The organism is Tardiphaga sp. vice154 (genome assembly GCF_007018645.1).
In the GTDB taxonomy this organism is placed as follows: domain Bacteria; phylum Pseudomonadota; class Alphaproteobacteria; order Rhizobiales; family Xanthobacteraceae; genus Tardiphaga.
The window spans coordinates 3,319,465-3,376,039 of sequence record NZ_CP041399.1 but is presented as its reverse complement, the minus strand read 5'-3'; the positions used below and the strand labels follow the sequence as shown (position 1 = coordinate 3,376,039).

The window sequence follows — 56,575 nt, the reverse complement described above, 5'->3', positions numbered from 1 at the left end:
ATCGGTGAAGGCGACGGCGCCGGCGGCCTTCAACAGGCCGATCTCGGTCATTTCTTTTCCGGCCATGCCCTTGGTCAGCGCGGCCATCGGATGGATGTTGACGATCGCGGTGTCGCGGGCGCGGCGCAGCACGAAGTCGACCGTCGCGGAATTATCGATCACCGGCGAGGTATCGGGCTGACAGATGATGGTGGTGATGCCGCCGGCGGCGGCGGCGCGGCTGGCGGAGGCGAAGGTCTCGCGGTGGCTGGCGCCGGGCTCGCCGACGAAGGCGCGCATGTCGACCAGGCCGGGCGCCACGATCATGCCGGCACAATTGACGATGTCGGTGCCCTCCGGCACGCCGGCTGCGCCGATGCCGCGGCGGGCATCGCGGATCACGCCATCGGCGATCAGCACGTCGCCGATACCGTCCATCTTGCGCGACGGATCGATCAGGCGGGCATTGGCGAGCAGGATAGGGCGGCGGTCGGTCAGCATGATGTCACGCATTCGGGAGGTTGCGCGCGAGCGCTTCAAGCACGGCCATGCGGACGGCGACGCCCATCTCGACCTGCTCGCGGATCAGCGACTGCGCGCCGTCGGCGACGATGGAGTCGATCTCGACGCCGCGGTTCATCGGGCCGGGATGCATCACCAGCGCATCCGGCTTGGCATAGGCCAGCTTCTTCTGGTCGAGGCCGTAATACTGGAAGTACTCGGCGGTGGAGGGCACGAACGAACCGTTCATGCGCTCGCGCTGCAGCCGCAGCATCATCACGATGTCGGCGCCTTCCAGCCCTTCGCGCATGTCGCGAAACACCTCGACGCCCATGCGCTCGATGCCCGGCGGCAGCAACGTAGAGGGCGCCACCACGCGGACGCGGGCACCCATCCGGTTCAGCAGCAGGATGTCGGAGCGGGCGACGCGCGAATGCAGCACGTCGCCGCAGATCGCGACGATCAAGCCCTCGATGCGGCCCTTGTTGCGGCGGATTGTCAGCCCGTCCAGCAGCGCCTGGGTCGGATGCTCATGCGCGCCGTCGCCGGCATTGATGACGGAGCCATCGACCTTGCGCGCCAGCAGTTCGACCGCGCCGGAGGCGTGGTGGCGCATCACCAGGATGTCGGGATGCATGGCGTTCAGCGTCATCGCGGTGTCGATCAGCGTCTCGCCCTTCTTGATGGAGGACGATGACACCGACATGTTCATGACGTCGGCGCCGAGCCGCTTGCCGGCCAGCTCGAACGACGACTGCGTGCGGGTCGAATTCTCGAAGAACAGATTGACCTGGGTTCGACCGCGCAACGAGGTGCGCTTCTTGTCGACCTGGCGGTTCAGCTCGACATATTCCTCGGACAGATCGAGGAGGCCGGTGATGTCCGCGGCGGAAAGGCCCTCGATGCCCAGCAAATGCCGGTGAGCGAGGACGAAACTGGATTTCGGTGCAAGGGTCATTAAAACGAAAGCTATAGGCAGAGTCCAAAACCGGGGCAAGCGCCAAACGGCCGGTTCCGAATTATCCCCCGGTCTGTCAGCGGTCCTGACGCTTCGGATGATCGCGTGAATTCGTGGCGAATCTTGCGTAAAAGCGAGCATATCGCTGCAGCCGGGAATGTTTCATGAACCACGCCACCACCCCTGAGGCGCTGAACCAGTCGCCGCCCTATGAGGATGTCGATCTGTTCGCCTCCGACCGGCCGCTGGTCGAGGCGGTGGCCTTCAACGAGGCGTCGTCGGCCTATGTCGATCATTCGAACTTCGGCCAGTTGTTCGGCTCTGCCGCGATGGCGGAAACCGCCCGGCTGGCCAACGAAAACACGCCGAAGCTGAATACCCATGATGCCCGCGGCAACCGCCGCGACGAGGTCGAGTTTCATCCGGCCTATCACGAGCTGATGGCGCACTCGGTCGCGGCCGGGCTGCACAACTCGACCTGGGGAAAGACGGGCGCGCCCGCCGGCAAGGCCTCGGAAGTGTCGCGAGCAGCCAAATTGTTCATGGCTGCGCAAGTCGAGACCGGGCATCTCTGCCCGCTGACCATGACGCGCGCGTCCGTCGCGGCATTGGCGTCGCAGCCCGACCTGCTGGCGCAGGTGATGCCGGTGCTCTCCAGCCGCAGCTACGATCCGTCGTTTGCGCCGTGGTCGGGCAAGACCGGCATGACGCTCGGCATGGGCATGACGGAGAAGCAGGGCGGTACCGACGTCCGCAGCAACATCACATCCGCCACGCGCGACGGCGACGCCTATCTGATCCGCGGCCACAAATGGTTCATGTCGGCGCCGATGTGCGACGCCTTCCTGGTGCTGGCGCAGGCCGAGGAGGGGCTGTCGTGCTTCTTCATGCCGCGCTTCCGGCCGGATGGCTCGGTCAACGCGCTGCAGTTCCAGCGGCTGAAGGACAAGCTCGGCAATCGCTCCAATGCGTCCTCCGAAGTCGAGTTCAACGACGCCTATGCGCTCCGCGTCGGCGACGAGGGCCGGGGCATCCGCACCATCATCCAGATGGTGCAGCTGACACGGCAGGATTGCGCGGTCGCCTCCGCCGGGCTGATGCGCTCCGGCCTGGTGCATGCGCTGCATCATGCGCGTCACCGCAGCGTGTTTCAGAAGCATCTGGCCGACCAGCCGCTGATGCAGAGCGTACTCGCCGACATGGCGCTGCAGGTCGAGGCCTCGACCGCTCTGGTGATGCGGTTGTGCCGCTCTTTCGACCTCGCGCCCGAACTTCCAGCGGAAGCGGCGTACATGCGGCTGATGACGCCGGCGATCAAATACTGGGTCTGCAAGAGCGCACCGGGCTTCCTCTATGAAGCGATGGAGTGCATGGGCGGCAACGGCTATGTCGAGGAAGGCATTCTGGCACGACACTATCGGGAAGCTCCGGTCAACGCGATCTGGGAGGGCTCCGGCAATGTGATGTGCCTCGACGTGCTGCGCGCGCTGTCGCATGACGGCGAGGCGGCCACCGCCGTGCTGCAGGAACTGGTCGACGAGACGCGGGGCATGCCGGGCGCCGGAGAATCCGCGGCGTTCGTGATCGGCTGCCTGCTGCGGCCGGACAGCGAGCGCGTGGCGCGGCAGGCGGTGGAAACACTGGCGGTGCTCGCCGCCGCGGCGGCGCTGAACATCGTCAATCCCACCCATGCCGAATTGTTCGCGAAGACCCGGCTCGGCGGTTCGCGCCACGCGATGCTTGGCACCGCCGAGCTCTCCGAGGCGCAGAGCCGGACGTTGCTCGACCGCGCTTTGCCGCAATGAGTTCGCAGGATATTCCGGCGGAGCTTGCGCCACCCGACCTGTCGAAGCCGCCGCGGATCTGGAAGTTCTGGGGCACCAGCCTGTGGGGCCTGTTTGCTTTCGCCGCGCTGTTTCTCGGCCAGGTCACGGTGGTGCTGTATCTCGTCCTGATGAAGGACGCGCCGTTCGACCTCACGCTGCTGACGCGCACGCTGTCGAGCGGCACGGCGATCGCGCTTTCGGTGATCATGGGACTGCCGGCGGTATGCGCCGCGCTGTGGCTGGCGACACGGCTGGCGCGGATGCGGTTCGCGGCCTATCTCGCGCTTGATGGCACCTCGTGGAAGAATTTTGCTGTCGGCGCGCTCGGCCTGATCCTGCTGGTCGGATTGTGGGAGCTGATCTCGCGCGCAATGGGCCGCGATTCCTCGCCGGGCTTCATGATGGACGTGCTGAAATCGGCCCGCGCCGATGGCGCGCTGTGGCTCCTGGTGCTCGCCTTCTGCGTGGCCGCGCCGATGACGGAAGAGTTCTTCGTCCGCGGTTTTCTCTATCGCGGCTGGTCGGAATCGTTCTTGCGGCCGTGGGGCGCCATCGCGCTGTCGTCGCTGGTGTGGACCGCGATGCACCTGCAGTACGACTGGTTCTTCTTCTGCGAAATTTTCACCATCGGCCTGTGGCTCGGCTGGCTGCGCTATCGCTACAACTCGACGTGGCTGACGGTTTTCGTGCACGGCCTGAATAATCTTGCGGCGACGGTGCAGACGTTGTGGATCGCGACGTATTCGTGAGATGAGGGGACCACCTTCCCATCCCCGTCATTGCGAGGACCCCTTGCGACGAAGCAATCCGGTTCTTTCGGCGCGTGCGGTTTTCTGGATTGCCGCGTCGCTTCGCTCCTCGCAATGACGGGGAGGGGCCGGTGTGGCTCAGCGAATGTCCGGCGAGCGCGCCAGCGTAGCGAGACGATCCAGCGCGCCCTGCAGGATGAAGATTGCGGCGTGCTCGTCGATAACCTTGGCGCGCTTGGCGCGGCTGACGTCGTTGGCGATCAACTCGCGCTCCACCGCCGAGGTTGACAGCCGCTCGTCCCAGAAGGCGATCGGCAGCTCGGTCAGTCTCGAAAAATTGCGCGCGAAGGCGCGGGTCGATTGCGCGCGCGGACCTTCCGAGCCGTCCATGTTGATCGGCAGGCCGAGCACGAAGCCCGCGATATTGCGCTCATCGGCAAGCTTGACCAGCCGGGCTGCGTCGGCCGTGAACGCCTTGCGCTCGACGGTCTCGACGCCGGTGGCCAGCCGGCGGTCGGGGTCCGACACCGCGACGCCGATGGTCTTGGTGCCGAGATCTAGGCCGATCAGCGCCCCGCGCGCCGGCAAGTGCGCGGCGGCGTCGATCAATGGTAGGATGAGTGCAGGCATGCGCCCGCATAGCATGCGGCCGCGCAAAAAGGAAAATCCCGGCATGGACGCCCTGACGCTATTCGGATTGTTTGCCGTCACGGCCATGCTGGTCTGCTACGCGCTGGAGGCGCGCAGCCCGTGGTACGTGCTGGCCTTTGCCGGAGCGTGCGGCCTCGGCTCGCTGTATGGATTTTTGCAGGGCGCCTGGCCGTTCGGGCTGGTGGAAGCGATCTGGGCCGGCGTTGCGCTGCGCAAATGGCTGCTGATCAGGCCACGGCAAATCGCATAGCCCGGCTCTTGCGATTGTGGTACGCAGCAACCGGCCGGGCAATGATGCCCGCGCCGATCCCCGACATCATTGAATGAGCGCACCTATGTGGCCGAACCGCAGGTTGATCGAGCTGTTGAAGATCGAGTTTCCCATCGTGCAGGCGCCGATGATCGGCCCGGTCGATACCGACATGGTGATCGCGGTGGCTGAGGGCGGCGGGTTGGGGTCGCTGCCTTGTGCGGCCGTTTCGGTCGAAAAGGCCCGCGAGCAAATCGGCATCATCCGGCAGCGCGTGTCGGCACCGCTCAACATGAACTTCTTCTGCCACACCGGCGTCGAGCCAGACGCTGCCCGCGAAGCCGGCTGGCGGCAGCGGCTGTCGGCCTACTTCAGCGAACTCGGCCTGCCGCAGGATGCGCCGAGCAACGTCGCCAACCGCGCGCCGTTCGGCGAGGAGATGTGCGCGCTCGTCGAGGAGCTGAGGCCCGAAGTGGTCAGCTTCCATTTCGGCCTGCCGGCGCCGGCCTTGCTCGCGCGCGTCAAGGCGGCGGGCTGTCTTGTGATGTCGTCGGCGACCATCGTGCGCGAGGCCGTCTGGCTCGAGCAGAACGGCGCGGACGTCATCATCGCGCAGGGAGCGGAAGCGGGCGGCCATCGCGGCATGTTCCTGACGCAGGACATCACCACGCAGCCCGGCCTCTTCGCGCTGCTGCCGCAGGTGGTGGACGCAGTGAAGGTGCCCGTGATCGCCGCCGGCGGGATCGCCGACGGCCGCGGCATCGCGGCGGCGTTCGCGCTGGGCGCCGCCGGCGTGCAGCTTGGCACCGCTTTTTTGCGCACGCCGGAGTCCAAGGTCAGCGGACCGGCCCGTGCGGCGCTGGCCGAATCGGCCGATGACGGCACCGTGATTACCAACGTCATGACCGGGCGGCCGGCGCGCGGCGTCATCAACCGGGTGATGCGCGAGGTCGGGCCGATCTCGCCGGACGCGCCGGCGTTTCCGCACGCCGCGGTGGCGCTGGGGCCGCTGAAAACCGCCGCCGAGAAGCTGGGCCGCACCGATTTCACCAATCTGTGGGCCGGGCAGGCGGTGCACATGGGTACCGAATGGCCCGCAGCCGAACTGACCCGGGCGCTGGCGGCCTCGGCGCTGGCGCGGATGGAGCAGCTCGCCGGCTGATCCGCGCCCGCGGTTGCGGCGCGAAACCTCCGTCTGCTATACGGCGGGCTGAAATCCGCCCGAGGCTCCCCATATGTCCGTCGATGCCGCCACCGTTCGCCGTATCGCGCAGCTTGCGCGGATCGCGGTCACTGACGCCGAGGTTCCCCATCTGCAGGGCGAGCTCAACGCCATGCTGGCCTTCGTCGAGCAGCTGCAGGAAGTGAATGTCGACGGCGTCGAGCCGATGACATCGGTGATGCCGATGGAGATGAAGAAGCGCCTGGACGTGGTCAATGACGGCGAGATCGTCGACAAGGTGACGGCGAACGCGCCGGACGAGCAGGACCATTTCTTCCTCGTCCCCAAAGTCGTCGAATAACAGCGGGACCATCGCATGTGCATGCTTTGCGACGATGAAAAGTCCTACCAGCTCTACATGGACTATCTCGATGCCCTCGAGAAGCAGGGCAAGATTGTCGATGTCGACCAGGCGATGGACGCCGTGCTCGACCAGCTCGAGGCCGCCGACAAGGCGAACGAAAAACTCCGCCGCGACGCGCCGGAAAACGACAAGACGCTCTCTCCGTTCTTCTGCAGCCCGGTCAATAAATAGATGACTAATCTTACGTCGCTGACGCTCGCGGAGGCCCGTGACGGCCTCGCGAAAAAATCCTTCACGTCGATTGAGCTGACCGACGCGCATATCGTGGCGGTCGAGAACGCGCGCGTGCTGAACGCCTATGTGCTGGAGACGCCGGTGCATGCCCGCGCGATGGCCGCGGCGGCCGACGCCAGCATCGCCAAGGGCGAGGCGGGGCCGCTGGCCGGCATTCCGCTGGGCATCAAGGACCTGTTTGCGACCAAGGATGTCCGCACCACCGCGTGTTCGAAAATCCTCGGCAATTTCATTCCGCCCTATGAATCCACCGTCACCTCGCAGCTCTGGCGCGACGGCGCGGTGATGCTCGGCAAGCTCAACAATGACGAGTTCGCGATGGGCTCGGCCAACGAGACCTCGGCCTTCGGCCCGGTGGTCAATCCGTGGCGCCGCGAAGGCTCCGACGTCCAACTGGTTCCCGGCGGCTCGTCGGGCGGTTCGGCCTCCGCCGTGGCGGCCGGCCTGTGCCTTGGCGCGACCGCGACCGACACTGGCGGCTCGATCCGTCAGCCTGCGGCCTTCACCGGCACGGTGGGGATCAAGCCGACCTATGGCCGTTGCTCGCGCTGGGGCGTCGTGGCATTTGCGTCGTCGCTCGATCAGGCCGGGCCGATCACGCGCACGGTGCGCGACGCCGCGATCCTGCTGCGCTCGATGGCCGGCCACGATCCCAAGGATTCCACCTCGGTGGATCGCGCGGTGCCGGATTATGAAGCTGCGGTCGGCCGCTCGGTTAAGGGCATGAAGATCGGGATCCCCCGCGAGTACCGGCTCGACGGGATGCCGGCGGAAATCGAGAAGCTCTGGAAGGATGGCGCCGCGCAGCTCAAGGCTGCCGGTGCGGAACTGGTCGATGTGTCGCTGCCGCACACCAAATACGCGCTGCCGGCCTATTACATCGTGGCGCCCGCCGAGGCCTCGTCGAACCTGGCGCGCTATGACGGCGTTCGCTATGGCCTGCGGGTGCCCGGCCGCACGCTCGGCGACATGTATGAAAATACCCGCGCCGAAGGCTTTGGCGCCGAAGTCCGCCGCCGCATCATGATCGGCACCTATGTTCTCTCGGCCGGCTATTACGACGCCTATTATCTGCGCGCGCAAAAGGTCCGCACGCTGATCAAGAAGGATTTCGAAGAGTGCTTCGCGTCAGGTATTCACGCGATCCTGACTCCGGCGACGCCGTCCGCGGCGTTCGGGATCGGCGAGAAGGGCGGCGCCGATCCGATCGAAATGTATCTCAACGACATTTTCACGGTGACGGTGAACATGGCCGGGCTGCCCGGCATCGCGGTTCCCGCCGGTCGCGACGCGCAGGGTCTGCCGCTAGGGCTGCAACTGATCGGCCGGCCGTTCGACGAAGAGACGCTGTTCTCGCTCGGCGAAACCATCGAGCAGGCCGCCGGTCGCTTCACGCCGCCGAAATGGTGGTGAAGGTTCGGACCAAGTGTTGCTGCTTTGACATTGCGTTTCGATCGGCGTTTGGTCATGGTTTATCCATGAGAGTGGACATCGTATGAGCGCCGACGACGGACAGCCGTCCTCCCAGCAGGTCGATCAGATTCTGGGGTCGTCAAAGATTGCGCTGGCGATCGAGAGCGATCGCTACAAGCATCTGCTTGACCATGTGCCGGTGGCGATCGCGATTTCCCGCGGGGCCGGCAATCAGCAGCACATTGTCTATGCCAACAAGGCGTTCGAACTCCAGATGTCGATGATGGCTGGCGATGTCGAGGGCCAGGGCTGGACCTGTCTCGATGGTTTCGTGAACGAAGACGATTCGACCAAGACGCTCGGCGAGGCGATCCGCGACGGCGAGGATTTTATCGGCGTGTTCCGGCCGTCCGGGCCGGTGGATCGCCTGGTCATCGTGCAGGCCTATGCCTCGGTGATCGAGAGCGAGAACGGCGTGGAAAACTTCCGCATTGCCGCTCTGGTCGATGTCGGCGGTCGCGAGCGTGCGCAGATCGAGCAGTTCGAGAACCAGATCCGCGACCGCGACATGCTGATGCGCGAGTTGCAGCACCGCGTGAAGAACAATCTGCAACTGATTACCGCGCTGGTGCGCCTCGAGGCGCGCTCGGCGGCGGAGGGTGAGGCGGTGGCGCTGGCGCGGCTCGCCAGCCGGATCGACGCGCTGACCGTGCTGTACCGGGCGCTGTCGGCTGAAGACGCCACTGCGGATATCGATCTCGGCCAGTACCTTGCCGACGTCGCGCGCGCAGTGATGGCGGCCAATGCGCCTGAGGGGATCGAGATCGACCTGCAGGTCGGCTTTTGTCCGATGTCGATCAACATCGCCATGCCCGCCGGTCTCCTGGTCAACGAGATGCTGACCAACGCCCTGAAATATGCATTCGTCGGCCGCGCCGGCGGGCAGATCAAACTGATCTGCAAGCTCGAGGGCGGTCACGTCACCGTCGTGGTGTCGGATGACGGCGTCGGTCTCGGCGAGGACCAGGAATGGCCGTCGCCGCGCAAGCTCGGCGCGCTGATCCTGCAGACGCTGAAAGAAAATGCGCCGAACGTGAAGTTCAACGTCGCGAGCATGCGCGGGCAAGGCACCTGGTTCACGCTGGTATTCGATGCCGCGCCGGGCACGCAGCCGAACTAATCGTGATCAGGTGCGTTAGCCTTCCAATAACCATGATCCGGACGCATATGCGGTTTCCACGCCATTTGCATCAAATGGCAATTGTTTTCCCTGAGATCTGTTGAGAGCTTTCCGAACGTCCGGGCGTCGCTGGCCTGGCCGATCCGGTTAGTCTGCGGACATTGTCGGCTGAAGGCGCGAGAGCGAAAAATTGATGAGCAGGTTGGGGTCTCTCGGGGTCGTCGTTGCGACCGCCGCTTTGCTGCTCGGCTGTGCTTCGGTGCACAACATTCCGATCAACGTGCCGCTCGGCGTCGAGGGCGTCGCGGAGAACATAAGACCGACGGTCGAGGACGCCGCAGCTGCGGACGACCTGCTGATCGGTCTGGCGTTCTCCGGCGGCGGTACCCGCGCGGCGGCGTTTTCGTTCGGCGTGTTGCAGGAGATGGAGAGCACGCCGATGCCGCGCGCATCGGACAAGATGCTCGACCGCATCGATTTCGTTTCCGGCGTCTCCGGCGGTTCGGTGACCGCCGCCTATTTCGGCCTGAAGAAGCGCGACGCGCTGGCCGATTTCCGCGAAAAATTCCTGCTGCAGAATGCGGAAGAGGGCCTGCAGACCGAACTGTCGCTCGACACCATCGGCCGCGCCTTCGGCGGTGGCATCAACGACTCCAAGGCGTTCACTAAATGGCTCGACGCCCATCTGTTCAAGAACGCGACCTTCGGTGAATTCCGCAGCGCCGGCTCGCCGCGGGTGTGGATCAACGCTTCCGACATCTACAACCACGTGCCGTTCGTGTTCGACACCACGGCGTTCTCCTCGATTTGCAGCGATCTCACCAAGTATCCGCTGTCGAGCGCGGTCGCGGCTTCTGCCGCCGTGCCGATCGCCTTTGCGCCGGCGGTGGTGAAAGCCTTCCCCGGCACCTGCGCCGACCCGCTGCCGCCGTGGATCGAGAAGGCCGCAGCCAACCGCAACTCGTCGCCGATGCTGTCCTCCTATGCCAAGGCCGTGTTGCGCTACCGTGACGGGGCGGTGCCCTACATCAAGCTGATGGACGGCGGGCTGGTCGACAATTACGGCATCTCCGGCTTCACCATCATCCGGGAATCCTCCGACAATCCCTATGCGCCGCTGACCGCCGCGCAGGCGGTCAAGGTGCGCCGCGCCATGTTCCTGGTGATCGACGCCAAGGCCGGTATTTCCGGCAACTGGGTCAACACCGTGGAGGGCCCGACCGGCGTCGACATGCTGAAGGCCGCGGTGGACACCACGATGGATGCCAGCGTCGGCGCCAGCTATTCGGCGTTCGACCGCACCATGAAGGACTGGCAGGCGGCGATGATCAAATGGCGCTGCGGCCTGTCCGGCGCGGAGCGAGCGCGGCTGGGGGCAAGGCCCGGCTGGAATTGCAAGGACCTCAACTTCTTCATCGGTCGCCTCGGCTTCGACCAGCTCGACACCACGCGCGCCGCCGCCCTCGAAGCGGTGCCGACCCGCTTCCAGTTGCCGCCGCAGCAGGTCGACGACGTCATCGCCGCCGGCCGCGAGACGCTGCGCATCAGCCCGATCTTCCAGGCGTTCGCCCGCGGGCTGTGAGGCCAAGTATAATGCCGCAGGGGGTTTTCCCGGAACTGCTGCCGGAGTAAAAGCGCGCTCATGAACGCACCTGTCAAACCGTCGAAACTCATCAAGGGCGCCACCGGCGACTGGGAAATCGTGATCGGGCTGGAAGTCCACGCCCAGGTCACTTCCAACGCCAAGCTGTTCTCCGGGGCCTCCACCGAATTCGGCGGCGCGCCGAACAGTCATGTCTCGCTGGTCGATGCGGCGATGCCGGGCATGCTGCCGGTCATCAACGAGGCCTGCGTGGCACAGGCGGTGCGCACCGGGCTCGGGCTGAAGGCGCAGATCAACCGGCGCTCGACCTTTGACCGCAAGAATTACTTCTATCCCGACCTGCCGCAGGGCTACCAGATTAGCCAGTACAAATCGCCGATCGTCGGCGAGGGCGAGGTCGTGGTCGAATTGGCCGATGGCGACAGCATCACGGTGGGCATCGAGCGGCTGCATCTGGAGCAGGACGCCGGCAAGCTGCTGCACGATCAGAGCCCGACGATGACCTATGTCGACCTCAACCGCTCCGGCGTGGCCTTGATGGAGATCGTATCCAAGCCCGACATGCGCTCGGCCGAGCAGGCCCAGGCCTATGTGGCCAAGCTGCGCACCATCCTGCGCTATCTCGGCACCTGCGATGGCGACATGGAGAAGGGCAGCCTGCGCGCCGACGTCAACGTTTCCGTCCGCAAGCCGGGCGCCGCATACGGCACCCGCTGCGAGATCAAAAACGTCAATTCGATCCGCTTCATCGGCCAGGCCGTCGACGTCGAGGCACGGCGCCAGATCGGCGTGCTGGAAGATGGCGGCACGATCGACCAGGAGACGCGGCTCTACGACCCCAACAAGGGCGAGACCCGCTCGATGCGCTCCAAGGAAGAGGCACACGACTACCGCTATTTCCCGGATCCCGATTTGCTGCCGCTGGAGTTCAGCGAGGACTATGTCGCGGCCTTGAAGGCCGATCTGCCGGAATTGCCGGACGAGAAGAAGGCGCGCTTCATCTCCGCGTTCGGCCTGTCGCCCTACGACGCGGCGGTGCTGGTATCGGAGCGCGAGAGCGCCGACTTCTTCGAAGCGGTGCTGGGTGGCCTCGGTGACAAGGCCCGCGACGGCAAGCTCGCGGCCAACTGGGTGATCAACGAACTGTTCGGCCGTCTCAACAAGGAAGGCCAGGACATCGCGTCGTCGCCCGTGAAGGCGAACCAGATCGCCGCGATCGTCGATCTGATCGGCCAGGGAGTGATCTCCGGCAAGATCGCCAAGGACCTGTTCGAGATCGTCTGGACGGAAGGCGGCGACCCGCGCGCGCTGGTCGAGGCGCGTGGCATGAAGCAGGTCACCGACATGGGGGCGATCGAGAAGGTCGTCGACGAGATCATGGCCGCCAATCCGGACAAGGTGGCGCAGGCCCAGGCCAAGCCGGCCCTGATGGGCTGGTTCGTCGGGCAGGTGATGAAGTCTTCCGGCGGGAAGGCCAATCCGCAGGCGGTCAACGACCTCCTGAAGTCCAAGCTCGGCATCTAGACCGGCCGCAACGACGACGCCGGCGCCATGTGCGCGGCGTCGTTTTGCGTTTTGCGCCGTGCGCCGTCGTAACGACGGCGCGGCCGATTACCACCATCAATCCGGCAGTACCTGCCGAATCAGCCCTCGGCGATTCGGGAAAAAGTGCGGTTGTGTCGGGATGCGTTAAGGGGCTAACGCGATTTTCTCGAAAATTAATTCGTTGCCAAAAATCGCGACTCAGAGTCCGCAACGTGTGTCGGCTTCGACATGGAGAGACTCGCGATCGACAGTCGTTTGTATAGTTTTCTGATATCAAGAATTAAAAATATCTGTGTGGCACAGTCATTTCCTGCAATCTTGACAAACGCCGACGTCGGGTTTTCGGGTGTTTCCGGCGATCGCGAAAGCGCGATAATGCGAGTTATGACTGAGCGCGTGGGGCTTCTGCGACTTTGCGTCATCAACACTTCCTTAAGCGGGACGCTGTTTTTTTGAATTTGTTGGTGTATTCGGAATGTAGTGCATTTCGATTCCCGGATGCACGCAGCGATCAAGTCATCTCACACCAGTCGGAGACGATCATGGCCAAGAAAGCTAAGGCGAAGAAGGCAGTGAAGAAGGCGACGAAGCCCGCCGTGAAGAAGACCGCGAAGAAGACCAAGAAGGTCGCGAAGAAGAAGTAACTTCTGCTTCCCAAAGACTGCCGGCGCTGCCGGCGACGTCACACCGGCCTCGTTGAAGTCTGCTTCTCGAAGCGGATTACGAAGTGCAGGCCAGTTGACGAAGGAGGGTGTCGGCGAGACATCAGGTCAACGGCTGGACCGTACTTCAGGGCAGGGCGTGCCTTCCCGATCGGTCCCGCAAGAACGCAGTATTCGTATTGGTGTTCTGTTCGGTGTGGACCCTTGGTCCGCGGTTTCATCGGCGATCGTCCCATGAGGCCTGATCCTGACGTGTTGCCGACGCCCTCGTCTTTCCGCCGGCGCGGTTGATCCCCCGGCCTGTCTGAATTTCCCGCCGCGCCCCGCTATCCCCGAATGATATGGCCAGTGCTGCACGGGTCCTTGTCCGGCGATACTTCCCCCGACATCAATTCGCCAGCCGTGTAGGCACGTCCAGCGTCTCCCTGGATCGATGGTTACGGCATCGCCAAGCAGCAAGGTGAACCGAATCCGCAGCATCGTCCGAAAGCCCTGGTTTTACAGGCTTTCCCGGCGATGACGCCGTCGCGCCCGCGACCGCCTTCAGCTTTCGTTCATCGCGATGCTTAAACTGCTCTTCAAATTTTCCGGGTCATAGTGGTCTCAACAAGCCGGCAAACGGCGGTTGGGATTGCGTCGAAAAACGGACAGGGGCCGCGCTCGGATCAGGGCGGCAAGAGCAAGAAACAAGGAAGAACGATGTTTCAGGGCCAGATCGATTTCGCTGCCGCCACGCCGGTCGAAACCTCAGCCATTCAGGACGTGCTGTTCGAGCGCGGGCTTTACTGGGCCAGCGGACGTTCCGGCTTCGTCGATCTGATCGCGGCGCACAAATGGTTCAACCTCGCCGCCCTCAAGGGCCGCGCCGATGCCATCGAGATGCGCCGGGAAGTCGCTTTGACGATGTCCGACGTTGAGATCGCAACGGCGCAGCGCGATGCACGCGCCTGGATGGCCGGCAATAACTGATCTGGTTACTTGGACGGCGTGACCGACGACACGTCGTCCTTGTCGAACACCGACTTGCATCCGTCGCTCAGGCTGTCTCTCTGCCTGCACATGCAGGCCGTCACCAGTTCGACATTCGGAATTTCAGAGCTGCACAGCCGGAATGCATCACCGGTGCAGAGCCGACGCTTTTCGGCGTAAACGCTTTCGGCGGAAGCGGGCACGGCTATCAACGCGGCGACAAGGGCGAGCCAGCCTATCGTTCGGACGTGCGAGGGATGCATCTGCATGGGGCGCTCCGTCGGTGCACTGCCGCAACCTTGCGACATATGACTAACCCGGTGCGCGCCTGCTTGGTTCCCGAAGCCGGCTTTGCGCCGGTCGCGCGGCATCATGCCTTCGACAAAAACCAGCCGGCGGCCTTCAACGGGATTGAGCGCCGAGCAGTATTGCGAATGTTGCACAGAAAGTGTGGCGGAGCCGGAGGGATTCGAACCCTCGATACCCGGTAAAAGGTATGCCGCTTTAGCAAAGCGGTGCCTTCAGCCACTCGGCCACAGCTCCAACCCGCTCGATATGCCCGACGCGAGAGCGCGCCGCAAGCGCCAGTTCGCAACTGTCGACATTCTGTCGGTGATATCCGGCAATCGCGCGCTTAGCCGCCGCGGCTCACCCCCGTCCTGTGCAACCGGGCCACCTGCGGAATCCGCCGCGAATCGCTCGCCATCACCGTGGAAATAGTCGCCTTATTTGAAGGGCGGGTGCTTCTCGCAATTGCACGCATGGCGGGCTGTCCGCCGCGGGCTCACGGAACATTTAAATACCAGCGCATAAACAACGGCTTATGGGCGTGGCCCGATCACTGCTTAGTGTGATTTGAGCAACACCGCCAAGCAAACGGCCGAAACCCGGCCGCATTGCGGCAGTCTGTCGTTGCGAAGCGGGGGCAGTTAGGAGATGTTCACGGTGCGACGTAGGGGGGCATCCCGAGGTCGTCCCGTAAGGGCGGTTCGTTCTGAGTTGGGTTCGCCGAGCGGCGGGCATGTTCAGAGGCTTGAAGCGCCTTGCGGGTTGTCAGGGACAAAGGGGCTAGTCTTCAGGGTGAAACACCCGGTGGCGGAACCTTCCCTCAAGCAACTTGGAGGTTTACATGAAGACGATTAAAGCCCTGATTTTGGGCTCGGCTGCGAGCTTGCTCGCAATGGGCGGCGCTCAGGCCGCCGATCTTCCCGTGAAGGTCAAGGCAGTTGAATACGTCAAGGTCTGCTCGCTCTATGGCGCAGGCTTCTACTACATCCCCGGCACGGACACCTGCTTGAAGATCGGCGGCTTCATCCGCATCGATACCAGCTTCAACTCGTCGGGCACCTACGCGGTTCCGTTCTTCCAGGGCGCTGGTCTCACCAACCTGCGTAACAAGGACTACTTCCAGGGCCGCGCGCGCGCCAACCTGAACATGGACACCCGCACCGCGACCGAATACGGCGTCGTCCGCACCTTCGTGAACACCCAGTTCCAGTGGTCGGATGCTTCCGACGGCATCGCCGGCGGCAACAACGAAGTCGACTTCGCCTTCATCCAGTTCGCCGGTTTCACCATCGGTAAGGCCGTGTCGCAGTTCGAGACCCAGTGGGTTCTCTCGCGCCCGACGCAGTCGTCGGGCGTCACCGGTGGTTCGGACACCACGACCGGTATCCCGCAGCTCGCCTACACCGCTTCGTTCGGCAACGGCTTCTCGGCCACGATCTCGGCTGAAACCCCGCGTCCCTACCGCGTCGCCGGCATCTATGACGGCAACGACGCGATCGGCGTCCCCGGCATCACCGCCTACGCCAACTCCAACGCCGGCCAGCAGATTCCCGACTTCGTCGGCAATTTGCGTCTCGACCAGGCCTGGGGTTCGCTGCACTTCGCTGGCGCCGTGCACCAGGTTTCGGCTTCCTATAACGGCCTTGCTGGTACCGCGACCGGCGAGAACACCGGTCATCCCGATGACAAGTTCGGCTACGCTCTGATCGCCGGTATCGAGATCAAGAACCTGCCGACCGGCGTTGGCGACAGCATCAAGGCTGACGTCACCTACGCGAACGGTGCAAGCCGTTATGTGTTCGGTGGTACGTCCAACACCAGCGGCACCGGCTACGGCATCTTCAACGGCAACGGTGCGGCCTTCGGCCAGTACATGGATGCCGTGTTCGCCAGCCCGGGTGGCGCTGTCCCCGCCGCCGACCTGCAGCTGTCGACAGACTTCGGCGCTCGTATCTTCTTCGAGCACTACTGGAACCCGGCATGGCGCACCTCGCTGTACGGCGTTTACGCCCGCCACGAGAACACCGCTACGGGTAACGCCATCCTGCTGCAGCGTTACAATGCGACCTTCGCTGGTGGCATCACCGGCGATGCAAACTTCTCGATCTATCAGGTTGGTTCGCGCACCTCCTGGACCCCCGTCAAGAACCTGACGTTCTCGGCTGAAGTCCAGTACGCCTGGATGGATACCGGTCTGTCGGGCACCATTACCCCGACCGGCTTCACCAACCGCACGAACCCTGTGGTTCTCGGCAGCCAGGGCACCCTGGTTGGCTCGGTTCAGGCCCTCCGCTCCTTCTAATCTGATCGTCTAACGACGGTTGAGTTGGATACGAAAACCCCCGGCAGGAAACTGCCGGGGGTTTTTGCTTGTGGAGATGAGGAGTGGGGCGGATTAGGCGCAGCCGTAATCCGCCACCGGAATGATGGGCGGCGGATCGATCATGAGAGCTATTCGGTGCTGCCGCGCTGCAGGTCGGCTTCGATCTGCAGCTTCGAGCCGCCGCCGAAGCGGGCGCGGTAGACCTGCAGGTTCTCCATGATCCGCTGCACGTAGTTGCGGGTCTCGGAGAACGGGATCGATTCGACCCAGTCGACCGCATCGACCTTGGGATCGCGCGGGTCGCCGTAGCGCTCGACCCATTTGCGCACGCTGCCGCGGCCTGCATTGTAGCCGGCAAACGTCATGATGTAGGAGCCGCGATAGTCCTCGAGCAGGCCGCCGAGCTCCGCGGCGCCGAGCGTCGCGTTGTAGACCGAGTCGGTCTTCAGCCGGTTGAGGTCGTAGGTCCCGCCGTGCCGCTTGGTGACGTATTGCGCCGCCCCCGGCGTCACCTGCATCAGCCCGTAGGCATTTGCGGGCGATACCACCGCGGGATTGAACGCGCTTTCCTGCCGCGCGATCGAATACACCACCGCGCGTTCGACCTCCGGGCCGATTGGCTTGAACGGCGGGATGCCGGTCATCGGATAGGCGTAGAAATCGAACGGCAGGCCGCGGTTCAGCGCCGCCTTGCCGAGCAGTAGCATGCCGCGGGCGTCGGAATTGCGCGAGGCAATTTCGCCCAAGCCCACCAGCGCATCGGGATCGCCGTTCTCGCCCATGTCGCCGAAGATCGGAATCGCGATCTCGCGCTCGTCCAGCGCATAGAGCAGGGCCACCGCGCGGACGATTTCGAGCCGCTCGACGCCGCGGCCGCGCGCGCCCGGCGCGCCGTTGATCTCGAGCTGCGGCAGGCCCAGCTTGGCGCGGGCGAGCTGGCCGTAATAGCTGGTCGATTGCTCGGCGGCCGATGCGTAAGCCTGTCGCGCCTCGGCGCTGCGGCCCATCGCTTCGGCGGCGCGGCCCTGCCAGTAGCCGGCGCGCGCCAGCGCGGTCGGGTTGACGGAGCCGACCCCGATGCGCGCGAAATGCTGCGCGGCCGTCGCGGGATCTTTCAGGAAACGCAACGCGATCCAGCCGGCGGTGAATTCCTGTTCGGTCTTGTAGATGTCGCGGGCGGGCAGGGCGGCGTCGCGGGCGATGATATAGGCCGAGCGGTGCTCGCCGACATCGAGCATTTTTCGCGCCAGCAGCCGGCGCTCGATCCACCATTCGTCGAGATTGTGCAGTCGCGCCGGATCTCGCGGCGCCGCGATCATCAGACGCGCCGCCTCGCCAAAATTCTCGTCGCGGCGTAGCTGCTGGATTTTGGCGAATATGTAGCCGGGATCGCTGTGCAAGTCGCCGGGCACCGCCGCGAGCAGGGCCTTGGCGTTCGGCTGCTTCTTGGTGATCGCGATCCGCGCGCGCGCAAGCGCCATCTGGCCGCCGCCGAGCCGCTGCGCGGCGCGCAAGGCGGCATCGGTGTCGCTGCCATAGAGCAGCATATCCATCCGTGCCTTGTGGTCGCCGCCCGACAGCAGGGCCCCGAACAGATCGAGCACCATCGCTTCGGTGTCGCCGGAAATCGAATCATTGCGCCAGGCGTCGCGCACCAGACGCTCGGCCTGCGCGCGGTCGCCGCGCGCGATCATGGCCCGCGCCAGCGAGAACTTGCCTTTGGCCGACAGCGGTTTCTCGTCCTGGAAATAGGCCAGCACGGCGTCGTCGTTGCGGCGATCGTCCCACAGGGCTGCCTCGGCGCGGCGGCGCAGGAAGGTCTGCGACGGCCAGCTCGGATTGGCGGCCAGGAAGGCACGGTAGCGCTCTACCGAGGCACCGTTGTTGTCGCTGCGCAGGATCAGCCACTCGGCGAGTTTTCGCGCGACGGGATCGCCGATGCCCTGCGCCACCTGCGAGGCATCGACCGGCTTGCGGTTGCGGATCAGCTCGATGACGTTCTCGACCGCTTCGGCGTCGGCCTGGGGCGTGGACGACGTCGCGGCCATCGCAGCGGGCGCAATCGCGCGCTTCGTCGGCGCCGGCAATGCGGCATGCTGGCGCGTCGCGGGCTGGATCGCGGGGGCACGGCTGGCCTGATCGGCGGCGACCGGCTTTGCCGGCGTGGAGGAGGGGATGGCGGCGGTGGTCGCCGGAACCACATTGCGCGAGATCGGCCGCGGTTTCGGCAGCGGCACGCCCGATGCAGCCTCGACCGTCAGCGCCGCAACGCTCGCGCCCAGCATCAGGGTGGCGCCGAGCGCCTTCCATCGGGTGGTGGTGGGGGCCAGTCGCTTCACGGCATTCCCTCGTGGCGAATCACGGCAGTTGCCGATCACCACCGCTGTATTTGATTGAATTTATGGACAAACCGTCAAGATTTGCCTGCTTCGGCCTGTCTGCCCGATCACAGCGGCAAAATCGCGGCTGAAACGCCCGCGGGCGGTCTTTCGTCTGCCTCGCAGACCCGTTAGAAGTTGCTGTTCGATCAAGGGTTCAGCAGACGGCGCAGGCCGCAGCGCGTTCGGAGAATGACATGGCAGCCAAGACAGATTTTCGGGGGTCCTACACTGCCTTGGTCACGCCGTTCAAAGATGGCGCGCTGGACGAGGCCGCGTTCCGCGCGCTGGTGTCCTGGCAGATCGACGAGGGCACCAACGGCCTGGTCCCCGTCGGCACCACCGGCGAGAGCCCGACGCTGAGCCATAAGGAACACATGCAGGTCGTCGAATGGTGCATCGACGAGGCGCGCGGCCGCGTTCCGGTGATCGCCGGCGCCGGCTCGAATTCCACCCGCGAGGCTGTCGAACTGGCCAAACATGCCGAGAAGGCCGGCGCCGACGCCGTGCTGGTGGTCACGCCATATTACAACAAGCCGACCCAGGAAGGCATGTACCAGCACTTCAAGGCGGTGAACGACGCGATCGGCATTCCGATCCTGATCTACAACATCCCGCCGCGCTCGGTCGTCGATATGTCGGTCGCCACCATGAGCCGGCTGTACGAGTTGAAGAACATCACGGGCGTCAAGGATGCCACCGCCAATCTGGCCCGCGTCTCGCAGCAGCGCCACGCGATGGGGCCGGACTTCATCCAGTTGTCCGGCGAGGACATGACCGCGCTGGCCTATATGGCCGCCGGCGGCCATGGCTGCATTTCGGTCGTCGCCAATGTCGCGCCGAAGCCCTGCGCCGAGCTGATGGCGGCAGTGCTGAAGGGGGATTATGCCGCAGCCCTCAAGATCCAGGATCGGCTGGTGCCGCTGCATGACGCGATCTTCATGGAGCCGGGTCTGGCCGGCGCCAAGCATGGCCTGAAGCTGCTCGGCCGCGTCCATGAAGAAGTGCGTCTGCCGCTGATGAAGGTCACGGAGCCGACCGGCGCGGTGATCCGCGACGCCATGGTGCACGCCGGGCTGTTGAACTGAGGTCACGGCGTTTGGCCGTGATTGCGACCCTGACCATATTGACCTGACCATATTGAAGAGAGGAATTGCAAGTGCTGAAGGAATTTCGTGAATTCGCGATGAAGGGCAACGTGGTCGATCTCGCTGTCGGCGTGATCATCGGTGCGGCGTTCGGCGCCATCGTGACCTCGATGGTCGGCGATATCATCATGCCGATCGTCGGTGCCATCACCGGCGGCCTCGACTTCTCGAATTACTTCACCGGCCTGTCGAAAGCCGTGACGGCGACCAATCTCGTCGACGCCAAGAAGCAGGGCGCCGTGCTGGCCTGGGGCAACTTCCTCACTTTGACCATCAACTTCATCATCATTGCCTTCGTGCTGTTCATGGTGATCCGCTTCATGAACAAGGTGAAGCGCAATGACGCGGCCAAGCCCGCGGAGCCTGCCAAGCCGACCCGTGAAGAAGAGCTGCTGACCGAGATCCGCGACCTGCTCAAGAAGGCCTGACGGCTGCTTGAAGCGCGCGTTATCGACCTTATGTTTTCGAGATAACGCCCAGAGCGAGTGACGATGGCCGAGAAGAAAGACCCCCCGATCAAGGTGATCGCGGAAAACCGCAAGGCGCGGTTCAACTACGCCATCGAGGACACGCTCGAGGTCGGCATTGCGCTGACCGGCACCGAGGTGAAGTCGATCCGTAACGGCAAGTCGACGATCGCGGAGTCCTACGCCGACCCCAAGGACGGCGAGATATGGCTGATTAACTGCAACATCCCGGAATATCTGCAGGCCAACCGCTTCAACCATGAGCCGAAACGGCCACGCCGGCTGCTGCTGCACCGCAAGCAGATCAACAAGCTGATGGGCGCGGTCGAGCGCCAGGGTATGACGCTGGTGCCGCTGAAAATGTACTTCAATGAGCGTGGCCGGGTGAAGCTGCAACTGGCGCTCGCCAAGGGCAAGCAGTTGCATGACAAGCGGGCCAGCGAGAAGGATCGCGACTGGGGCCGCGAAAAGGGACGCTTGATGCGGTCGCGGGGGTGAGCATGGTGACGAAGCAGACCAATCTTCTCGAAGTCGACTGGAGCCAGATCCCGGCGCCGCAGGATGACGGCGCCGCGGCGCATCTCGTGGGCATGACCGTTCCCCCGATCAGCCTGCGCGCGACCAACGACACCGCCGTGGTGCTGTCCGAACTCCGGGGCCGCACGGTCGTGTTCGCCTATCCGCGCACCGGCGAGCCCGGCAAGATCTCGCTGGTCGATGATTGGGACATGATCCCGGGCGCGCGCGGCTGCACGCCGCAGACCTGCGCCTTCCGCGACCTGTTCGCCGAGTTGAAGGCCGCCGGCGCGAAGCAGGTGTTCGGCCTCTCGACGCAGAGCAACGCCTACCAGACCGAAATGGCGTCGCGCCTGCATCTGCCGTTTCCGGTGCTGTCGGACGAGGCGCTCGAATTGGCCGAGGCGTTGCGTCTGCCGGTGATGGAAGTGGCCGAACTGACCTTGATCAAGCGCATGGCGCTGGTGATCGACGATGCGAAAATCACCCAATTGTTTTACCCGGTGTTTCCGCCAGACCGGAACGCCGGCGACGTGCTGGAATGGTTGAAGGCCAATCCGGTCTAGCTCACTTCGTTGCCCGGATGACAATCCGGGGCCGGCCGCTCCACACGACCGCTTTCCCCGGATTGCGTCGTCGCGCGGCGTTGCGGCGTGCCGACATCATCCGGGCTACTCCTCTGCCAGATCCGCCTTCACCCTTGCGAACACGCTGCGGAACATCTCCGGCGTCAGCACCCGCGTATTCGTGTTGTAGCGCGAGCAGTGATAGCTGTCGTACAGCTTGAATCGGCCGGCGTCGTGCACCGCGCCATGGGCGAACGGCGCCAGCACCGCGCGGATGCCGAGCGTCTTCAGCATCGTGTCGTGGGCGACGCGGCCGAGCAGCACGATGGCGCGCAGCCGCGGCATCGTCTCCATCGTGGCGATGAGGAACGGCCGGCAGGTGGTGATCTCGACGGGCAGGGGCTTGTTCTGCGGCGGCACGCAGCGCACCGCATTGGTGATGCGACAGTCCTGCAAGGTCAGGCTGTCATCGGGCCGCGCCAGGAACTGGCCGGTGGCAAAGCCGAACTCGATCAGCGTCGCGTAGAGCAACTCGCCGGCGTAGTCGCCGGTGAACGGCCGTCCGGTGCGGTTGGCGCCGTTGACGCCGGGCGCCAGGCCGACGATCAGCAGCGCGGCGTCGGACCGGCCGAACGACGGCACCGGCGAATTCCACCCTTGCGGATCGCGGGCCCGGACCGCGTGGCGATAGTCTACCAGCCGCGGGCAGAGCGGGCAGTCGCGGTCGGGATCGGTGGGAATGCCGGCGACAGCGCCAAGCGTCGTCGCCGGCATGGGATCAGTCTTCGAATTCGTCGTCGGCGGCAGACGGCGCGGTGGTGGCGGCCGTGCGCTGCAGGAATTGCGGGGTCTGGTGGCGCGGCGCCGGGCGTTCCGCCGGATCGCGGCCAAGCTTGGACTGCAGTTCCATCAAGTCGGTGAACACGTCGGCCTGGCGGCGCAGTTCGTCAGCGATCATCGGCGGCTGGCTGGAGATGGTCGAGACCACGGTGACGCGGACGCCGCGGCGCTGCACGGCCTCCACCAGCGAGCGGAAGTCGCCGTCGCCGGAAAACAGAACGATCTGATCGACATGCTCGGCCAGTTCCATCGCGTTGACCGCGAGTTCGATGTCCATGTTCCCCTTGACCTTGCGGCGGCCCGAGGCGTCGATGAATTCCTTGGTCGCCTTGGTGACCACCGTGTAGCCGTTGTAGTCGAGCCAGTCGATCAACGGCCGGATCGAGGAATATTCCTGATCCTCGATGATCGCGGTGTAATAAAATGCCCGGACCAGCTTGCCGCGACTCTGAAATTCCTTGAGCAGGCGCTTGTAGTCGATGTCGAAACCAAGTGTTTTCGCCGTGGCATAAAGGTTGGCGCCGTCAATAAAGAGCGCGATCTTGTCAGATGAGGGGGACATCAAGTTTCTCACGTGGTTTGTTGTTGCTAACGTTCTTGGCACGGCAACAATTTCGTCGTGCGTTTACAATAGAACCGCCCACGTGCGGCGATCCGTTTGGTCCAACCGTCGCACAAAAGGGTGAGAACGGGGCCATCGTCGCCCTTATGACTATGCAATAAAGCCCTTTTGGTGGTCGCTGGCCTGGTTTTGCAGGGGCGGAATTCAGTACCTCGCGGCCCCCGGCGGGGTATCATGATGAGGTATCAGATGGTAAGTGATTGGCCAATCACCAAATTGGTTCTTGCGAAATCTGCAAAGCCCCTATACCTAACCCGGATAATCATCATTTCTGGCCCCTTTAACAGCGGAGCGACATTTAATGGCGCGCGTCACCGTCGAAGATTGCATCGATAAAGTCGACAACAGGTTCGACCTGGTTCTGCTGGCGGCCCACCGGGCCCGCATGATCTCGTCGGGTTCACAACTGACGATTGATCGCGACAACGACAAGAACCCCGTGGTGTCGCTGCGCGAGATCGCCGATTCGACGATATCGCCGGAAGATCTCCGCGAGGAACTGGTGCATTCGCTGCAGAAGTTCGTCGAAGTCGATGAGCCCGAGCCCGACACGATCCCGCTGATCGGCTCCGCCGGTGCCAGCGTCGATGCCGACGACACCGAAGTCGCTGTCGAGCGCATGACCGAAGAAGAACTGCTCAAGGGTCTCGAAGGCCTGGCCCCGCCGGAACAGCAGCCCGAGGAAGACGAATAAGCGACGGTATCTGCATCGTTCGCCAACCCTCGCGAACATCAAATTTTCGACAAGGCCCGGACGATCGTCCGGGCCTTTGCTTTTGCGGACACTTTCAGGGCAAACTCGGGACTCATAATGATTTCGCTCCAGCATGGGCGATGAAATGAGGGATTGATGGCGACGCGCCGTAATTCGCGGCAGATGGAAGCGGCGAGCGACAGCATCGCAGCCGCGACGTCGTTGACGCCTGCCACCCCGGCCGCTGCCGAAGTGACTGTGGCGCCTGGGACCGCTGCCACGCCCGTGACCCCCGCCAAAGTGCCGCGCGCCTCGCGGGCCCGCATGATGCGGCAATACGATCTGGTCGAACGGGTCCGCTCGTACAACCCGAATACCGACGAGGACATGCTCAACCGTGCCTATGTCTACGCCATGGTCGCCCATGGCGAGCAGACGCGGGCGTCGGGCGACCCTTATTTCACCCATCCGCTCGAAGTGGCGGCGATCCTCACCGACCTCAAGCTCGACGACGCCACCATCGTGGCGGCGCTGCTGCACGACACCATCGAGGACACCGAGGCGACCCGCGCCGAGATAGACCGGTTGTTCGGCGCCGAGATCGGCGCGCTGGTCGAGGGCCTGACCAAGCTGAAGCGGCTCGAACTGGTATCGCGCGAGGCCAAGCAGGCCGAAAACCTGCGCAAGCTGCTGCTGGCGATCGCCGACGACGTCCGCGTGCTGCTGATCAAGCTTGCCGACCGTCTGCACAACATGCGGACGATGGAGTTCATGCCACCGGCCTCGCGCCGCCGCATCGCCGAGGAAACGCTCGACATCTATGCGCCGCTGGCCGGTCGCATGGGCATGCAGGAAATGCGCGAGGAACTCGAGGAGCTGTCGTTCAAGGTACTCGATCCCGAGGCCTATGCGGTGGTGACGGCGCGGCTGGATGCATTGGCCGAGCGCAACCGCAATTTGATCGGCATGATCGAGGCCCAGCTTTCCACCAATCTGGAGAAGCGCGGCATCCCTGCGCGGGTGTCGGGCCGGCGCAAACGGCCATTTTCGATCTGGACCAAGATGGAGCGCAAGTCGGTCGGCTTCGAGCAATTGTCCGACATCTTCGGCTTCCGCGTGGTGGTGAAGGACACCGAGGCCTGTTACCGCGCGCTCGGCGTGGTGCACACCACCTGGCCCGTCGTGCCCGGCCGCTTCAAGGACTACATCTCGACACCGAAGCAGAACGACTACCGCTCGTTGCACACCACCGTCATCGGACCCGGCAACCAGCGTGTCGAGCTGCAGTTTCGCGACGAGGACATGAACGCGATCGCCGAATACGGCATCGCCGCGCATGCGTTCTACAAGGACGGCATCGGCTCGCCGACCGAAATGTTGAAGCGCGAGTCCAACGCCTTCTCCTGGTTGCGCCACACCATCGGCATCCTCTCCGAAAGCTCCAATCCCGAGGAATTTCTGGAGCACACCAAGCTCGAACTGTTTCACGACCAGGTGTTCTGCTTCACCCCGAAGGGCAAGCTGATCGCGCTGCCGCGCAACGCCAATGTCGTCGACTTCGCCTATGCCGTGCATACCGACGTCGGCAACAGCGCGGTCGGCTGCAAGATCAACGGCAAGTTCGCGCCCCTGTCGTCGGAATTGCAGAACGGCGACGAGGTCGAGGTGTTGACCTCTGCCGCGCAGCAGGCGCCGCCGTCGGCCTGGGAATCGCTCGCCGTCACCGGCAAGGCCCGCGCCGCGATCCGCCGCGCCACCCGCACCGCGGTGCGCGACCAATATGCCGGGCTCGGTCGCCGAATCGTCGAGCGATTGTTTGCCCGCGCCAAGATGGAATATGCCGACGACCAGTTGAAGGGCGCGCTGCCGCGGCTGGCGCGGACTTCGATCGACGATGTGATGGCCTCGGTCGGCCGCGGCGAGCTGCGCGCCGCGGACGTCGCCCGTGCGATGTATCCCGACTACAAGGAAGAGCGGATCGGCCGCTTCGCCGCCACCAACCGCAAGGCCACCGCGGACCGGGTCAAGACGCCGGACGGCGCGGGCCGGGTCACCTCGATCATTTCCGTTGGCGGTCTCAATCACGACCTGCCGGTGAAGTTTGCGCCGAATGGCGGCGCCGTGCCGGGCGACCGCATCGTCGGCATTGTCACGCCGGGCGAGGGCATCACCATCTATCCGATCCAGTCGCCGGCGCTGAAGGATTTCGAGGAGGAGCCGGAGCGCTGGGTCGATGCGCGCTGGGACGTCGATGAGACCTCGCCGCAGCGTTTTCCGGCGCGGTTGTTCGTGCAAAACGTCAACGAGCCCGGCAGCCTTGCGCAGATCGCCCAGGTGATCGCCGACCATGACGGCAATATCGACAATATCAGCATGTACCGCCGCTCCCCGGATTTCACGGAGCAGAACATCGATATCGAGGTCTATGACCTCAAGCATCTGAGCGCTATCATCAACCAGTTGCGCGCCAAGGCCGTCGTCGCCAAGGTCGAGCGCGTCAACGCCTAGCGTCTTCTTCCAGCCTCCCGGATTGCCGTCATGACCAAGACCTCGCCGCTGCGCCTCGGCGTCAACATCGATCACGTCGCCACGCTGCGTAATGCGCGGGGCGGCACGCGGCCCGATCCGGTGCGGGCGGCGCTGGCCGCCATCGCGGCCGGCGCCGACGGCATCACCGCGCATCTGCGCGAGGACCGCCGCCACATCCGCGACGCGGATATGGTCAGGCTGAAGGCCGAAATCTCCAAGCCGCTGAATTTCGAGATGGCGGCGACGCCGGACATGGTGCGGATTGCGCTGGCGACCAAGCCGCATGCGGTCTGCCTGGTGCCGGAACGGCGCGAGGAACTGACCACCGAAGGCGGGCTCGACGTCGTCGGCCAGCGCGAGTCGCTGGCACCATCGATCGCCCGCTTCAACGACGCCGGCATTCGCGTTTCGCTGTTCATCGCCGCCGATCCCGGCCAGATCGAGATGGCCGCCAGGCTCCGCGCGCCGGTGATCGAACTGCACACCGGCGCCTGGTGCGACGCCATCGAGGATGGCAACGCGGCGAAAGCCGCCAGCGAGTGGCAGCGCATCGTCGCCGGCGTCGAACTGGCGGAGGCGGCCGGGCTCGAAATCCATGCCGGCCACGGGCTGGACTACGCCACCGCCGAAACCATCGCCGCGTTGCCGCAGATCCGCGAGCTGAACATCGGCTACTTCATGATGGGGGAGGCGCTGTTCGTCGGGCTGGCCGAAACCGTCCGCCTGATGCGGGCGGCGATGGCGCGGGGGCGGGGGGCCGGGGCATGATCCTCGGCATTGGCAACGACCTGATCGACATCACGCGGGTCGCCAAGGTGATCGAGCGGCACGGCGAGCGCTTTCTGGAGCGGGTCTTTACCGAGGCCGAGCGCGCCCGTGCGCAGCGCCGGGCGGGCAATGAGAAGATGCTGATGGCCACCTATGCCAAGCGCTTTGCCGCCAAGGAGGCCTGTTCCAAGGCGCTCGGCACCGGCATCCGGCAGGGGGTCTGGTGGCGCGACATGGGCGTGGTCAATCTGCCGGGGGGCCGGCCGACGATGCGGCTGACCGGCGGCGCGCTGGCCCGGCTTCAGGCCATGACCCCGGCGGGGTTCGAAGCGCGGATCGACCTCACCATTACCGACGACTGGCCGCTGGCGCAGGCGTTCGTCATCATTTCGGGGGAGCGGACAGCCGAGGGCTAAGCTTCCAATAAATCGATTATTGCATATTTTTCAGTTAATTAGCCGATTTTATGGGGCCGGGGCCAGCTTTGTCGCGATTGCGGCCTCGCCGACAACCCGCTAAAAGCCGGCATCCGTCTTCAGCCGGGTCGAATGCGCCTGGACCCTCTGGGTTTGCGCCGCAATTCGCTCTAAACATCAGAATCAGAGCCTTTTCTCATCGCGTCGCCATTTTCGCGTGAGACAATCCACCAGCGGCGCGGCGATCGCGACGGGAATCGGGAAAGCCATGAGCGTGACATCCGGAACCAAGACCGAAGGCGGTATCGGCGAGACCATCCGAGTCGTGATCAACGCGCTGTTGATTGCGCTGGTGATCCGGACCGTCCTGTTCCAGCCGTTCAACATCCCGTCCGGCTCGATGAAGGCCACCCTGCTGGTCGGTGATTACCTGTTCGTCTCGAAATATTCCTACGGCTACAGCCATTATTCGATCCCGCTGTCGCCGCCGATCTTCTCCGGGCGGATTTTCGGCTCCGAGCCCGCGCGCGGCGACGTCGTCGTGTTCCGGCTGCCGAAGGACGACAGCACCGACTACATCAAGCGCGTGATCGGGCTGCCCGGCGACCGCATCCAGATGAAAGAGGGGCTGCTCTACATCAACGAGAAGCCGGTGCAGCGCGAGCGGCTGACCGACTTCGTCGGCGAGGATCCATGCGGCTCGGACGCCACCGCGCGCGTCAAGCGCTGGAAGGAAACGCTGCCGAACGGCGTGACCTATGAGTCCTTGGATTGCGTCGATAACGGTTTCTACGACAACACCAACATCTACACCGTGCCGCCCGGCAACTTCTTCATGATGGGCGACAACCGCGACAATTCGACCGACAGCCGCGTGCTATCCGCGGTGGGTTACGTGCCGTTCGAGAACATCGTCGGCCGCGCCCAGATGATCTTCTTCTCGATCGCCGAGGGCGAACAGGCCTGGCAGATCTGGCGCTGGCCGACGGCCGTGCGCTGGAGCCGCATCTTCTCCATCGTGCGATGAAGGAAGATAGCAACATCCCCACCGAGACCGCGCCGCGCGCCGACGAAGTGAACCCGCCTGCCGCGGCCGCGCCGGAATCCGCCGCGGTCCGGAAGAAGCGCAAGAGCGCCGCGCTCAAGGCGGCGGCGGCCGAGATCGAGACCCGGATCGGCTACGTCTTCAAGGACCCAGCCCTGATCGCCACCGCGTTCACGCACGTCTCGGCACTGAAGTCTGCGCGCAACCGCGGCGACAGCTACCAGCGGCTCGAATTTCTCGGCGACCACGTGCTCGGCCTCGTGGTATCCGACATGCTGTACCGTGCCTTTCCGGGCGGCGACGAAGGCGAACTCTCCAAGCGCCTGGCCGACCTCGTGCGCAAGGAAACCTGCGCCGATGTGGCGCGCTCGCTGGGCCTGCTCGAGGGCATCAAGCTCGGCTCGGTCGGCGTCGGCGCCGGCGCTCGCTTACGCAAATCCGTGCTCGGCGACATCTGCGAAGCGGTGATCGGCGCGATCTTCCTCGATGGCGGCTATCCCGCCGCGGAAGAATTCGTCCAGCGCAACTGGGTCGAGCGGATGCGCAAGCCGGTCAGGCCGTTGCGCGACGCCAAGACCGTGTTGCAGGAATGGGCGCAGGGCCGCGGCCTGCCGACGCCGGTGTATCGCGAGGTCGAACGTTCCGGCCCGCACCACGATCCGCATTTCAAGGTCGCGGTGGATGTCCAGGGTCTCGCCCCGGCCGAAGGCGAGGGCGGCAGCAAGCGCGCCGCCGAGAAGGCCGCAGCCCAGGCGATGGTCGCGCGCGAAGGCGTCAGCAGTGGCGGCAACGAAGGATGATGCTGTGAACGAAGCCGAACACGACGAAGAGATTCATGACGCGCCGGATGCGATGCCGGCGGATACCCGCTGCGGCTTCGTGGCTTTGATCGGCGCGCCCAATGTCGGCAAGTCCACTTTGGTCAATGCGCTGGTCGGCTCCAAGGTCACCATCGTGTCGCGCAAGGTGCAGACCACGCGCGCGCTGATCCGCGGCATCGTGATCGAGGACCACGCCCAGATCATTCTGGTCGATACCCCCGGCATCTTCCTGCCCAAGCGCCGGCTCGACCGCGCGATGGTCAAGACCGCCTGGAGCGGCGCGCATGATGCGGACCTCGTGTGCATCCTGCTCGACGCCCGCGAGGGAATCGATGAGGAGGCCGATGCGATCTTCACCAAGCTGGAGAGCGTCAACCACCCGAAATTCCTGGTCATCAACAAGGTCGACATCGTCTCCAAGGAGAAGCTCCTGAAGCTGGCGCAGGCTGCCAACGAGCGGATGAAGTTCGTCGAGACCTTCATGATCTCGGCGATGACCGGCGACGGCGTCGACGATCTGCGCAAGCGGCTGGCGAAGGACGTGCCGGAAGGCCCGTATCATTATCCCGAAGACCAGATGTCGGACGCACCGATGCGGCATCTCGCGGCCGAAATCACCCGCGAAAAGATCTTCCGCCAGCTGCATCAGGAACTGCCGTACCAGTCGACGGTCGAGACCGATAGCTGGACCGAGCGCAAGGACAAGTCGATCCGCATCGAGCAGACGATCTTCGTCGAGCGCGAAAGCCAGCGCAAGATCATGCTCGGCAAGAACGGCGCGACCATCAAGTCGATCGGCGCGGATTCGCGCAAGGAGATCGCCGAGATCGCCGGCGTGCCGGTGCACCTGTTCCTGTTCGTCAAGGTGCGCGAGAACTGGGGCGATGACCCCAACCGCTACCGCGAAATGGGCCTCGAATTTCCGAAAGAATAGCAGTCGACCTGATGGCGATGACCAGCAAACACGGCCCGATCCATTCGTCGAAGGACCTGCCGAAGAATGTCTTCTATTTCGAGGTTCTGCTCTACGCATCGCTGACGCTGGATGCGCTATCGATCGCGTTTCAGGACCGCAGCACCACCGACGGGATCAGCGAGAGCACTATCATGGCCGCGAACATCGTCGCCGCCTCGATACTGCTTTTGTTCGTGTTTCTGGTGCATCTTGCCTCGCGTGGCCGCAAGAGCTGGCCGCGCTGGCTGCTGACGGCGTCGCTGGTGTTCTCTTTGCTTTCGCTGTCGCAGATCCTGAGCGTCTACGGCCTGCAGTTCGACAGCTTCATCGAAATCATCTCCTCCGCGCTGACCGGGGCAGGGCTGTACTACGCTTTCACCGGCGACGCGAAAGACTGGTTCAACGCGTGAGCCGTAGGATGGGCAGAGGCGCTCCTTGCGCGGTGCCCACCGCAACCGCCATGGTGGGCACGCTTCGCTTTGCCCACCCTGCGCACAGTTAAACTTTCCCCGCCCGGTTCAGCGCGGCATCGACGCCTGCCGCCAGCGCGGTGAGATTCGAAGAGGGCGCTCGCCCCATCGCCACGTCGCTTATATCGTCCACCACATCGGAGAAATTGCCGGCGGACAGCGTGATGTTGGGCATCGGCGCCGACATCGCGACGCGCCCGCTGCCGAGCGTGGCGACGAGGATCCGCGCGTTTTTACTCTTCTTGGCCAGCCGCCGCACGGCATACTGGATCATAGCGTCCGATGGCTTGCCGACGTAGCAGATGCACAGCGCCTGCGCTTTCGACAGGTCCAGCGAGAAGAACCGCGCGATCGACAGCGCATCGGCCTGCTCGGCGGCGGCGCCGATGCCGCGTTTCTTCAAGAGTTGCGCCAGGACCAGCGAGGCGGCCTCGTCGAGCTTTCCGGCACCGGGCAGGCACATCACGGCTTCCGGCGCCTCCCACGCGGCTGGCAGGTGGTCGGGCTCATCCGCCGCCACCACGGCATCGAGCCGCGCCAGATCCGAGCGATGGTCGACCGTGGCGGGTTTGTCCTCGACGACGATGTCCTCATGGCTGTCGAGGTCCTCGACGACCTCGCTGACGGTGTCGAGGATGCGATCGATGCGGTCCGCGGGCAGTCGGCCAAGGCCCATGTCCGCTTCGGCCAGACGCAGGCCCGGTAGCAGAATGGTGTCGTGATAGTCCGCGAGCGACGCACCTTGCAGATAGGTCTGCGCCTGCTGCGACGCCTCGACGGGATCGCCGGCGAGCATCCGCTGATAGACGAGTTGCGGCGGCGTCAGCGCCGGCTGGTTGCCGAGCAGCACGTCGAAAAATTGCAGCCGGTCGACATGTTTGCCGACCACCACCAGGCAGATCGTCAGCGGCGTCGCCAGCACCAGCCCGATCGGTCCCCACAGCCAGGTCCAGAACGACGCCGACAGCACGATGGCGACCGGCGACAGGCCGGAGCTGCGGCCATAGACCAGCGGCTCGACGATCTGCCCGGCGATCAGTTGCAGCGTCGCGAACAGAGCGGCGGTCGCCATTAGCATGCCCCAGCCGGATCCGACCGCGGCGGCCAGGATCAACGGAAACACCGCCGAGATCGGCGAGCCTACATAGGGCACGAAACGAAGGATGGTCGCGACCAGCCCCCATAGCGGGGCGGAAGGTACGCCGATGACCTGCAGCCCGATCCCCACCAGCAGTCCGAAGGCGGCATTGACGATCATCTGGTTGAGAAACAGCTTGCTCAGTCGTTCGCCGGCGTCGTCGAGCGCGGCCGTTGTGCGCTGCATGTCGTGCGAGCCGGCAAGGCGGATGAAGCGGTTTCGCAGATCCTGACGCTGCAGCAGGATGAAGATCACGAAGATGACGACGATCCCGGTCGTGGTGAGCGGCTGGATCAAGGGCTGGATGATCGCCACCAGCGTTGACAGCGTGCCGGGATCGGGCTGGCGGATTTCAACCAACATGGGTTTGTCGACCGGCTGCCGGCGCAAGCCGTCGAGCGCCGCACGGCCGGCGTTGGGGTTCTGCAATTCGCTGTCGAGTTCGCGCAGCACTTTCGAGGCGCGCTCCAGCGTGCCGGAGCCGCCGGTGGCGAAGCCGCGCAGGCCGTGGATTTTTTCGCGCAGGGTCTGCTGGTATCCGGGCAGCTCTTCGGCCAGCCGGTTGGCCTGCGAGACCATCAGCCCGCCGAGGCTGAATACGATCGAGAAGCCGATAAACACCGCGACCAGCACCGACATCGTGCGCGGCACCCGCCACGCCTGCAGCCGGATCACGAACGGCGCCAGCACGAAGCTGAACAGCACGGCCAGTGCCACCGGCACCAGGATCTCGCGGCCGAAATACAGGCCGGTCACGATCAGGGCCGCCATCGCCATGTTGATGAGCGCCGTCCCCGGCGGTTTGGGGAGGCGGATCGGAGCAATATCTACCAAGGGAGGTTCCTGTGTCCGCAATTGGACGACGCATCTAAGCCATTTTTCAACCGCGCTGCATCACAAACGTTCCTCCGCGCTGGCAACCGCTTGTGGTAAAACATCGCCATGGAATGGACCGACGAAGGCATCGTGCTGGGGGTGCGTAAGCATGGCGAGGCCTCGGCCATTGTCGAGCTGTTGACCCGCGACCACGGCCGCCATCTCGGCATGGTGCGCGGCGGCGCGGGGTCAAAGATGCGGCCGATGCTGCAGCCCGGCAACTCGGTGCGAGCGACCTGGCGGGCGCGGATCGACGAGCAGCTCGGCTACTATTTGATGGAAGCGACCAAGATGCGGGCCGCGACGGTGCTCGGCTCCGGCCACGCGGTCTATGGCGTCACCCATCTGGCCTCGCTGGCCCGGCTGCTGCCGGAGCGCGACCCGCATGAGGACATCTACGAGATGCTGGAACGCATCCTCAACGACTTTGACGATGTCAGCGAGGCGGCGATCCATGTGGTGCGTTTCGAACTGGCAATGCTGGCCGAACTCGGCTTCGGCCTCGATCTGGAAAACTGCGCCGCCACCGGCGTCACCACCGACCTTATCTACGTCTCGCCGAAGTCCGGCGGTGCGGTGTCACGCACGGCAGGTGAGCCCTGGCGCGACCGCCTGATGCGGCTGCCGCCGTTCTTGCGCGAGAGCGGCGAGGGCGGTCGAAACAGCTGGTCCGACCAGGACCTGCAGGACGGCTTCGACCTCACCGGCCGGTTCCTAATGAGAAACGTGCTGGAACCGCGCGGGCAGGGCCATTCGGATGCGCGGGACGGTTTCATCCATGCGGTGGCGAAGCACCTGCAGCGGCTAGACTCTGCGTCTGGTTAATGGGCTGGGCAACCACGTCAGTACGTTCGGCGTTGCTTGCAGGAGGGGCAGCTGCATTTGACATCTAGCGGTGCGAAATGAACAAGTCCGTGTATGGACGCCGCCGACCGTATCGAACTTCGGTGCAATGATATCGAAAAGTGAGGCATCCTCTTTTTCGAAATAGCGACGGATCGCATGCGCAATAAGGTCTGCAAACTGGATCAGCCTTGTGGCTATGGAATCCACGAACATCGGGACGTCGGCCAGATTGTAAATCTGTCCCCACCGATGCCCCGACTTACGAAAATTCAAGGCAAGCCCTTGGAGGGATGTTTCGTAGGACGACTTGTCCAAAATGATCAATCCGCGCTGTGTATCACCCGCTTTGTGCAGTCTGCCGAGAAAGCGATCGAAGCGATTGCAGAGCTGCTCGAAGGCGTATTCCATAGGATCATTGGGCGACAATGCGGCTTTGTGAATCGCTGCGCCAAAGATGGTTACGTGGTTCGACACCCGCAGAACGCCGAGGGCTTCCTGATAGGCCTTGAAGCGATCTGCTTTGCTGATGCCCCGCCAGTGCTTTTTGCCGCTCAGAATATCTGAGCCGCGAAATTCGAGATTTTCTGCATTGTCCGGCCAAAATTGTTTGGCGATATCGTCCATCTTGCCGGCAAACCAGTGCGGTTGGCGCTCGAACACCGAAAGTCCGGCCAACACAATGTGCCGGTCAGATGCGTTGGTGACGGAGCCTGAATCGTCGAGATACAGCAGATGCATGACAAAAAAGGCGGCCGGGCAGGACAGTACGTCCCGTCGGTCTGCGTATGCAGACCATCCCAACTACAACTTTAAATATACTTTATTAGGTAAGATTTGCAAGTGCTTTACTGAGATTCATTTCTTGCCCGATTCGCATTCTGCGGCTAACCCCTGCGCATGGGAAAAAGACTGATTCCGCCGCAAGAGCCGGCTGAGATCCACGAAGTGCAGCTGCGTGACGCGCTCGAGGAGCGCTATCTCGCTTATGCGCTATCGACCATCATGCATCGCGCGCTGCCGGACGCCCGCGACGGGCTGAAGCCGGTGCACCGCCGCATCCTGTATGGCATGCGGCTCTTACGGCTCGACCCCGGCACGCCGTTCAAGAAATCCGCAAAAATCGTCGGCGACGTGATGGGCTCGTTCCATCCGCACGGCGACCAGTCGATCTATGACGCGCTGGTGCGCCTGGCGCAGGACTTCTCCTCGCGCTACCCGCTGGTCGACGGCCAGGGCAACTTCGGCAATATCGACGGCGATAGCGCTGCCGCCTACCGCTACACCGAAGCCCGCATGACCGACGTCGCGCGGCTGCTGCTGGAGGGCATCGACGAAGACGCCGTCGAGCTGAAGCCGAATTACGACGGCCAGACCAAGGAGCCCTCGGTGCTCCCCGGCGGTTTTCCGAACCTGCTGGCCAACGGCGCGCAGGGCATCGCCGTCGGCATGGCGACCTCGATCCCGCCGCACAATGTCGCCGAACTGTGCGACGCCGCCTTGCACCTGATCGAGAAGCCGGACGCCAAGTCGAAGGCGCTGCTGCGCTGGGTCAAGGGCCCGGATTTCCCGACCGGCGGCATCATCGTCGACAGCAAGGAAAGCATCGCCGAGGCCTACATGACCGGGCGCGGCTCGTTCCGCACCCGCGCCAAATGGGAGAAGGAGGAGGGCGCCCGCGGCATGTGGACCGTGGTCGTCACGCAGATCCCGTGGCTGGTGCAGAAGTCGCGGCTGATCGAGAAGATCGCCGAACTGCTCAACGACAAGAAGCTGCCGCTGCTCGGCGACATCCGCGACGAATCCGCCGAAGACGTGCGCATCGTCATTGAGCCGAAATCGAAGACGGTCGATCCCGAACTGGTGATGGAATCGCTGTTCCGGCTGACCGAACTCGAGAGCAAGATCCCGCTGAACCTCAACGTGCTGGTCAAGGGAAAGATTCCGAAGGTGCTCGGCCTCGCCGAATGCCTGCGCGAATGGCTCGACCATCTGCGCGACGTCTTGCTGCGCCGCTCCAATTATCGCAAGGGCCAGATCGAGCATCGTCTCGAAGTGCTCGGCGGCTATCTGATTGCGTACTTGAACATCGACAAGGTGATCAAGATCATCCGCTCTGAGGATGAGCCGAAGCCGGTGCTGATGAAGACCTTCACGCTTTCGGACGTGCAGGCCGAGGCAATCCTCAACATGCGGCTGCGCAGCCTGCGCAAGCTGGAAGAATTCGAGATCCGCACCGAAGACAAGAAGCTGCGCGACGAGTTGCGCGGCATCAACGCGATCCTGAAGTCCGAGACCGAGCAGTGGGGCAAGGTCGCCGAGCAGGTGCGAAAAGTCCGCGATATGTTCGGGCCGAAGACGCCGCTCGGCAAGCGCCGCACGATGTTCGCGGATGCGCCGGAGCACGATCTCGCTGCATTGGAAGAGTCGCTCGTCGAGCGCGAGCCGGTCACGGTGGTGATCTCCGACAAGGGCTGGGTGCGCACGCTGAAGGGCCATGTCGCCGATACATCGGGTCTCGTCTTCAAGACCGACGACAGGCTCGACAAGGCATTCTTCGCCGAGACCACCTCGAAGCTGATGCTGCTCGCGACCAACGGCCGCTTCTATGCGCTCGACGTGTCGAAGCTGCCCGGCGGCCGCGGCCATGGCGAGCCGATCCGCATGTTCATCGACATGGAAGGCGACGCCGCCATCGTGTCGCTGTTCGTCCACAAGGGCGGCCGCAAGTTCCTGATCGCCAGCCACGACGGACAGGGCTTCATGGTCAATGAGGATGATTGCGTCGGCAACACCCGCAAGGGCAAGCAGGTCCTCAATGTCGACATGCCGAACGAAGCCAAGGCGCTGACCGTGGTCGAGGAAGGCAACGACAGTGTTGCGGTGATCGGCGAGAACCGCAAGATGCTGATCTTCCCGCTGGCCGACGTGCCGGAGATGAGCCGCGGCCGCGGCGTGCGGCTGCAGAAGTACAAGGATGGCGGGCTCTCCGACGTCGCCACCTTCACCGCTAAGGCCGGCCTGTTCTGGCGCGACGGCGCCGGCCGCGAGTTTTCGGCGACCATGAAGGAACTGGCCGAATGGCGCGGCAACCGCGCCGACGCCGGCCGGCTGCCGCCGAAGGGCTTCCCGAAGTCGAATAAGTTCGGCCGCGGGATGGAGTAGGGCGCAAGGTAGCCCGGATGGAGCGAAGCGAAATCAGGGGCCGGCGATTCAATATGGACGGTCTTCCCGGATTGCGCTTCGTTCCATCCGGGCTACGGACTTCAGCGCTACCCCAGCGCGACTTCTTCCGCCTGGCTCGCCAGCACCTTGTCGATGCGGCGGCCGTCGAGGTCCATCACTTCGAAGCGCCAACCGTGCGCCACGACGTGATCGCCCTCGTCGGCGATCTTGCCGAACTCCTGCAGCAGGAATCCCGCGAAGGTCTGGTACGGTCGCTGTTGCAGCGGCAGCTCGATGTGCAGCAGCTCGGCAAAGTCCACCGCCGGCATCCAGCCCGCGATCAGGTAGCTTCCGTCGTCGTGCAGGAAAAAGGACCCGTCTGGCAAGACTACCTAACGAATGGGTGTAGCTATCGTTATAATTGCAATGTAAAAAATGTTCGCTACGAGGTGCCGAATACAATTCAGTAGCAGGAAAACGTATGACACTTGCATTTCTAAAGTTCGCTCGCTTCTTGGTGCCGTCTGACGTGCCCCCACCAAATTAGGCCAGTTTGACCTGGAATTTTCCATTTATGATCCCCTGACGGGGACGAGGAGAGTTCCATGAAGGCATCGAAGTTTTCAGAAGCGCAGATCGTATTCGTTTTGAAGCAGGCGGAAGATGGCTCGGCAGTCGCGGAGGTCTGCCGCAAGGCCGGGATCAGCGAGGCTACTTTTTACAACTGGCGGAAGAAGTATGCAGGCCTGATGCCCTCGGAGATGAAGCGCTTGCGTCAGCTGGAGGAAGAGAATGGCAAGCTGAAGCGGATCGTAGCTGACCTGTCGCTGGACAAGGCCATGCTGCAGGATGTGCTCTCAAAAAAACTCTGAGGCCTGACCGCAAGCGCGAGCTTGTCGACAGGGTGTGCGGCGACTGGAAGGTCTCGATCAGGCGGGCCTGTTCGACGCTCCGGATCGATCGCGCACTTTACGGCTACAAGTCGAAGCGTGGCGACCAGGCCGCTCTCAAACACCGGATCAGGGAGATCTGCGAGACGCGGGTGAGATACGGCTATCGCCGGGTCCATGTCCTACTGCTGCGTGAGGGCTGGGACGTCAACGTCAAGCGTGTCTACCGTCTTTATAGGGAGTTGAGCCTGCAATTGCGCAACAAAACGCCGAAGCGTCGCGTGAAGGCCAAGCTGCGTGAGGATCGAACAGATGCTGTCCAGGTCAACGAGACCTGGGCAATGGACTTCGTGCACGACCAGCTCGCCACGGGCCGCAAGATCCGCGTGCTGACGATCGTCGATACCTTTAGCCGCTTCTCGCCAGCCGTCGATCCGCGTTTCAGTTATCGTGGCGAGGATGTCGTGGTCACCCTAGAGCGCATCTGCAAGACCGTTGGCTATCCGAAAACCATCCGTGTCGACCAGGGATCAGAGTTCATCTCTCGCGATCTCGATATCTGGGCTTATCAGAAGGGCGTCGTGCTGGACTTCTCGCGGCCAGGCAAGCCGACGGACAACAGCTTCATCGAATCCTTCAACGGCAAGTTCAGAAGCGAATGCCTGAACACGCACTGGTTACTGAGCCTTGACGACGCACGGCAGAAAATGGAGGATTGGCGTAGAGACTACAACGAAGTCCGGCCACATAGCGCGATCGGTAACAAGGCGCCGATATCGCTGTTGAATGGCTCATCGGCGCCCCCGCCGGCATGAGCCTAACCCCGGAAAATTCCAGCTCCGGCTGGCCTAGTTTTGGGGAGCACTTCATAACCCCGGAAAATTCCAGCTCCGGCTGGCCTAGTTTTGGGGAGCACTTCACGGCAGCCATCATTTTGATTTACGCTAAGCTATTGGGGGGGTTCACAGGGTGGTGGACCACCACATTGCCAGACTTTAGCAAGGCTGAATTTCTGCCCTCAATAATTGTGCCAGGAGCACTTTATTATATAACTCCGTTCCGGCGTTGGGCAAACGCACCGCATCATAAGAAAATTAGTGAAAGTATTAGACAAGGGCTGGTGTCAATCAGCGGTTATCCCGACCAACCCGAGCGTTATACTTGGAAGAATTTAAGGTCGTTATTTTTCACCCTTATCGACCAAGATGAAAGCTTGAAGCAGAAAAGAAGTCTCGCCTACGCTAACGGTGCTGTCTGGTCCTCTTGTGCGGACTCGACGGTTATAGCGTTGATTTTCTTTCTCGTGGCGTTGGCATTTTACTTTATAGGGTTGGAGGAGGCGTTTCCTGCAGCTATGATTTTCTTGATTATTGTTGCGGTTTCTATATTCGGTTCGATCGTCTGTACTAAAAGGCAAGTGGAAATTGCAATAGAGCAGCTTGAGATAATTGGGTTGAAATACAGGACCAGTGTAGAAAAAAGACTCAATGCTCTTGACCAATGATCCGGTGTTGAAAGCGATCGATAGCACGGTTGAAGCAATACGCCAGCGTGCGACAGCTAATTGGATACTAGCGTTCTCAGGTGGAAAGGATTCATCTGCTGCTCTAAAGATATTTTTGGCTGCTTATAAAAAAGCTCGCATTTCCTTGGCTAGCGTAACAGTAATATACTGTGATACTGGAGTTGAGAATCCGATCTTAGACGCATACGTTCGCGGCCTTTTTGGTAAATTAAATCAAGAATTGGGTGGATTATCCGCAAGTTTTAAAACGCATGTACTTAAGTCCCCACTACACGATAGATTCTTTGTGAAAATAATTGGCAGGGGTTATCCGCCTCCGACGAATAATTTTCGATGGTGCACAACGGGTCTGAGAATAAAGCCTGTTTCTGCTTTTATTGCGCGCCATGATCCCGCAAATACAGTTGTTATACTCGGCCTACGCGCTGCCGAGAGTCAGCAAAGGGATCGCTCCCTAGCTAAAAGCGCCAATCTGTATTGGCAAAAGCAACGTGAGGGTAAGGGGGATTATGACCTCTTCCTTCCGATTGTCGAACTGAATGTGTCCGAGGTCTGGGATGCCATCTTCGGTCTTTCGACGCCGACATCACTAGATCCGTCGACGCTCGAAACTCTATATCGAGGCGCTTCTGGCGAGTGCCCAATCATTAAATCGCCTCAAGCTCCCCCATGTTCATCCGGTCGGTTCGGTTGCTGGACTTGCACTGTAGTGAGAAAGGATAAATCGGCTAAAGAGTTGATCAGAGCGGGGCATCTTGAACTGCTGCCCTTCCTGAACTTTCGCGACTGGCTATCAGAATTTCGAAATAATCCCTCTAAGAGGTGGGAGAAGCGAAGAAGCGGAAATGAGGGTCTTGGCCCTTTTACTCTGGAAGCTAGGCGCGAAATTCTGAAACGGGTGGACGATTTGGAGGATCTAACACGAACGCAGATTATAAGTCCTGATGAGCGAGGACTGATAGCAAGCCTTTGGAATATGGATCGCTTTCCACGTCTAAGTTCGAAAGGCGCAATTTGAGTGGCGGTGCATTCGGAGTCGATATAGTGAGCGATGCAACTACCCCAGCGCAACTTCTTCCACCTGGCTCGCCAGCACCTTGTCGATGCGGCGGCCGTCGAGGTCCATCACTTCGAAGCGCCACCCGTGCGCCACGACGTGATCGCCCTCGTCGGGAATCTTGCCGAATTCCTGCAGCAGGAACCCCGCGAAGGTCTGGTACGGTCGCTGTTGCAGCGGCAGCTCGATGTGGAGCAGCTCGGCAAAGTCCACCGCCGGCATCCAGCCTGATATCAGATAGCTGCCATCGTCCCGCTGATGGTACGGCGCTTCGGCCGGTCCGTCCTCGGTATGGAACGAGCCGACGATCGACTCCAGAATATCGGCCGAGGTCACGACGCCCTGGAACACGCCGTATTCGTCGTGCACGAGGCCCATATGTACCGGCGAGTCCCTGAGGATGGCGACGACGTCGCGGGCATCCACCGAGTCCGGGATCACCGGCGCCTCGCGCACCAGCGCGCGCAGGTCCGGCGTCTGGCCGGACAGATACACATCGAGCAGGTCCTTGGCCTGGATGATGCCCACCGCGGAATCACGATTGCCGTCGAACACCGCAAAGCGCGAATGGCTGCTGTCGCGCAGCTGCGCGAAAATGTCGGCGATCTCGTCGGCCAGGTCGATCATCGCCACTTCATGGCGCGGCGTCATCACCGCGCCGACCGGCAGGTCGCCGAGCCGCATCACGCCGGCGATCATTTCCTTCTCGCCGGGTTCCAGCACACCCGCCGTTTCGGCTTCGGTGACCAGCGAGCGGATTTCGTCTTCGCTGATCTTTTCCTCCGCGTCGCCGCGCTGGCCGAGCAGCCACAGCAATGCCTTGCCGGAACGATCCAGCAGCCATACGAGCGGCAGCGAGATCTTCGCCAGCAGCACCATCGCCGGAGCGACGCGCACGGCGACCGCCTCGGGATCGCGCAGCGCGATCTGCTTGGGAACCAGCTCGCCGATGATCAGCGACGCATAGGTGATCAGGCTGACGACGATGCCGACGCCCAGCGTATCGGCGAGGCCCTTGGAGACGCCGACGCCGAGCAGGAACTCGGTGAGCCGCTGGCCCAGCGTCGCGCCCGAGATCGCGCCGGACAGCACGCCGATCAGCGTGATGCCTATCTGAACGGTGGAAAGGAATTTTCCGGGATCGGACGCCAGCGCCAGAGCGCGGCGGGAGCCCCTGACGCCTTTCTCCACGAGAGCGGCGAGGCGCGCCGGACGGGCCGATACGATCGCCAGCTCGGACATCGCGAGCAGGCCGTTGATGACGATCAGGACCGTGACGATCCCGAGTTCGAGAGATAACACGTGTTTTCCTTCTTGGATGATGACAGTCATGATAGCGCATCATCCTGTCGCTGCGTAGCCGTGCGAATGTCAAAAGTCATCGGTTCAGCAGGTTGTGCTTGATGCACAGGTCGCTTGAGAGCGCGCTGCTATTCGACGTTGACGACTATTTCCGGGCGGCATGGCATATCGGCAGCGACGACCTGCGCAACTTCCCGGGATCGCCGCTAATAAAGCGCTTCGAAGCAGATCTCAGCGCGATCTGCCAGGCTAACGCGCGTCTGGTTCCGCAATTCCCGAAGCAGTGTTCGGGATGCGCTGCGGCACGGCGCGCAGCAGCAGCAGCGCCAGCAGCGCCGACAGGCTAAGCGCCGACGACACGATCAGCACGCGGCTACCGATCACGTCGATCAACAGGCCGAACGCCAAGGGGGCTGCCGCCTGCGCCATCCGCGACGGCGCGCCGAGCAGCCCCAGGCGATAGCCGTAATCTCTGGGCCCGAAGATCGCCAGCGGCAGCGTGCCGCGCGCGATGGTGAGGACGCCGTTGCCGGCGCCGTGAAACAGCGCGAACACGCCGGCCGCGCCGCCGCCGAACAGCGCCAGGATGCCGACGCCGAGCGGATGCGTCAGGCACGCCAGCCGCGTCGAGAGCAGCGGATGATAGCGGCTGAGAAAACCGGCCTCGAAGATCCGCGCGATCACCTGCGCGGGCCCGATCAGCATGCCGGCGCTGATCGCCTGCAGCGGCGTGGCGCCGGCGGCCTCCATGATGCGCGGCAGATGCGCCGCCATCGCGCCGGTGACGGTCCATGCCGCGGCAAAGGCAAAGGCCAGCAACACCATGGTGCGGTCGATCGGCACCTGCGGCTTGATCGCGGTCACGGCCGCGGCCTTGGCGCCCTTGATGGCGGGAAGGAAGATCAGGTTGAGCGGCAGGCCGAGCAGAATATGCGCCGCTGCCCAGGCAAAACACGTCTCGCGCCAGCCGATCGTCGACAGGCCCCAGGCCGTCAACGGCCAGCCGACGGTGCTGGCGAGGCCTGCCAGCAGCGTGATCCCGGTGATCGAGCGCCGCGCCTCGTTGCCGTAGATTCTCCCCAGCGCCGCGAAGGCGGCGTCATAGAGCCCGAGCCCCATGCCGATTCCGAGCAGCAGCCACGCCACGATCAGAACCGGGATCGAGCCGGCGAGGCCGAGCACGGCGAGCCCGGCTGCCAGAATGATGTTGGAGGCCGACAGCACCTGGCGGCCGCCGAACAGATCGATCTGCCGGCCGACGCGCGGGCCGAGCAGGGCCGAGATCACCAGCGACGCGGAGAACGCCGCGAACAGCCAGTTGCTGGAAATCCCGAGATCATGCGCGATCGGATCGGCGAGAATGGCGGGGAGATAGTAGCTGGACGCCCAGGCCAGCGTCTGGGTCGTGCCCAGGGCCAGGATGATCGGAAGCTGGCGCGGGCTCATTGAGGCGGCTTCATGGTCAGGGACATCCGCAGCTTGGCGCTTATTGGCGTGCCGCTGTCGCATTCGCGCGCATCGGCGCAGCATTCGCTGACCAGAAAATCCACCAGACCGTTCATGACGGCATAGTTGGCATGGCACAGCAGCGTGGTGGACTCGCGCACCTGAGTGATCAGACCGGCGACCACCAGCGTCTTGATGTGATGCGAAAGCGTCGACGGCGCGATTTTCAGCCGGTCCTGCAAGCGCCCGACCGCCAGGCCGGAAGCGCCGGCGCGGACCAGCGCGCGATAGATCCGCAGCCGCGTCGGGTTGCCCAGTGCTTCGAGTTTCGCGGCGGCATCATCGACTTTCATCGGCGCAATCTGGCGGCGGCAGGTCTGTTCGTCAAACGATATTTCTAGAATATTCGAACAAAGCCTATACCGGATCGTTGACTGCGCGACGCGACAAATCCGAATCGCCGCATGAGACGATGGATGTCATCGTCGCATGGGCGGCTTGCCAGGGTTCTGCGAACGGAGGCGAGCCGGCCCCGCCTCGCCTCGGTGGAAGCTCTAACTGCCGTACAGATAGTTCGGCAGCCACAGCGTCAGGCCGGGCCACAGATACATCAGCACCATGCAGAGGATGACGATCAGCATATAGGGCATCATGCCGGAGAAGATCTGGTTCAGCGTGACATGCGGCGGCGCCACGCCCTTCAGGTAGAAGGCCGACATCGCCACCGGCGGCGACAGGAAGGCGGCCTGCAGGTTGACGAACACCAGCACGCCCCACAGGATCGGGTCGATGCCGAAATGCTTCAGCATCGGCAGGAAGATCGGGACGAAGATCACGATGATCTCGGTCCATTCCAGCGGCCAGCCGAGAACGAAGATGATCGCCTGCGACAGGATCATGAACTGGATCGGCGACAGGTTGAGCGATAGCACCCAGCCTTCCAGCAGCGCCTGGCCGCCGAGGATGGCGAACACCGCCGAGAACAAAGCCGAGCCGACGAACAGCCAGCACACCATCGAGGTCGTCTTGGCGGTGAGGAACACGGCCTCCTTGGTGCGCTTCCAGTCCAGCGTACGCGCCTGGAACGCCAGCAGGAATGCGCCGGCCGCACCAACCGCGGCGGATTCAGTCGCGGTGGTGATGCCGAGCAGGATCACGGCCAGCACCACGGCCGTCAGAATGCCGAGCGGCATCACCGAGATGGTCAGGAGCCGCAGCACCTCGAACTGCTCGGCGCCCATCGTCCAGTAGTAATAGAACAGCAGCAGCGCGGAGACCGCGGCGATGAAGGCGAACCAGCTGTAGAATTGCGGCGGCGGCCCGGCATAGGCCGGCGCCTTCGATGCCTCGTTTTGCAGATCGGCGCTGCCCATCTGCTGCAGCACTTCCGGTGCATTGTCGCGCGCGTCCGACGACGATCCGCCGCCGAGCTCCTCGAGCTTCTCCTCCGCCGGCTCGCCGGAAGAGGGCAGGGCCTCGGGGGATCGCATCCGCTCGGTGGCCTCGATGACGGTCGCGGACTGCACGTCCGGCTGCTGATGGATCACGACAAACCACCACGTCGCCCACAGCGTCGCCACGGCGAGCACTAGCGGCACCAGCGCGAAGCCAAGATTTTTCAGAAGGTCGCCATAGCGCAACCGCGCGCCGTCGATGCTCAGCGCCATCGCCTTCGACGGCGCCACGGCCGCGCCGAGCAGCGCCGGCAGCATGCGGAGGGAATAGTTTTGCTGCAGCTCGCGCACCCATGGCCGCACCGGCACGCGGGTCTCGCTTTCCGGCAGCTTCGGCGCGATCTTCGGGTTCAGCAACGCCCAGCCGATGACGTAGACCAGATAAAGGAAGGCCAGAAAGAAGCCGGGAAACATCGCGGCGGCATAGAGCTTGACGACGGACTGACCGGCCACCGCGGCATAGACGATGATCATCACCGAGGGCGGGATCAGAATGCCCAGCGTGCCGCCGGCGGTGATGACGCCCGACGCGAGTTTCACGTCATAGCCCGCCTTCAGCATCGGGTTGAATGCAATCACGCCCATCAGCACCACGACGGCGCCGACCAGCCCCGACGCGATGCCCCAGAAGGTGCAGACCACCAGCGTTGCCACGGCGAGCGAACCCGGCACGCGGCGGAACGCGAGCTGGATCGAATAGAACATCTTGTCGACCAGCGCGCCCCTCTCCATCACATATCCCATCAGCACGAACAACGGGATCGAGATCAGCACGTCATTGGTCATCGCGCCGTAGGTGCGCTGGACCATCAGGTCGAAAATGTGATTGTCCGCCCACGGCTGGTCGGCCCGGTGATAGGCGAAGAAGCCGAAGAACATCCCCAGCCCCATCAAGGTGAAGGCGGTGGGAAAGCCCATCATGATCACTACCACGATGAGGCCGAGCATCAGGAGCCCGAGTGCCGGATCGCTCATCGGATGCTGTCCCCCATGCCGCGCTGCCTGGCGGCTTCCTCGATGTCCTGCGCATGCGCGATGGCGTTGCGGCGGGTCTCCTCGTCGACGTGCTCGCTGGCGGCGAGCTGCTCCTCGACGACGTCGATCTCGGAGACGTCCTTCAGTCGGCTCGGCCACACGCCGGTGCGCAGGCAGATGATCGCGCGCATGATCTCGGCCGCGCCCTGCAGCAGCAGCAGCGCGCCCGCCAGCGGGATCATCGCCTTGAAATGATAGACCGGCGGCCCGTCGGCGGTGACGTTGGAATGTTCGCGGATGCGCCAGCTATCGCCGGCATAGTCCCAGCCGGCATAGGCCAGCGCGGCGATGCCCGGCAGGAAGAAGACGATGTACAGCACCAGGTCGAGGGCAGCCTGGGTGCGTGGCCGCATCGAGCTGTACAGGAAATCGCCGCGGACATGGCCGTTCTGCGCCAGCGTATAGGCGCCGCACAGCATGAACAGCGAGCCGTACATCATGTTCGAGGCGTCGAAGATCCACGCCGTCGGCATGTTCATGATGTAGCGCTTGAACACCTCGACGCAGACCAGCGTCATCAGCCCCATGATCAGCCACGCGGCCGCCTTGCCGGCAAAGGTGCTGATGCCGTCGATCGTGTGCAGGAGGCGCTGGGCATTCATGGGGCAGGCCATTTCACGAGAGCAGTGCTTCTTCACCCTTCCCCTCCAGGGGAGGGTAGAAAGGCCCGAACTTTACAGACAATACGATAGCATCACCCGGAATGCGCCATCCCGGATGATGCGTCTGTACGATCAGTCCGGCATCAGGTCTTCTTCTTGGCGTTGGCGCCGAAGTAATGATTGTAGGCCATGCGCCGGTTTACCACCGTATCCTGCTCCCATTGCGTGGTGCGCTTGGCAAAGGCCTGCTGGGATTCCGAGATCTCCTTGAAGAGAGGGTTCTCCGCCGATTTCTTGGCGACCACCTCGTCGTAGATCTCGAGCTGTCTCAGCAGCACCGAGTCCGGCGTCTTGTAGAACTTCACCTTGTCCTTGGACTGCAGGTCGGCGTAGTCCTGCGAGTAGCGGTCGATCGCCTTCCACGACATGTCCTGGCCGGCGGCATCTGCCGCGCTGGCAATGATCGCCCGCATCTTTTCCGGCAGCGCGTCGTACTTGGTCTTGTTGAACAGGATCTCGAACTGTTCGGCGTTCTGGTGATAGCTCTGCAGCATGCAGGTTTTTGAGACGTCGGCGAAGCCGAGCAGGCGGTCCGACGAGGCGTTGTTAAATTCCGCGGCATCGAGCAGGCCTCGGTCCATTGCCGAGACGATCTCGCCGCCGGGCAAAGCGTTGACCGCGGCACCCAGCCCGGTGAACACGTCGATCGAAATGCCGACGGTGCGGAATTTGACGCCCTTGAGGTCGTCGGCCTTGGTGATCGGCTTCTTGAACCAGCCGAGCGGCTGTGTCGGCATCGGCCCATAGGGGAAGGACACGACGTTGGCGCCGATCGAGGCGTAGAGCTTCGACAGCAACTCCTTGCCGCCACCATATTTGTGCCAGGCCAGCAGCATGTTGGCGTCCATCGCATAGGCGGGACCCGAGCCCCACAGCGCCAGAGCGGTCTGCTTGCCGTAGTGATACACCATCACGCCGTGGCCGCCGTCGAGCGTGCCCTTGGAGACCGCGTCGAGCAGGCCGAACGCCGGCACCACGGCGCCGGCCGGCAGCACCTCGATCTTCAGGTCGCCGCCGGTCATGTCATTGACCTTCTTGGCGTAGTCCTGCGCGTATTCGTGGAAGATATCCTTGGCGGGCCAGGTGCTCTGCCAGCGCATGCTGATCGGGCCCTGCTGCTGGGCAATCGCCGGCGCGGTAATCGTGGCCGCGGCGGCGCCGGCTGCGGCGGTTTTCAGAAAGCGGCGGCGCGTGGAAGTCGTGTCCCTGCTGGTCATGTCATCCTCCCCGGTGAAGCCGATCCTGGTTGGCCGGCCTTTTGCTTGCTGGCCAGACAAAGGCCTGCGTCCGGGTTTGGCAAGATTGTTCGCCTGTCTGCGACGCTTCGACGCGGGAGAACTTGAACTATCAAATCTGCTGCGGTGCGGTAGTGATAGTCGAACTATCTGTCGTGCGCGTTAGGCCGATGCCTCGCCGACCATCTCCGGCTGCCGGTCCAGCGCGACGGCGGGCGAGGTCAGGATGACGACAGCCTGCCAGGCAAAGCCGGCGACGGCGAGGTACAGGCAGGCTTCCGCATCGTAGTACCCGCCAACCACCGCCGCGAGGCCGGCACCGATCGGGCGCGCGCCATAGCTTAAAATGTTGATGGCGGAGACGCGGCCGAGCAGGCTGGGCGGCGTCACCGACTGCCGTAGCGTGGTCGTCGCGATCACCCACAGGATCGGACCGGCGCCGAGCAGAAAGAAGCTCAACCCGGCCAGCACCGGTGAGGCGATCCATGTCGTCAGCGCCATCACCAGCGAGGCAACCAGGCCGGTGACCGGCCCGAGCGCGATGCAGAGGCCGAACGGCAGCCGCCGCATCACCCTTGTGGCCAATAGCGCACCGATCACCATGCCGCCGCCATACATCGAAAGCACGGCGCCGATGCCGACGGCGCCAAGGCCGAGATGGCGAACGGCGTAGGGCACGAACACCGCCAGGATGAGGAAGGCGGCGGCACCGAAGATGAGTTGGGTGACGAACACCGGCCGCAGCAAGGGATGGCGGGCGACGAAGGCCAGCCCCTCTGCGATGTCCTGCAGCGGTCGCCGCCGTATGACGCGCGCGCGAGCAGGTTCGTGGATGCCGGACAGCAACAGGACGGCTGCGATCGACAGCGCCGCCGCAACGCCGAAAGCCGGTGCAGCGCCGACAAGCCCGACCAGCACGCCGCCGAGCGCCGGTCCGCCGGCAAAGGCGATGGTGCGCGCCAGTTCGATCCGCGCATTGGCCGCGGCGAGTTGCGGGGATGCGACCAGCGACGGCACCAGCGCGGGCGCGGCGACGCTGTAGACCACCGTGCCGCACACCGCGACAAAGCCGAGCAGCGCCAGCCACGGCAGCGTCAGCAGGCCGGACCAGATCAGCGCCAGGATCGTCAGCAGCGAGGCCGCGCGCATCGCCTCTGCCGACGCCATCAGGACGCGCCGCGAGATGCGGTCGGCAAGCAGGCCGGCGGGGATCGCGAACAGCACGAAGGGCAGCGTCAGCGCGGTCTGTAACAGGCCGGTCTGGCCCTCGCCTGTGCCCAGCAGCAGCACCGCGACGATCGGCGCCGCCGCCAGCGCCAGTTGCTCGGCCGATTGCGCCGCGAGGTTCGACCAGGCGAGGCGGTTGAAGGTAGCGGGCAGGCGAGGGGGCAAGGGCATGGCGGATCCGATCTGTTGCTCGCACCCTGCCGCGCCGGGCAGGCTCGCGGCCACCCGATTACCGAACCGGTAGCAATCGCCTTTGATCGAGAATCGCGCTTGTCCAGCTAGGCCCGCTTCTTCTTCGGCGGCGCCGGCGTCTCGAACTTCACCTTGCCGCGGCTGATTTTCGACTTCAGCATGTCGTTGATCCGGGTTTGCCATCCCGGACCCGTCGCGCGCAGCGCCTCGAGCACGTCGCCGTCGAGCCGCAGCTTGACCGGCACCTTGGGGTTCTCGATCCGGGGCCGGCCGACCATGTTCTTGAACTGTGCCAGAATCTCGGGGGGTAACTCGGATGCCGGCCGCGCCCGTGCAAAATCCTCTGCCGTCCAGTCCGGGTTCTCGTCATGGATCGCTGGGTCGAACTTGGGTTTCTTTGACATGGCGCTTCATCTCCTTCGCATGTGCGCGTCGCAGACTGATCGGACGAACCTTGCCGCTGCACCTCGCGTCGAAATTCTCAGTTCTTCCGCGACCGGCGGGCGTCGGGATGGCTGACCAGGACCGCGCCGGGGGCGGGGCTGGTCGCTTCGAACAATTCATCACAGACGTAATCGTTGAAGATGGTGGTGCCGTCGTCGGTATAGGTCGCGCCCTCGGCGATCGGGAATGCCGTGTCATATTCCAGATCGATGGTCAGCGATCGCTTCGCCCGGTAGGTCTTGCCGCTCATTGTGGTGCTCCGATTCCTGTTGTGAGCGTTCTAGCAGCTTTTGATCTCGATCAGGGCCAGGTGCCCAGGATGCAGGATCATCTGGTCGGGCATCGAATCGAAATCCGAAGGTCGGTCACGCAGATGCAGTTGCAAATGAGTTGCAATAAGCCGGAATTTCCGCCATCCTTTTGCGATGGACGCCAAAGCCCCCGCCATTCCCGCCGATCCTACGAATCCGCTGCCCACCGAGGTGGTCGGTAAGCCCGGCGGCTGGCGTACCGCGCGTGGCGATCCCTCGCTGCTGGGCATGTTCGCCTCGGTCAAGGTCGCCAAGAACGGCTCGTTCTTCCGCAAGCTGCTGGCGTTTCTCGGGCCGGGCTATCTGGTCGCGGTCGGCTATATGGACCCCGGCAACTGGGCGACCTCGCTCGCCGGCGGCTCAAAATTCGGCTACGCGCTTCTGACCATCGCGTTGCTCTCCAATCTGATGGCGATCGTGCTGCAGTCGCTGTGTTCGCGGCTCGGCGTCGGCGCCGGGCGCGACCTCGCGCAGGCCTGCCGCGACGCCTTTCCGCGCGCGGTGTCGTGGTTGCTGTGGATCTCGGCGGAGATCGCCATCACCGCGACCGATCTGGCCGAAGTGATCGGGACTGCCATCGGCCTCAATCTGCTGTTCGGCATTCCGCTCGAGATCGGCGTCGTCATCACGGCGGCCGACGTGTTCCTGATCCTGGCCCTGCAGGCGTTCGGCTTCCGCTGGATCGAGGCCTTCGTGGTGACGCTGCTCGGCGTGATCGCGGCGTGTTTCGCGGTGCAGATCGCGATGGCCGATCCGAACTGGGGCGAGGTGATCCGCGGTTTCGCGCCGACCACCGAGATTCTGCACAATCGTGAAATGCTGTTCCTCGCGCTCGGCATTCTCGGCGCGACGGTGATGCCGCATAATCTCTATCTGCATTCCGGGCTCGTGCAGACCCGCGGCTATGGCGACAGCGTCGCGGAGAAGAAGGAAGCGATCACGCTTTCGACCTGGGATTCCACCATCGCGCTGTGTCTGGCGCTGACCATCAATGCCTCGATCCTGATCCTCGCGGCCGCCACCTTCCACAAGGCCGGCCGCCACGATGTCGCCGAGCTCGAACAGGCCCACACCTTTCTGGCGCCGATGCTCGGCTCGACGCTGGCGCCGACCCTGTTCGGCATCGCGCTGTTGTGCTGCGGATTGAACTCGACGATCACCGCGACGCTGGCCGGTCAGATCGTGATGGAGGGATTCATCAAATTCCGCATGGCGCCGTGGCTGCGCCGCATGGTCACGCGGATGATCGCGATCGTCCCGGCGGTCGGCGTGACGATCTGGTACGGCGAGAAGGCGACCGGGCAGTTGCTGATCCTCAGCCAGGTGGTGCTGAGCCTGCAACTGCCATTCGCCGTGGTGCCCCTGGTCCTGTTCACCGCAAGCCGGAGCAAGATGGGCCCGTTCGTCGCGCCGCGCTGGGTCACCGCATTGGCTGCGCTGACCGCGGCCATCATCATCGCGCTGAACCTGAAGCTGGTGTTCGATTTCGTGTTGGGGTAGCCCGGATGACAATCCGGGGCCGGCTGATTAAACGAGAGAACTGCCCAAGCCAATTCCGCACGCAAAAGATGAAGGGACTGACAACTACCGTTATCCCAGTGCAGTGGTTCACAGGACCAGGGCATTGGCCGTGGCAGCAGCCAAACAGGAGCACAAAGGTGAGGCCGTAGATATCGTCCCGATCCACTGGGCCGATAGCGAATCCAAGATTCGCTGGTGATGAAATAATGGAATCATTTAGTAAGTCATCTATCCGCTGAAACGCTGGCCCCCGGATTTTGCTGCGCTTCATCCGGGCTACGGATCACTCTTGCGGCTCGCTGATGCTCTCGCCACCGGCATCGACGCGCATCCAGCCGGAGGGCGCCAGCCGCTGCTGCGGTAGATAGCGGCCCTTGTAGTCCATTTTCTTGGAACCTTCGATCCAGTAGCCCAGATAGACATAAGGCAGCCCGAGCCGGCGCGCGCGGGCGATGTGGTCGAGGATCATGAAAGTGCCGAGCGAGCGGCTCTCTTCGGCCGGCTCGAAGAACGAATACACCATCGACAGACCGTCGGTCAGCACGTCGGTCAGCGCTACGGCGATCAGATCCCCGCCGCGGCCGGTGATGCCGCTGTCGGGACCGCGGCGGCGATATTCGATCAGCCTGGTCTCGACATGGCTGTCCTCGACCATCATCGCGTAGTCCAGCACGGTCATGTCGGCCATGCCGCCATTGCGGTGGCGCTGGTCGAGATAGGCGCGGAACACGGAATACTGCTCCGAGGTCGGCACCGCGCTGCGCTGCTCGCCGATGATGTCACTGTTGCGCGCCATCACCTTCTTGAAATTACGCGACGGGCGGAATTCATTGGCGATCACGCGGATCGAGACGCAGGCGCGGCACTGGTCGCAGGCCGGGCGATAGGCGATCGACTGCGAGCGCCGGAAACCGCCATGGGTCAGGAGGTCGTTGAGATCGCCGGCCTTGTCGCCGACCAGATGGGTGAACACCTTGCGCTCGTGCCGGCCCGGCAAATAAGGGCAGGGCGACGGCGCCGTCAGGTAGAATTGCGGAGTGTCGCGGGAGTGCTGGGTCACGGTTGGCGTCAGTCTCCGAAGCAGGTGGTGCCAGCATCGCGCTGCCCGGGCCGACGGTCAATCCGTCGGCCGCTTTGCCGAATATAATCGTTCAATAGGTCCGGCCTGCCGGCTGCGCCATCCGCGCCTGGGCGGAATTGTTGACGACCACGGTGCCGAGCACGAGGTCGTGCAACAGCTGACGACGGCCATTGAGCAGGCCGACCACCAGCACCAAGGGCGTCAGGAACGAGATCGAGGCCCAGAACAGCACCGCATGCGCGCAGCCGAGCAGGAAGTAGCCCGGCGTGCCGGTGAAGGTTCGCATCTGCAAATCCATCGTCCGCATCCCCCAGGTGGCGGAATGCGGGCCGCCGAGCGACATGCCGTAATACAGGATCGGCCAGATCACCGTGGCCGGTGACACCAGCCAGAACAGTCCCCAGCCGAGCCCGAGCGTGACCAGCCCGAACACCGCGATGAAGATCACCGCGAGAACCACCGGGATGGAGATCACCACGAGATCGATCAGGAAGGCGACAAGGCGCCGTGTCAGCACGCCACTGAACAGCTGCGGATTCGCCCACGGATCATAGGCGCCGCCAGGCTGCGGGCCGCTGCGCCAGGTGGTGTTCGAATTGTTGTCGGACATCACGGTTCTCCGCCTGCACCATCGCAGTCCTGACAAATGGATATCGGCGAACCCCGGCGCAAGACGCCGGCATCGTTGCAGAGGAGAGCCGGCTCTTTCTTCCCTCTCCCCCGCGCGAAGCTTCGCTTCGCTAGGTGGGAGAGGGTGGATTGAACCGCGTAGCGGGTCGAGACGGGTGAGGGGTAGCCACAAGCTCTGAGCCTGGCAACTCCTCATCCGTCACGGCCTTCGGCCGTGTCACCTTCTCCCACAAGGGGAGAAGGAAGAAAAAAGCCGCGGCTAGCGCTCGCGGCGCAGTTTCTCGGCGGCGGCGGGCGCAAAGTAGCTCAGTACGCCGTCGGCGCCGGCGCGCTTGAAGGCGAGCAGGCTTTCCATCATGGCGCGGTCGCCGTCGATCCAGCCGTTGTTGGCGGCGGCCATGATCATCGCGTATTCGCCGGACACCTGATAGGCGAAGGTCGGCACCGCAAAGGTGTCCTTCACGCGGCGGACGATGTCGAGATAGGGCATGCCGGGCTTCACCATCACCATGTCGGCGCCCTCGGCGAGATCGAGCTCGACCTCGCGGATCGCCTCGTCGGAATTGGCGGAGTCCATCTGGTAGGTGCGCTTGTCGCCGGTCAGCATCTTGGCCGAGCCGATCGCGTCGCGGAACGGGCCATAGAAGGCGGAGGCGTATTTCGCGGCATAGGCCATGATCTGAACGTCGAGGAACCCGGCGGCATCGAGCGCCGTGCGGATCGCACTGACCCGCCCGTCCATCATGTCGGACGGCGCGATGATGTCGCAGCCGGCCTCGGCCTGCACCAGCGCCTGGCGCACCAGCACGGCGACGCTCTCGTCGTTCAGGATCCGGCCGTCGTCATGCAGCAGGCCGTCATGGCCGTGGCTGGTGAAGGGGTCGAGTGCCACGTCGCACAGCACGCCGAGATCGGGAAATTCCTTCTTGATGGCGCGCACGGTCTGGCAGACCAGATTATTGCCGTTCCAGGCTTCCGAACCGATATCGTCGCGCAGCGAGGCCTCGGTATAGGGAAACAGCGCGATGCAGGGAATGTCGAGCTTCATGGCGCGCTCGGCGTCGCGCACCGCCTGATCGACCGTCAGGCGCTGCACGCCGGGCATCGAGGCGACGTCGGCGCGCTTGTTGTCGCCGTCGATCACGAACAACGGCCAGATCAGGTCGTCGGTGGTGAGGACGTTTTCGCGCACCATGCGGCGCGCCCATTCCGACTTGCGGTTGCGGCGCGGCCGGCTGACGAGATCGAGCGACGGGGCGGTGTAGACGGAGGGACGCGGGGAGGGCTCACGCAGGTCGATGGGACGCCCGAATTTGATCGCCATGATGCCGTCTCTCCCGAACTTTCGAATTCGACTTTTTCTAGTTCTAGCATGTGACCGGTGTTTCGTCACCGCGATCATGGAATGGCTGGGTGATTGATTTTGCGGCCCCGAAGGCCCACAAAACCAGCCATGACTCGCACCATCTCTCCAGTTCCCGCTCCCGAACGGCCGCGGCATGTCTGAGCCCGCCGCACGCGACACCTCGCGGGACATCTCGTCGCGGGATCTGGCGATGTCGGTCGCGGCGATCTCCTCGACCCGCGAAATCTCCGAAGAGAACGTCTGGACCCGCCGGCTGGTGCTGTTTCTGCGCATCATGGCCGTGATCTCGATGGCCCAGGGCCTGTACCACTGGGCGCAGGTCACCGGCTTCGTCGGCACCGAGGACGAGGCCTTCGAGGTGCAGACCATGGCCTGGCAGACGGCCACGGTCTATTTCGCGGTCATCGAACTGGTCGGCGCCGTCGGGCTGTGGCTGGCGACGCCGTGGGGGGCGGTGGTCTGGCTCACCACCGTGGTCTCGATGGGTGTGATCGAGCTGATGTTCCCCAATATCTACGGCGGCAATCTGGTGATCGTCGGACTGCAGGCGGTATTTCTCGCCGCCTATCTGGCGCTGGCCTGGATGGCCGCCCGCGAACGGCCGCCATAGGTACCGTCGCTGCCGCACGACAGGCCTCGCAGAAGGCCGTGCTTGATAATCCAGGGAGGTTTCCATGAACCCGCTTTATTCCGGCGGCACCGCCGGCAGCCTGATCGTCAGCGCCATCGCGCGCCACGGCGATCGCCCCGCGCTGGCCGATGGCACCGTGCGCTGGAGCTACCGCGAGTTCGGCGATGTCGTCGCCCGCTTCATCACGCTGTTTCGATCGATCGGCCTCAAGAAGGGCGACGCACTCTGTGTGTTGTCCGGCAACCGCGCCGACGCCTGGGCGGCGATTTCCGCCTGCATGGTGATGGGGCTGCGCTACACGCCGCTGCATCCGATGGCCGCGGAAGACGATCATGCCTTCATCGTCGAGGACGCCGAAATCGACGCGCTGATCGTCGAGGCCGGCAAGTTTGCCGCGCGCGGCCTGGCGATCCAGGCGCGCGTCCCCGGCCTCAAGCATCTTCTCTCCTTCGGCGCGCTGGAAGGCGCGCGCGACCTGCTGGCCGAGCTGCCGGACGCCGTGCCGGCGCCGCTGGTCGACGACAGCGCGTTCGGCGACACGGCCTTCCTCGCTTATACCGGCGGCACCACCGGCCGCTCCAAGGGCGTGATGCTGCCGCACCGCGTGCTGGTGGCGATGTCGCTGGCGATCGTCGCGGACTGGGACTGGCCGGCCGAGATCCGCTATCTCGCCGCGACGCCGATCAGCCACGCGGCGGGCATCACGCTGTTTCCGGTGATGCTGCGCGGCGGCTTCAGCCGGCTGGTGCAGGGTTTTGACGCTGAGACCTATTGCCGGGCCGTGCAGGAGGACAGGATCACCGCGACCTTCCTGGTGCCGACGCTGATCTATGCGCTGATCGACGCGCCGGCCTTGCGCGAAAAATACGACCTCAGCAGCCTGCAGACGATCGTCTACGGCGCGGCGCCGATGTCGCCGGACCGGCTGCGCGAAGGCATCGCAATCTTCGGCAATGTCTTCGTGCAGCTCTACGGCCAGACCGAAGCGCCGCAGATCATCACCACGATGCGCAAGATCGATCATGACGATGCAAAGCCCGGGCGCCTCGGCTCCTGCGGCCGCGCCAATGCGATGGTCGAGGTCAAATTGTTCGATGCCGAGATGCGCGAAGTGGCATTGGGCCAGCCCGGCGAGATCTGCGTACGCGGCTCGCTGGTGATGGATGGCTACTGGAAGCGGCCGGAGGCGACCGAGGAAGCGCTGCGCGGCGGCTGGCTGCACACCGGCGATGTCGCGGTGAAAGATGCCGACGGCTATTTCTACATCGTCGACCGCACCAAGGACATGATCATCTCCGGCGGATTCAACATCTATCCGCGCGAAGTCGAGGACGCCTTGATGGCGCATCCTGCGGTGGCGTCGGCCGCGGTGATCGGCATTCCCGACGACAAATGGGGCGAGGCGGTGAAGGCCTTCGTCGTGCTGAAGCCCGGCGCCAACAATTCCGCCGCCGAGTTGCAGGCCCATGTGAAGGACAAGCGCGGCGCGCCGTGGTCGCCGAAGACGATCGACTTTCTCGCCGAGATCCCCGTCACCGGCCTCGGCAAGCTCGACCGCAAGGCGCTGCGCGCGCCGTATTGGGAGGGCAGGG

The 56,575-nt window shown here is 63.7% G+C and carries 54 protein-coding genes and 1 tRNA gene (2 of these 55 running past the window's edge); 32 read left to right on the top strand and 23 right to left on the bottom strand.

Features of this window, described 5'->3' with window-relative positions:
• Positions 1-480 carry the beginning of a dihydroorotase gene (locus FIU28_RS15745; RefSeq protein ID WP_143576221.1) on the bottom strand. It extends 822 nt beyond the left edge of the window, so only the first 480 of its 1,302 coding nucleotides appear in the window; its start codon is at positions 478-480; its stop codon lies beyond the left edge, outside the window.
• 4 nt (positions 481-484) lie between these two features.
• The gene (locus tag FIU28_RS15740; protein WP_143574169.1) at positions 485-1,438 is read right to left on the bottom strand and encodes an aspartate carbamoyltransferase catalytic subunit; all 954 of its coding nucleotides are present in this window, start codon (positions 1,436-1,438) and stop codon (positions 485-487) included.
• A 164-nt stretch (positions 1,439-1,602) separates the two neighbouring features.
• Here FIU28_RS15740 and FIU28_RS15735 point away from each other — a divergent pair, with 164 nt between their 5' ends.
• Both FIU28_RS15735 and FIU28_RS15730 read left to right on the top strand, forming a co-directional pair.
• On the top strand, positions 1,603-3,243 hold the full coding sequence (locus FIU28_RS15735; RefSeq protein ID WP_143574168.1) for an acyl-CoA dehydrogenase family protein: 1,641 nt from the start codon (positions 1,603-1,605) through the stop codon (positions 3,241-3,243).
• Positions 3,240-4,013, top strand: a complete 774-nt coding sequence (locus FIU28_RS15730) for a CPBP family intramembrane glutamic endopeptidase (protein WP_143574167.1) — start codon at positions 3,240-3,242, stop codon at positions 4,011-4,013. Before FIU28_RS15735 ends, FIU28_RS15730 begins: the two co-directional genes overlap by 4 nt.
• Before the next feature lie 138 nt (positions 4,014-4,151).
• Here the strand turns inward: FIU28_RS15730 and ruvX are convergent, their stop codons facing one another.
• A complete protein-coding gene (gene ruvX / locus FIU28_RS15725; RefSeq protein ID WP_143574166.1) occupies positions 4,152-4,643 on the bottom strand; it encodes a Holliday junction resolvase RuvX in 492 nt (163 codons plus the stop codon).
• Between the two features lie 43 nt (positions 4,644-4,686).
• Here ruvX and FIU28_RS15720 point away from each other — a divergent pair, with 43 nt between their 5' ends.
• From FIU28_RS15720 to FIU28_RS15680, 9 genes are all read left to right on the top strand, one after another.
• Positions 4,687-4,914, top strand: a complete 228-nt coding sequence (locus tag FIU28_RS15720; protein ID WP_143576220.1) for a hypothetical protein — start codon at positions 4,687-4,689, stop codon at positions 4,912-4,914.
• A gap of 85 nt (positions 4,915-4,999) precedes the next feature.
• A complete protein-coding gene (locus FIU28_RS15715) occupies positions 5,000-6,076 on the top strand; it encodes an NAD(P)H-dependent flavin oxidoreductase (RefSeq protein WP_143576219.1) in 1,077 nt (358 codons plus the stop codon).
• A 73-nt stretch (positions 6,077-6,149) separates the two neighbouring features.
• Complete coding sequence (gatC, locus tag FIU28_RS15710) at positions 6,150-6,437, top strand: Asp-tRNA(Asn)/Glu-tRNA(Gln) amidotransferase subunit GatC (protein WP_143574165.1); 288 nt, start codon at positions 6,150-6,152, stop codon at positions 6,435-6,437.
• Positions 6,438-6,452: 15 nt separating this feature from the next.
• The gene (locus FIU28_RS15705) at positions 6,453-6,671 is read left to right on the top strand and encodes a hypothetical protein (protein WP_143574164.1); all 219 of its coding nucleotides are present in this window, start codon (positions 6,453-6,455) and stop codon (positions 6,669-6,671) included.
• Positions 6,672-8,147, top strand: a complete 1,476-nt coding sequence (gene gatA, locus FIU28_RS15700) for an Asp-tRNA(Asn)/Glu-tRNA(Gln) amidotransferase subunit GatA (RefSeq protein ID WP_143574163.1) — start codon at positions 6,672-6,674, stop codon at positions 8,145-8,147.
• A gap of 82 nt (positions 8,148-8,229) precedes the next feature.
• Entirely contained in the window at positions 8,230-9,327 is a 1,098-nt protein-coding gene (locus FIU28_RS15695) for a histidine kinase dimerization/phosphoacceptor domain -containing protein (protein WP_143574162.1), read from the top strand.
• Positions 9,328-9,520: 193 nt separating this feature from the next.
• Complete coding sequence (locus tag FIU28_RS15690) at positions 9,521-10,909, top strand: patatin-like phospholipase family protein (RefSeq protein WP_143574161.1); 1,389 nt, start codon at positions 9,521-9,523, stop codon at positions 10,907-10,909.
• A gap of 60 nt (positions 10,910-10,969) precedes the next feature.
• The gene (gene gatB / locus FIU28_RS15685; protein ID WP_143574160.1) at positions 10,970-12,454 is read left to right on the top strand and encodes an Asp-tRNA(Asn)/Glu-tRNA(Gln) amidotransferase subunit GatB; all 1,485 of its coding nucleotides are present in this window, start codon (positions 10,970-10,972) and stop codon (positions 12,452-12,454) included.
• A gap of 1,382 nt (positions 12,455-13,836) precedes the next feature.
• Positions 13,837-14,106, top strand: a complete 270-nt coding sequence (locus FIU28_RS15680) for a hypothetical protein (RefSeq protein ID WP_143574159.1) — start codon at positions 13,837-13,839, stop codon at positions 14,104-14,106.
• Between the two features lie 5 nt (positions 14,107-14,111).
• On the opposite strand, the gene FIU28_RS15675 is transcribed toward FIU28_RS15680, so the two are convergent.
• Entirely contained in the window at positions 14,112-14,375 is a 264-nt protein-coding gene (locus FIU28_RS15675) for a hypothetical protein (protein ID WP_143574158.1), read from the bottom strand.
• A gap of 182 nt (positions 14,376-14,557) precedes the next feature.
• Positions 14,558-14,649, bottom strand: a tRNA-Ser gene (locus FIU28_RS15670).
• A 586-nt stretch (positions 14,650-15,235) separates the two neighbouring features.
• Between FIU28_RS15670 and FIU28_RS15665 the strand changes: the two genes are divergently transcribed.
• Positions 15,236-16,696, top strand: coding sequence for a porin (locus FIU28_RS15665; RefSeq protein WP_143574157.1), 1,461 nt, complete (start codon positions 15,236-15,238; stop codon positions 16,694-16,696).
• A gap of 149 nt (positions 16,697-16,845) precedes the next feature.
• Here the strand turns inward: FIU28_RS15665 and FIU28_RS15660 are convergent, their stop codons facing one another.
• Positions 16,846-19,002, bottom strand: a complete 2,157-nt coding sequence (locus FIU28_RS15660; protein WP_143576218.1) for a lytic transglycosylase domain-containing protein — start codon at positions 19,000-19,002, stop codon at positions 16,846-16,848.
• 290 nt (positions 19,003-19,292) lie between these two features.
• Between FIU28_RS15660 and dapA the strand changes: the two genes are divergently transcribed.
• From dapA to FIU28_RS15640, 4 genes are all read left to right on the top strand, one after another.
• On the top strand, positions 19,293-20,183 hold the full coding sequence (gene dapA, locus FIU28_RS15655; RefSeq protein ID WP_143574156.1) for a 4-hydroxy-tetrahydrodipicolinate synthase: 891 nt from the start codon (positions 19,293-19,295) through the stop codon (positions 20,181-20,183).
• A 71-nt stretch (positions 20,184-20,254) separates the two neighbouring features.
• Complete coding sequence (gene mscL, locus FIU28_RS15650; protein ID WP_143574155.1) at positions 20,255-20,671, top strand: large conductance mechanosensitive channel protein MscL; 417 nt, start codon at positions 20,255-20,257, stop codon at positions 20,669-20,671.
• A 63-nt stretch (positions 20,672-20,734) separates the two neighbouring features.
• On the top strand, positions 20,735-21,208 hold the full coding sequence (gene smpB, locus FIU28_RS15645) for an SsrA-binding protein SmpB (RefSeq protein WP_143574154.1): 474 nt from the start codon (positions 20,735-20,737) through the stop codon (positions 21,206-21,208).
• Positions 21,209-21,210: 2 nt separating this feature from the next.
• Positions 21,211-21,792 carry a peroxiredoxin gene (locus tag FIU28_RS15640; protein WP_143574153.1) on the top strand — a complete coding sequence of 194 codons (582 nt, stop codon included), beginning with the start codon at positions 21,211-21,213 and terminating at the stop codon, positions 21,790-21,792.
• A gap of 105 nt (positions 21,793-21,897) precedes the next feature.
• Here FIU28_RS15640 and FIU28_RS15635 read toward each other — a convergent pair whose 3' ends face one another.
• Positions 21,898-22,566: a uracil-DNA glycosylase gene (locus FIU28_RS15635; protein WP_143574152.1), complete on the bottom strand. Its 669-nt coding sequence runs from the start codon at positions 22,564-22,566 to the stop codon at positions 21,898-21,900.
• Between the two features lie 4 nt (positions 22,567-22,570).
• Positions 22,571-23,194, bottom strand: coding sequence for a LabA-like NYN domain-containing protein (locus FIU28_RS15630; RefSeq protein ID WP_143574151.1), 624 nt, complete (start codon positions 23,192-23,194; stop codon positions 22,571-22,573).
• A 361-nt stretch (positions 23,195-23,555) separates the two neighbouring features.
• Here FIU28_RS15630 and rpoZ point away from each other — a divergent pair, with 361 nt between their 5' ends.
• The 8 genes from rpoZ (at position 23,556) to FIU28_RS15590 (ending at position 30,892) form a co-directional block, all read left to right on the top strand.
• Positions 23,556-23,948 carry a DNA-directed RNA polymerase subunit omega gene (rpoZ, locus tag FIU28_RS15625; protein ID WP_143574150.1) on the top strand — a complete coding sequence of 131 codons (393 nt, stop codon included), beginning with the start codon at positions 23,556-23,558 and terminating at the stop codon, positions 23,946-23,948.
• Positions 23,949-24,104: 156 nt separating this feature from the next.
• The gene (locus FIU28_RS15620; RefSeq protein WP_143574149.1) at positions 24,105-26,456 is read left to right on the top strand and encodes a RelA/SpoT family protein; all 2,352 of its coding nucleotides are present in this window, start codon (positions 24,105-24,107) and stop codon (positions 26,454-26,456) included.
• A 30-nt stretch (positions 26,457-26,486) separates the two neighbouring features.
• The gene (locus FIU28_RS15615; protein ID WP_143574148.1) at positions 26,487-27,245 is read left to right on the top strand and encodes a pyridoxine 5'-phosphate synthase; all 759 of its coding nucleotides are present in this window, start codon (positions 26,487-26,489) and stop codon (positions 27,243-27,245) included.
• Entirely contained in the window at positions 27,242-27,661 is a 420-nt protein-coding gene (gene acpS, locus FIU28_RS15610; RefSeq protein ID WP_143574147.1) for a holo-ACP synthase, read from the top strand. Before FIU28_RS15615 ends, acpS begins: the two co-directional genes overlap by 4 nt.
• Before the next feature lie 268 nt (positions 27,662-27,929).
• The gene (gene lepB, locus FIU28_RS15605) at positions 27,930-28,688 is read left to right on the top strand and encodes a signal peptidase I (RefSeq protein WP_143574146.1); all 759 of its coding nucleotides are present in this window, start codon (positions 27,930-27,932) and stop codon (positions 28,686-28,688) included.
• Positions 28,685-29,506: a ribonuclease III gene (gene rnc, locus FIU28_RS15600; protein ID WP_143574145.1), complete on the top strand. Its 822-nt coding sequence runs from the start codon at positions 28,685-28,687 to the stop codon at positions 29,504-29,506. The genes lepB and rnc overlap by 4 nt, the downstream gene beginning before the upstream one ends.
• Before the next feature lie 52 nt (positions 29,507-29,558).
• Positions 29,559-30,461 (top strand): GTPase Era, encoded by a 903-nt coding sequence (gene era / locus FIU28_RS15595; protein WP_143576217.1) that lies wholly within the window; start codon positions 29,559-29,561, stop codon positions 30,459-30,461.
• Positions 30,462-30,472: 11 nt separating this feature from the next.
• Positions 30,473-30,892, top strand: coding sequence for a hypothetical protein (locus FIU28_RS15590; RefSeq protein ID WP_246660697.1), 420 nt, complete (start codon positions 30,473-30,475; stop codon positions 30,890-30,892).
• Between the two features lie 88 nt (positions 30,893-30,980).
• Here the strand turns inward: FIU28_RS15590 and FIU28_RS15585 are convergent, their stop codons facing one another.
• Positions 30,981-32,924, bottom strand: a complete 1,944-nt coding sequence (locus tag FIU28_RS15585; protein ID WP_246660696.1) for an AI-2E family transporter — start codon at positions 32,922-32,924, stop codon at positions 30,981-30,983.
• Between the two features lie 108 nt (positions 32,925-33,032).
• Between FIU28_RS15585 and recO the strand changes: the two genes are divergently transcribed.
• A complete protein-coding gene (recO, locus tag FIU28_RS15580; protein WP_143574144.1) occupies positions 33,033-33,791 on the top strand; it encodes a DNA repair protein RecO in 759 nt (252 codons plus the stop codon).
• Here recO and FIU28_RS15575 read toward each other — a convergent pair.
• On the bottom strand, positions 33,771-34,550 hold the full coding sequence (locus FIU28_RS15575) for a DUF3800 domain-containing protein (RefSeq protein WP_143574143.1): 780 nt from the start codon (positions 34,548-34,550) through the stop codon (positions 33,771-33,773). The genes recO and FIU28_RS15575 overlap by 21 nt on opposite strands.
• A gap of 159 nt (positions 34,551-34,709) precedes the next feature.
• Here FIU28_RS15575 and parC point away from each other — a divergent pair, with 159 nt between their 5' ends.
• Entirely contained in the window at positions 34,710-36,974 is a 2,265-nt protein-coding gene (parC, locus tag FIU28_RS15570) for a DNA topoisomerase IV subunit A (RefSeq protein WP_143574142.1), read from the top strand.
• Between the two features lie 107 nt (positions 36,975-37,081).
• On the opposite strand, the gene FIU28_RS15565 is transcribed toward parC, so the two are convergent.
• The gene (locus FIU28_RS15565; RefSeq protein WP_246660695.1) at positions 37,082-37,360 is read right to left on the bottom strand and encodes a transporter associated domain-containing protein; all 279 of its coding nucleotides are present in this window, start codon (positions 37,358-37,360) and stop codon (positions 37,082-37,084) included.
• A 219-nt stretch (positions 37,361-37,579) separates the two neighbouring features.
• Between FIU28_RS15565 and FIU28_RS15560 the strand changes: the two genes are divergently transcribed.
• The 3 genes from FIU28_RS15560 (at position 37,580) to FIU28_RS15550 (ending at position 40,407) form a co-directional block, all read left to right on the top strand.
• Positions 37,580-38,679, top strand: a protein-coding gene (locus FIU28_RS15560) for an IS3 family transposase (RefSeq protein WP_441351275.1) whose coding sequence is annotated in 2 segments (ribosomal slippage) — positions 37,580-37,844 and positions 37,844-38,679 — 1,101 coding nt in all. Because the reading frame shifts where the segments join, the coding sequence is not laid out codon by codon here.
• Positions 38,676-39,368 (top strand): hypothetical protein, encoded by a 693-nt coding sequence (locus FIU28_RS15555; RefSeq protein WP_143574141.1) that lies wholly within the window; start codon positions 38,676-38,678, stop codon positions 39,366-39,368. Before FIU28_RS15560 ends, FIU28_RS15555 begins: the two co-directional genes overlap by 4 nt.
• Entirely contained in the window at positions 39,352-40,407 is a 1,056-nt protein-coding gene (locus FIU28_RS15550; protein ID WP_143574140.1) for a phosphoadenosine phosphosulfate reductase domain-containing protein, read from the top strand. Before FIU28_RS15555 ends, FIU28_RS15550 begins: the two co-directional genes overlap by 17 nt.
• A gap of 39 nt (positions 40,408-40,446) precedes the next feature.
• Here the strand turns inward: FIU28_RS15550 and FIU28_RS15545 are convergent, their stop codons facing one another.
• The 9 genes from FIU28_RS15545 to FIU28_RS15505 all read right to left on the bottom strand — a co-directional run bounded on the left by FIU28_RS15545 (position 40,447) and on the right by FIU28_RS15505 (position 49,693).
• Positions 40,447-41,748, bottom strand: coding sequence for a hemolysin family protein (locus FIU28_RS15545; protein WP_143574139.1), 1,302 nt, complete (start codon positions 41,746-41,748; stop codon positions 40,447-40,449).
• Positions 41,749-41,997: 249 nt separating this feature from the next.
• A complete protein-coding gene (locus FIU28_RS15540; protein ID WP_143574138.1) occupies positions 41,998-43,194 on the bottom strand; it encodes an MFS transporter in 1,197 nt (398 codons plus the stop codon).
• Positions 43,191-43,547 carry an ArsR/SmtB family transcription factor gene (locus FIU28_RS15535; protein WP_143574137.1) on the bottom strand — a complete coding sequence of 119 codons (357 nt, stop codon included), beginning with the start codon at positions 43,545-43,547 and terminating at the stop codon, positions 43,191-43,193. Before FIU28_RS15535 ends, FIU28_RS15540 begins: the two co-directional genes overlap by 4 nt.
• A gap of 201 nt (positions 43,548-43,748) precedes the next feature.
• A complete protein-coding gene (locus tag FIU28_RS15530) occupies positions 43,749-45,623 on the bottom strand; it encodes a TRAP transporter large permease (RefSeq protein WP_143574136.1) in 1,875 nt (624 codons plus the stop codon).
• Complete coding sequence (locus tag FIU28_RS15525) at positions 45,620-46,285, bottom strand: TRAP transporter small permease subunit (RefSeq protein WP_143574135.1); 666 nt, start codon at positions 46,283-46,285, stop codon at positions 45,620-45,622. The genes FIU28_RS15530 and FIU28_RS15525 overlap by 4 nt, the downstream gene beginning before the upstream one ends.
• Before the next feature lie 143 nt (positions 46,286-46,428).
• Complete coding sequence (locus FIU28_RS15520) at positions 46,429-47,562, bottom strand: TRAP transporter substrate-binding protein (protein ID WP_143574134.1); 1,134 nt, start codon at positions 47,560-47,562, stop codon at positions 46,429-46,431.
• A 180-nt stretch (positions 47,563-47,742) separates the two neighbouring features.
• The gene (locus tag FIU28_RS15515; protein ID WP_143574133.1) at positions 47,743-48,978 is read right to left on the bottom strand and encodes an MFS transporter; all 1,236 of its coding nucleotides are present in this window, start codon (positions 48,976-48,978) and stop codon (positions 47,743-47,745) included.
• A gap of 107 nt (positions 48,979-49,085) precedes the next feature.
• Positions 49,086-49,403: a BrnA antitoxin family protein gene (locus FIU28_RS15510; RefSeq protein ID WP_143574132.1), complete on the bottom strand. Its 318-nt coding sequence runs from the start codon at positions 49,401-49,403 to the stop codon at positions 49,086-49,088.
• Between the two features lie 77 nt (positions 49,404-49,480).
• Positions 49,481-49,693, bottom strand: a complete 213-nt coding sequence (locus FIU28_RS15505) for a hypothetical protein (RefSeq protein WP_143574131.1) — start codon at positions 49,691-49,693, stop codon at positions 49,481-49,483.
• 175 nt (positions 49,694-49,868) lie between these two features.
• Between FIU28_RS15505 and FIU28_RS15500 the strand changes: the two genes are divergently transcribed.
• Positions 49,869-51,254: an Nramp family divalent metal transporter gene (locus FIU28_RS15500; RefSeq protein ID WP_143574130.1), complete on the top strand. Its 1,386-nt coding sequence runs from the start codon at positions 49,869-49,871 to the stop codon at positions 51,252-51,254.
• 304 nt (positions 51,255-51,558) lie between these two features.
• On the opposite strand, the gene FIU28_RS15495 is transcribed toward FIU28_RS15500, so the two are convergent.
• The 3 genes from FIU28_RS15495 to hemB form a co-directional block, all read right to left on the bottom strand.
• Complete coding sequence (locus FIU28_RS15495) at positions 51,559-52,335, bottom strand: arginyltransferase (protein ID WP_143574129.1); 777 nt, start codon at positions 52,333-52,335, stop codon at positions 51,559-51,561.
• Positions 52,336-52,426: 91 nt separating this feature from the next.
• Positions 52,427-52,966 carry an RDD family protein gene (locus FIU28_RS15490; RefSeq protein WP_143574128.1) on the bottom strand — a complete coding sequence of 180 codons (540 nt, stop codon included), beginning with the start codon at positions 52,964-52,966 and terminating at the stop codon, positions 52,427-52,429.
• A gap of 279 nt (positions 52,967-53,245) precedes the next feature.
• Entirely contained in the window at positions 53,246-54,310 is a 1,065-nt protein-coding gene (hemB, locus tag FIU28_RS15485) for a porphobilinogen synthase (protein WP_143574127.1), read from the bottom strand.
• 175 nt (positions 54,311-54,485) lie between these two features.
• Between hemB and FIU28_RS15480 the strand changes: the two genes are divergently transcribed.
• Entirely contained in the window at positions 54,486-54,962 is a 477-nt protein-coding gene (locus FIU28_RS15480; RefSeq protein WP_143574126.1) for a DUF6163 family protein, read from the top strand.
• Positions 54,963-55,026: 64 nt separating this feature from the next.
• Positions 55,027-56,575: the 5' portion of an AMP-binding protein gene (locus FIU28_RS15475; protein WP_143574125.1), read on the top strand. The gene runs 17 nt beyond the window's last position; 1,549 of the gene's 1,566 nt are visible here — the first part of the coding sequence; the start codon lies at positions 55,027-55,029; its stop codon lies off the right edge, out of view.

Excerpts from the sequence above, each read along its gene's own strand:
- FIU28_RS15740 (WP_143574169.1), bottom strand. The coding sequence starts at position 1,438 with ATGACCCTTGCACCGAAATCCAGTTTCGTCCTCGCTCACCGGCATTTG.
- FIU28_RS15735 (WP_143574168.1), top strand. The coding sequence starts at position 1,603 with ATGAACCACGCCACCACCCCTGAGGCGCTGAACCAGTCGCCGCCCTAT.
- FIU28_RS15730 (WP_143574167.1), top strand. The coding sequence starts at position 3,240 with ATGAGTTCGCAGGATATTCCGGCGGAGCTTGCGCCACCCGACCTGTCG.
- ruvX (WP_143574166.1), bottom strand. The coding sequence starts at position 4,643 with ATGCCTGCACTCATCCTACCATTGATCGACGCCGCCGCGCACTTGCCG.
- FIU28_RS15720 (WP_143576220.1), top strand. The coding sequence starts at position 4,687 with ATGGACGCCCTGACGCTATTCGGATTGTTTGCCGTCACGGCCATGCTG.
- FIU28_RS15715 (WP_143576219.1), top strand. The coding sequence starts at position 5,000 with ATGTGGCCGAACCGCAGGTTGATCGAGCTGTTGAAGATCGAGTTTCCC.
- gatC (WP_143574165.1), top strand. The coding sequence starts at position 6,150 with ATGTCCGTCGATGCCGCCACCGTTCGCCGTATCGCGCAGCTTGCGCGG.
- FIU28_RS15705 (WP_143574164.1), top strand. The coding sequence starts at position 6,453 with ATGTGCATGCTTTGCGACGATGAAAAGTCCTACCAGCTCTACATGGAC.
- gatA (WP_143574163.1), top strand. The coding sequence starts at position 6,672 with ATGACTAATCTTACGTCGCTGACGCTCGCGGAGGCCCGTGACGGCCTC.
- FIU28_RS15695 (WP_143574162.1), top strand. The coding sequence starts at position 8,230 with ATGAGCGCCGACGACGGACAGCCGTCCTCCCAGCAGGTCGATCAGATT.
- FIU28_RS15690 (WP_143574161.1), top strand. The coding sequence starts at position 9,521 with ATGAGCAGGTTGGGGTCTCTCGGGGTCGTCGTTGCGACCGCCGCTTTG.
- gatB (WP_143574160.1), top strand. The coding sequence starts at position 10,970 with ATGAACGCACCTGTCAAACCGTCGAAACTCATCAAGGGCGCCACCGGC.
- FIU28_RS15680 (WP_143574159.1), top strand. The coding sequence starts at position 13,837 with ATGTTTCAGGGCCAGATCGATTTCGCTGCCGCCACGCCGGTCGAAACC.
- FIU28_RS15675 (WP_143574158.1), bottom strand. The coding sequence starts at position 14,375 with ATGCAGATGCATCCCTCGCACGTCCGAACGATAGGCTGGCTCGCCCTT.
- FIU28_RS15665 (WP_143574157.1), top strand. The coding sequence starts at position 15,236 with ATGAAGACGATTAAAGCCCTGATTTTGGGCTCGGCTGCGAGCTTGCTC.
- FIU28_RS15660 (WP_143576218.1), bottom strand. The coding sequence starts at position 19,002 with ATGCTGGGCGCGAGCGTTGCGGCGCTGACGGTCGAGGCTGCATCGGGC.
- dapA (WP_143574156.1), top strand. The coding sequence starts at position 19,293 with ATGGCAGCCAAGACAGATTTTCGGGGGTCCTACACTGCCTTGGTCACG.
- smpB (WP_143574154.1), top strand. The coding sequence starts at position 20,735 with ATGGCCGAGAAGAAAGACCCCCCGATCAAGGTGATCGCGGAAAACCGC.
- FIU28_RS15640 (WP_143574153.1), top strand. The coding sequence starts at position 21,211 with ATGGTGACGAAGCAGACCAATCTTCTCGAAGTCGACTGGAGCCAGATC.
- FIU28_RS15635 (WP_143574152.1), bottom strand. The coding sequence starts at position 22,566 with ATGCCGGCGACGACGCTTGGCGCTGTCGCCGGCATTCCCACCGATCCC.
- FIU28_RS15630 (WP_143574151.1), bottom strand. The coding sequence starts at position 23,194 with ATGTCCCCCTCATCTGACAAGATCGCGCTCTTTATTGACGGCGCCAAC.
- rpoZ (WP_143574150.1), top strand. The coding sequence starts at position 23,556 with ATGGCGCGCGTCACCGTCGAAGATTGCATCGATAAAGTCGACAACAGG.
- FIU28_RS15620 (WP_143574149.1), top strand. The coding sequence starts at position 24,105 with ATGGCGACGCGCCGTAATTCGCGGCAGATGGAAGCGGCGAGCGACAGC.
- FIU28_RS15615 (WP_143574148.1), top strand. The coding sequence starts at position 26,487 with ATGACCAAGACCTCGCCGCTGCGCCTCGGCGTCAACATCGATCACGTC.
- acpS (WP_143574147.1), top strand. The coding sequence starts at position 27,242 with ATGATCCTCGGCATTGGCAACGACCTGATCGACATCACGCGGGTCGCC.
- lepB (WP_143574146.1), top strand. The coding sequence starts at position 27,930 with ATGAGCGTGACATCCGGAACCAAGACCGAAGGCGGTATCGGCGAGACC.
- rnc (WP_143574145.1), top strand. The coding sequence starts at position 28,685 with ATGAAGGAAGATAGCAACATCCCCACCGAGACCGCGCCGCGCGCCGAC.
- era (WP_143576217.1), top strand. The coding sequence starts at position 29,559 with ATGCCGGCGGATACCCGCTGCGGCTTCGTGGCTTTGATCGGCGCGCCC.
- FIU28_RS15590 (WP_246660697.1), top strand. The coding sequence starts at position 30,473 with ATGGCGATGACCAGCAAACACGGCCCGATCCATTCGTCGAAGGACCTG.
- recO (WP_143574144.1), top strand. The coding sequence starts at position 33,033 with ATGGAATGGACCGACGAAGGCATCGTGCTGGGGGTGCGTAAGCATGGC.
- FIU28_RS15575 (WP_143574143.1), bottom strand. The coding sequence starts at position 34,550 with ATGCATCTGCTGTATCTCGACGATTCAGGCTCCGTCACCAACGCATCT.
- parC (WP_143574142.1), top strand. The coding sequence starts at position 34,710 with ATGGGAAAAAGACTGATTCCGCCGCAAGAGCCGGCTGAGATCCACGAA.
- FIU28_RS15555 (WP_143574141.1), top strand. The coding sequence starts at position 38,676 with ATGAGCCTAACCCCGGAAAATTCCAGCTCCGGCTGGCCTAGTTTTGGG.
- FIU28_RS15550 (WP_143574140.1), top strand. The coding sequence starts at position 39,352 with ATGCTCTTGACCAATGATCCGGTGTTGAAAGCGATCGATAGCACGGTT.
- FIU28_RS15540 (WP_143574138.1), bottom strand. The coding sequence starts at position 43,194 with ATGAGCCCGCGCCAGCTTCCGATCATCCTGGCCCTGGGCACGACCCAG.
- FIU28_RS15535 (WP_143574137.1), bottom strand. The coding sequence starts at position 43,547 with ATGAAAGTCGATGATGCCGCCGCGAAACTCGAAGCACTGGGCAACCCG.
- FIU28_RS15530 (WP_143574136.1), bottom strand. The coding sequence starts at position 45,623 with ATGAGCGATCCGGCACTCGGGCTCCTGATGCTCGGCCTCATCGTGGTA.
- FIU28_RS15525 (WP_143574135.1), bottom strand. The coding sequence starts at position 46,285 with ATGAATGCCCAGCGCCTCCTGCACACGATCGACGGCATCAGCACCTTT.
- FIU28_RS15520 (WP_143574134.1), bottom strand. The coding sequence starts at position 47,562 with ATGACCAGCAGGGACACGACTTCCACGCGCCGCCGCTTTCTGAAAACC.
- FIU28_RS15515 (WP_143574133.1), bottom strand. The coding sequence starts at position 48,978 with ATGCCCTTGCCCCCTCGCCTGCCCGCTACCTTCAACCGCCTCGCCTGG.
- FIU28_RS15510 (WP_143574132.1), bottom strand. The coding sequence starts at position 49,403 with ATGTCAAAGAAACCCAAGTTCGACCCAGCGATCCATGACGAGAACCCG.
- FIU28_RS15505 (WP_143574131.1), bottom strand. The coding sequence starts at position 49,693 with ATGAGCGGCAAGACCTACCGGGCGAAGCGATCGCTGACCATCGATCTG.
- FIU28_RS15500 (WP_143574130.1), top strand. The coding sequence starts at position 49,869 with ATGGACGCCAAAGCCCCCGCCATTCCCGCCGATCCTACGAATCCGCTG.
- FIU28_RS15490 (WP_143574128.1), bottom strand. The coding sequence starts at position 52,966 with ATGTCCGACAACAATTCGAACACCACCTGGCGCAGCGGCCCGCAGCCT.
- hemB (WP_143574127.1), bottom strand. The coding sequence starts at position 54,310 with ATGGCGATCAAATTCGGGCGTCCCATCGACCTGCGTGAGCCCTCCCCG.
- FIU28_RS15480 (WP_143574126.1), top strand. The coding sequence starts at position 54,486 with ATGTCTGAGCCCGCCGCACGCGACACCTCGCGGGACATCTCGTCGCGG.